This is a genomic window from Pinirhizobacter sp. (assembly GCF_036499745.1).
Classification (GTDB): Bacteria; Pseudomonadota; Gammaproteobacteria; order Xanthomonadales; family Rhodanobacteraceae; genus Pinirhizobacter.
The window spans coordinates 1-57671 of the sequence record NZ_DASYDG010000058.1; the positions used below are offsets into that span (position 1 = coordinate 1).

Genomic DNA, 57671 nt, shown 5'->3' on the forward strand with positions numbered 1-57671 from the left:
CCCGGCCGTCCCGCGACCTGCTAACGTTGCACCCAGCTTAAGTCAGGGAATCCTGGGGAACCATGACGAAATCCGAATTGATCGAGGCGCTTGCACGGCGCCAGACCCATCTTGCCTTCGGCGATGTGGAGATGGCCGTCAAGAGCGTGCTCGAACAGATGAGCCAGGCACTGTCATCGGGCGAGCGGATCGAAATCCGCGGCTTCGGCAGCTTCGCCCTTCATTTCCGCCCACCGCGCATGGGCCGCAACCCGAAGACGGGTGAAGCGGTCGCCTTGCCCGGCAAACACGTACCGCATTTCAAACCCGGCAAGGAACTACGTGAACGGGTAAACCTGGTCGGCGACGCCCAGGCCTGAAGCCTTCGAAGCCGCGCACTGCGCGGCTTTTTTTTGCCTGTGAGGCGACCTCGGGCGTGGCGGGGAGAGCCGGCGGGCCATGGCGCCAGCCGCTCCTGCTGCGTCGACCCTCGGGAGCCGGAGGCCGCTGCGCGGCTTTGTTTTATGGCTGCGCCCCCATCGGGGCGGGCTTCGGCCGGGGGTTTTCAATTCGCCCTCCTGGCTCAGTGAAAACGGCCGGCCATCCGTGGCCGGCCCCCTGCGGGCCTGATCCGGCCGAAGCCCTTCGCCTCCGCACGGAGCGGCAGGCGCCATGGCCCGCCGGCTCTGCCGCACGGTGAGGTTCGCGAGGGGAGGGCGCAGGCGCTCTCCCTGGTGTCGCCTCGGGCGTGTCAAGAGCCGGGGGCTGTCCGCCTCGTCGGCGACTTGTGGAACCGAGCGATGCGGGCGGAACAGGCCCGCAGGGGGCCGGCATACGCCGGCCGTTTTCGCCAAGGCCGCAGGCCGCCTCGAAAACCCCCGCCCGCAGCGCGGGCGCGCCGGGGCGCAGCCATAAGACAAAGCCGCGCAGCGGCCTCTCCCCCCAAGCGCCGGTGTAACCGGAGCGACGAGGCGGACAGCCCCCGGCTCCTGCGACACGCCCGAGCTTCCCTATGCGGCAATGCCGAAGGCGAGCGTCGTTTTGCGCTAAAGTTCGCCGATGCGAATACTCGCCCTGATCGTCCTCCTGCTTTTCCTCGCCGCCGGCATTGTGATCGGCGCCCTCAACGCCGATGCCGTTTCCTACGACCTTGGCTTCGCCCGCGTGAGCCTGCCCAAGGGTGCGGCGTTGCTGGTCGCCTTGCTGGCTGGCTGGGTGCTTGGCGGGCTTACCGCCTGGCTCGGCACGCGCGTGGGCGATCGCCGGCAGCGCCGCCGGCAAGCGAAGGTGGCTCGCGCGGCCGACGCATGAATGCCATCTGGCTCCTGGCGCTGGTTCCACCGGCAGCTTTCTATAGTGGCTGGTACCTGGCGCGGCGCACCAGTGCGAGGCGATCGGGTGCGCGCGTCAACGAACTTTCCAGTGACTACTTCAAGGGCCTGAACTACCTGTTGAATGAAGAGCAGGACAAGGCGCTTGAGGTGTTCCTGCGGCTGGCTGAGTACAACCGCGATACCGTGGAGACCCATCTGGCCTTGGGCAACCTGTTCCGCAAGCGCGGGGAGGTGGATCGCGCCATCCGGCTGCACCAGCACCTGGTGTCGCGTCCGGGCCTGAACGAGGAAACCAAGACGGTTGCCTTGCTCGAACTGGGCGAGGATTACATGCGTGCAGGCCTGCTTGATCGCGCCGAAACGCTGTTCTCTGATCTGGTGGCCATGGACGCGTTGGCGCCGTCGGCGCTCAGGCACCTGGTGGCGATCTACCAGCATGAGCGCGAATGGCATAAGGCAATCGATCACGGCCGGCGCCTGGAAACCATGACGGGCGAGGATGAGTCGCCGATGATCGCCCAGTTCTACTGTGAGCTGGCTGAGCAGTCTCGCTCGCACGGTGCACGGGTGGAGGCCAGCGAGTACCTTGCCGAGGCTTTCCGCTGCCAGACCGCTTGCGTGCGCGCGCACATGCTTACCGGACGCCTGCTGGCCGAGAGTGACGACTATGCCGGTGCGGTGGACGCTTATGAAAACGCCGTGGACGCGGATATTGCGTTCGTGCCGGAGATCTTGCCGCCGCTATTGAACTGCTACGCGCGTTCGCAGCAGATGGAGCGGGCCGAATCCTTTCTGCGCCAGATTATGGAGCGTTACCATGGCATCTCGCCGGTACTGGCACTAACCCGCCTTTACGAAGGGCGCGATGGCGAACGCACGGCGATCGATTTCCTTACCGGCCAGTTGCGCAAGCGGCCTTCGGTGCGCGGCCTGATGGCCTTGATCGACGCCACCATGGACAAGGTTTCCGGCGAGGCGCGCGAGAACTACCTGATCTTGCGCGACCTCACCCGCAAGCTGATCGAAGGCCAGGCGATGTACCGGTGCAGCCGTTGCGGGTTCGGCGCCAAGGCACACCACTGGCAATGCCCGGGTTGCAAGAGCTGGGGCACGGTGCGCCCGATCCATGGCGTGGCCAACGAGTGAGCGTGACATGCCGATGATCGCCTGGACGATGCTCGCGGCGCTCGTCGTCGCGTTCGTCGTGGTGCGTGGATGCATCGCCTATGCGCACCGGCGCGGCATGCTCGACCAGCCCGGACAGAGGCGTTCGCATACCGTGCCCACGGCGCGGGGCGGGGGATTGGGCATCATCGTGGCCTGGGTGCTGGCGATGTTGCTGGTGCTGCCCGGTTCGCTGCCGTGGCCGCTTCTGGTGGCGCTTTTGGGTGGGACGCTTGGCGTGGCCGCCATCGGTTGGCTCGACGACCATGGCGACTTGCCGGTGCGGCCGAGGTTGCTGGTACAGCTTGCCGCATGCGCCGTCTTCGCCGCCGCGGTGTGCAGCCATGGCCTGTCGTGGTGGTGGTGGCCGTTGCTGGTGCTCGCCGGTACCTGGTCGATCAACCTGCACAACTTTATCGACGGCATCGATGGTTTGCTGGCCCAGCAGTGCATTTTCGTGGGTGTGGGTATGGCTTGCATCGGTGCCGGCATCGGTTCGCCGGTGCTTCTCGTAGCCGGCGGCGCGTTTTCGACATCAGCGCTGGGTTTCTGGTGGTTCAACCGATCGCCGGCGCGGATTTTCATGGGCGATGTCGGCAGCGGGGCGGTGGGTTTCATTGTCTTTGCGCTGACGGCCCTGGTCTGGCTGGTCGATGCGTCCGCGCTGTGGGCAGCCTTGCTGTTGTCCAGCAGCGTCGCCACCGATGCCACGTTCACCCTGCTTTCGCGCATGCGCGGGGGACGGCGCTGGTACAGTGCGCACCGCGAACACCTCTATCAATGGCTGGTCAGACGGGGCCGCGGGCATGCCCGTGTCGGCGGCTACTACCTGGCCTGGAACCTGCTGGTGGTGGCGCCGCTGGCCGCCGCCGCCATGGTCTGGCCCGGCCTCGCCCCGCTATGCTGCGTGCTTGGTTATGGCCTTGCCATGGTCGCCTGGGTGGCGGGCAAGCGGGCCATATGGCGCTCCGTGGCTCATGGCTGAACCAAAAGGAAGCACTGTCGCACATATGTGACGTATGCCTTATATGATTTCCAGATCACAAAAACTCACGGTACGCATGTTCCTGCGCAAGCTCATCGGCATCATTCATCCGCGCTCGGCGGTCGTCACCCACGACCTTGGCATGGCCGCGCTCGCCTGGTGGATCGCCAAATCCCTGCGCTACGCGCTGATGCCCCAACAATCAGCGGTGGAATACCTTCCCCTGGAGTTTCCCGTGGTGCTGCTGGTGCAGGGCGCCATCTTCACCTGGACCGGCCTCTACAAGGGCGTCTGGCGATTCGCCAGCCTGCCGGACCTGTGGAACATCCTGCGTGCCGCGTGCCTTGGCGCCCTGGCGATCGGCCTTGCCATGTTCCTTTACGGGCGCCTTGAAGGCGTGCCCCGTTCGGTACTGCTGGTCTATCCGGTGGTGCTGTCGGTGCTGCTGGGCGTGCCGCGGCTGACCTATCGCTTCTGGAAGGACAGCCGGCTCGATCTTTTCCAGTCGATGCCCACACGGCGCGTCCTGGTGGTGGGCGCCGGGCGCGCAGGCGAAGCGCTGGCCCGTGACCTGCGCCGCGACAGCCGTTATTCAGTGATCGGCTTCGTCGACGATAACCCGGCGCTTCGCGGTGCCCGCATCAACGGCATGCCGGTGCTCGGCCGCATCGACCAGCTGCCCGAACTCGCCCGCGAGATCGCCGTGCAGATGCTGCTGATCGCTTTGCCTGGCGCCACCACTTCTGAAATGCGCAATGTGGTGGCGCTGTGCGAGGAAACCGGGTTGCCGTTCCGCACCGTGCCGCGGCTTGAAGATGTCGTCGCCGGTCGCGCGCAGTTCAACGAAATCAAGGAAGTGGCGATCGAGGACCTCCTCGGCCGCGACACGGTGGAACTGGACTGGACGGCCATTCGCGAAAGCCTCTCTGGCCGGCGCGTACTGGTGACCGGTGGCGGTGGCTCGATCGGCTCAGAACTCTGCCGGCAGGTCGCGCGCCTGGGTGCGCAGTCGCTCACCGTGGTGGACCAGTCCGAGTACAACCTTTACCGCATTGGCCAGGAGCTCACCGCCGCCTATCCGGAACTGCTCTTCGAAGGCATCCTTGCCGACGTGCGCGACGAGGTGGCGATCAACCGGGTGTTCGCACGGGTACGCCCGCACGTGGCTTTCCATGCTGCAGCCTACAAGCACGTACCGATGCTGCAGGGACAACTGCGCGAAGCCTTCCGCAACAACGTGCTGGGAACGCGCATTGTTTCGGAAGCATCGGTGGCGGCCGGCGTGGATTGCTTCGTGCTGATCTCCACCGACAAGGCGGTGAACCCGACCTCGGTGATGGGGGCCTGCAAGCGCCTGGCCGAAATCTGGTGCCAGAACCTTTCCGCCCAGGTGAATACGCGTTTCATCACCGTGCGTTTCGGCAACGTGCTCGATTCGGCCGGCTCCGTCGTGCCGCTTTTCCGCCAGCAGATCCAGCAGGGTGGCCCGGTCACCATCACGCATCCGGAAATCTCCCGTTACTTCATGACCATTCCCGAAGCTTGCCAGCTGATCCTGCAGGCGGCGAGCCTGGGCAAGGGCGGCGAAATCTTCGCCCTGGACATGGGCGACCCGGTGAAGATCCGCGACCTTGCCGAACAGATGATCCGCCTGGTCGGCAAGAAGCCGGGCACCGAGATTCCCATCGTGTACACCGGGTTGCGCCCGGGCGAGAAGCTCTTCGAGGAGCTTTTTCATCCCCTGGAGAATTACACCGGTACCGCGCACGCGAAGATTTTCCTGGCCCAGCATCGCCAGGTGTCGTGGGAACTCCTGCAGGCCCAGTTGTCGCGCGCACGCGATGCCGCCACCGATTATGACGACGAGGCCCTGCAGCGGTCGATTGCCGCGCTATTGCCTTCCTTCCGATGGAACGACGCCGTGCTAACGGACAACGTCGTAGCGTTGCGCGCGACCGATCACGGAGAGCAAGCATGACCAAACCGCTGCGCAAAGTTGTTTTCCCCGTTGCCGGGCTCGGCACGCGCTTCCTGCCCGCCACCAAGGTGGTGGCCAAGGAAATGCTTCCGGTGCTCGATCGTCCGCTGATCCAGTATGCGGTGGACGAGGCGGTGGATGCCGGCGCCGATACCCTGATTTTTGTTACCAACCGCTACAAGCATGCCATTGCCGACTACTTCGACAAGGCGTACGAGTTGGAAGCGAAGCTTGCGGAGAAGCGCAAGGACGAGCTCCTGCAGCTGGTACAGACGGTGCTTCCCAAACATGTGCGTTGCGTATTCGTCACCCAGCCTGAAGCCCTGGGCCTGGGTCACGCGGTGCTGATGGCCAAGCCCGTGGTGGGTAACGACGAGCCCTTCGGCGTGATCCTCCCCGACGACCTGATCTGGAACCAGGGCCCCGGCGCGCTGCGCCAGATGGCCAAGGTCGCCCACGACGAGGACGCCGGCGTGATCGCGGTGGAAGAAGTGCCCCACGAGGACACCGACAAATACGGCATCGTCGCCACGGACGAAGCGAAGGGCCGTAGCGCGCGCATCCACCACATGGTGGAAAAGCCCAAGCCAGCCGATGCGCCGTCGAATCTTGCCGTGGTTGGGCGCTACGTGCTGCCCGGGAAGATCTTCCAGTTGCTCGAGGAGACCAAGCCTGGTGCCGGCGGCGAGATCCAGCTTACCGACGCCATCGACCGGCTGCTCAAGGGCGAAGGCAAAGTGCTGGCGCATCGTTTCGAGGGCACGCGCTTTGATTGCGGCAGCAAGGTCGGGCTGGTGAAGGCCACCATCCACTTTGCGTTGAAGGATCCGAAGCTGGCCGCGGCCGTGCATGAGGCAGTAGCGGCCGGTCACGGCTGATTCGTCGAACTTGTCGTGAGAGTGTCGGCAAACCGTCGGCGAAGCATCACGTAGAATGCTGCCATTCAGCGCCACGGTTTGCCCATGCTCCGCTTCACCGATATCCAGCTGCCGCTAGATCATCCCGATGGCGCGCTCGAGCGCGCTATCCGGCAGCGCCTTGGGCGCGATGCGTCCCGGTTCCGGGCATTGACGGTATACCGCCGTGGTTACGACGCCCGCAAAAAGTCCGCCATTACGCTGGTCTATACGGTGGATGTCGAGGTTGACGACGAAGAAGACGTGCTTGCCCGCCACGCCGGCCAGCACGTCAACAAGGCGCCGGATACGTCGTACAAATTCGTCGCCCACGCCGCCGACGGGGAAGCGCGCCGCCCGATCGTGGTCGGTACGGGCCCATGTGGCGTGATGTGCGCGCTTGTCCTGGCCCAGATGGGCTTCAGGCCCATCGTGCTCGAGCGTGGCAAGGCCGTGCGCGAGCGTACGAAAGACACCTGGGGCCTGTGGCGCGGGCGCACCCTCACGCCGGAATCCAATGTGCAGTTCGGCGAGGGTGGCGCCGGTACATTCTCCGACGGCAAGCTGTGGACGCAGGTAAAGGATCCGAAACACCACGGCCGCAAGGTACTGGTGGAGTTCGTCAGGGCCGAGGCGCCGGAAGAAATCCTTTACGTGAGCAAGCCGCACATCGGCACCTTCCGCCTGGTAAAGATGATGGAAAGCATGCGTGCGACCATCATTTCCCTTGGCGGGGAGTTCCACTTCGGCGCCAGGGTGGACGATGTCCTGTTGCAGGACGGCCGCATGCAAGGCGTCCGGCTGGCATCAGGCGAAGAGCTCGCGTCGGACCATGTCGTGCTGGCGATCGGGCATAGCGCGCGCGACACTTTCGCCATGCTGCACGAGCGCGGCATCTTCGTCGAGGCCAAGGCGTTCTCGATCGGTTTCCGCATCGAGCACCCGCAGTCGTTGATCGACCGCGCGCGGTTCGGCCCCAGCGCCGGGCATGATGTACTGGGCGCGGCCGACTACAAGCTCGTCCACCACGCCGCTAACGGCCGTTCGGTTTACAGCTTCTGCATGTGTCCCGGTGGCACGGTGGTGGCGGCGACCTCGGAGCCGGGCAGGGTGGTCACCAATGGCATGAGCCAGTATTCGCGCGACGAGCGCAATGCCAATGCAGGTATCGTGGTGGGAATTTCGCCGGAGGATTATCCCGGCGGCCCGCTGGCTGGCGTGGATTTCCAGCGCGTCTGGGAGTCGCGCGCTTTCGAGCTGGGCGGTGGTAACTACGATGCACCGGGTCAGTTGGTTGGCGATTTCCTGGCCGGCAAGGCGTCCACCTCGCTTGGATCGGTTGAGCCCTCATACAAGCCAGGCGTCCAACTGTGTGACCTTGCCACGGCGCTGCCTGACTACGCCATCACCGCCATGCGGGAGGCAATCCCGGCCTTCGATCGCCAGATCAAGGGTTTTGCCATGCACGATGCAGTACTCACCGGCGTGGAAACGCGCACCTCGTCGCCGATCCGTATCCGTCGCCACGACGACTCCCTGCAAAGCATCAATACCCCGGGCCTGTACCCGGCGGGCGAAGGTGCTGGCTACGCCGGCGGCATCATGTCGGCGGCCATGGATGGCATTCGCGTCGCGGAAGCCGTGGCGTTGTCGATGGTGGGCGCCCGATAGTTAATGACGGGGGATATCTTGCAGCGCTGGGCAGGGATGAAAGGTGCAAGCGTGCGGCAAAGGCCGCTGTCACTATCCATGGAACCGTCGGCGGGGCCAGGCTAGCGGCCAAGTCGAATTCTGGCTCGCTTGCTCAGGCTGTTATACGTCCATGCCGCCACTTGTCTCGTCTTTGTTGAATTTACTCGGCACGTCCGTTGTGCGAGATACCTGGAAACCACCCGAGGACCTTCCGCTCAAGCGTCTCTTCGACGTCCGCAATGACGAACGTGCATCCTTCAAGACCGACACGCACAAGATCCGTTATCTGCATGAGCCAGGGATAGGAGCGTCAGCATTCGTCGCGCGACGGAATCATCCTGGGAGCGGCACAAATCGTCTGTGGCGTCGCATTCGCCACGTATGTTCGCCCAGTGCATCGAAGCTACGGCAGCGCAGCAGCAAAGAAATCCACCTGAGCGTGGCCCCCGGAGATATGAAAAAGGCCTATGAACGTATCAGCTTTTTGCTAACACGGGATCGGTGTCCATTTGACGATTTTAAGGTTCTCAATCCAGTCGGGATGGATACAGGCAATCGTGCGGATGCCGGGGCGAGAATCACTTTGTATGTGCACAGGCACACCGATCTTCGAATGGCCGGAGCCTACATGCTTGCCCTTGGCGAACGTCTGGTCGAAGCCGGCGTGGGTGTCGGAAGCACTCCGCCGGGCGACGTTCAATTCACCGATTGTCCCTCGCTGGCTTTCTTCAGTTGTCGGAATGAAGATCTGTCAACGCTGGATGGGGATAGTCCGCCCTTTCTGGCGATGAAAGACTATTACGGAAGCGTTTGCGACCTGGCGCACAACGACTGACCAGGCCATCCAACACCTGCGTCCTTTATGCCAGAATACCGCCCCGGTCCCGCCATGATTTTCGGCTAGGATCGTCGGGGAATCGGGTAGTGCATCAAACCGCCGTGGGCCAGAGCCCGCGGTGGACGGGTGCGTACCCGTGGGGACGCGGCGGCGCCGCGAATGACGTCATGGTATCGATCAGGACCGATCATGGATCTGCTGCGCTTTCTCGCCTCCCTTCCACTGCGCCTCGCGCGCGGCCTGGCCTGGTTGCTGGCGCTCATCCTGCGGCCGATCTTCGGCCAGATGAGCTGGTCCGCGCCGGCCTGGGTTCCGGCCACCGGCAATGCGGCGCGCAGCCATCCGCTTAAGTTCGCAGGCACCATCGCTGCCGTCCTGGTGGTGCTGGTGGGCGGCTGGTTTGGCTGGCACTGGTGGCAACACCGGCCCAAGGCCGTGGAGCCCAATCGCGTCACCTTCCAGGTGGCAGCGCCCGCCGTTACCGCCTACGACGAAACCCCGATCACCATCCATCCGCTGGTTGTGCGCTTTTCAGGTTCGGCGCCGAAGATAGAAGCCCTGCACAAGCCGGTGACCGACGGCATCGCCATGTCGCCGAAGCTTGCCGGTACCTGGACCTGGGATAACGACCGTGCCCTGCGCTTCGTACCCGCCGAGGACTGGCCGGTGGGTAAACACGTTGAGGTGTCCTTCGACAAGGTCAAGCTGTTCGCGCCGCAGATCGTACTGGCAGACGACCACTTCGCCTTCGATACAGCGCCCTTCACCGCGCGCATCGCCAGCGGCGAGTTCTACCAGGACCCGCAGACTCCGACCATGAAGAAGACCATCGTGCAGGTGGCCTTCAATTACCCGGTGGACCCGGCCCAGTTCGAAAAGCACGTGGCGTTGCAGCGCCTGGATGCCAAAGGTGGCAAGGACGGCGACCTGAAGTTCACCGTCACTTACGACGAGCGCAAGCTCAATGCCTATGTGCATTCTCAACCGCTGGATCTGCCGCGCGACGACAGCGCGGTGCGCCTGGTGCTGGACAAAGGCACGCGCAGCGTTCGTGGCGGCGATGGCACCGACAAGGCGCTGACCACCGATGTGAAGGTACCGGGCCTGTACAGCCTCAAGGTGCTGGACATCTCCGCCAGCCTGGTGGACAACGAGCGCTTCGAGCCTGAGCAGGTGATGGTGGTCACAGTCGGTGGCGCTGTCAGCGACACGGACCTGGCCCGCCGCGTCCGCGCCTGGGTTCTGCCGAAGTACCAGCCGGGTAGCCAGCACGACGAAGACGCACCGCCGGATGACTGGTCGATCGATCAGGTCGACCAGAAGCTGCTCAAGGGCAGCAACGCGGTGAAGCTCGATGTCATCCCCACCGAGAACGACTACGCGGAACTGCAAAGCTTCCGCTTCAAGGCAGAACCCGGCCAGCGCATCTACGTGCGTGTGGAGAACGGCCTGACCTCCTTCGGCGGCTATGTACTGGGCCAGCCCGTGGCCCAGGTGGTCACCGTGCCCGAGTACCCGCGCCTGCTGCGTTTCATGGCCGATGGCGCGCTGCTGTCGATGTCCGGCGCAAAGCGGGTGTCGGTGGTATCGCGCAACATGCCAGGCATGAAGCTGGAAATCGGCCGCGTACAGCCGGACCAGCTGCAGCACCTGGTGAGCCTCAATGGCGGCACCTACGCCAAGCCGCAGATGTACGGCCTGACCTCCGACCACATCGTCGACCGCTTCGAGCAGAAGACCTCCTTCCCCGCAGGCGACCCGGGCAAGGCCCACTACGAGGGCGTGGACCTGGGCAAGTACCTGGCCTCGGGTAAGAAGGGCGTGTTCCTGCTCAAGCTTACCGGCTACGACGAGAAGGCCGAGAAGAAGGCCGAGGCCGCCAAGGCCAAGGCGGAAGAGGAGGCGGCCAACGGCGCCGTGGGTGATCGCACCGCGGGCGATGACAGTGCGGACAGCGCGAATGGCGATGGCGCCGACAACGAAAGTGACGCCGAAGGAGAAGGCGAGGGCGACGCCAGTAGTGACAGCACAGCCGACGTGAATTCGATCGTCGATGAGCGCCTGGTGGTGATCACCGACCTCGGTGTGCTGGCCAAGCAGTCGCTCGACGGCAGCCAGGACGTATTCGTGCAGTCCATTCGTACCGGTTCGCCGGTGCCTGGCGCCAAAGTATCGGTGGTTGCCGAGAACGGCCAGGAACTCTTCACCGGTACCACCGCCGCTGATGGCATGGTGCACTTTGCCAGCCTCAAGGGTTTCGATCGCGAGAAGAAGCCGACCATGTATGTGGTGCGTTCGGGTGAGGACCTGTCCTTCCTGCCGATCGGCGCCTATGACCGCAAGCTCGATTATTCCCGCTTCGACATCGGCGGCGAACCCAATGCCCGCAGCCAGGGCCAGCTCACCGCCTATCTTTTCTCCGACCGGGGTATTTACCGCCCGGGCGACACCTTCCATATGGGCCTGATCGTCCGCGCCGCTACCTGGACACGCAGCGTTGCGGGTATCCCGCTGCTTGCCGAGGTGGTGGACCCGCGCGGCACCAGCGTGCGCCAGGAACCGGTGGCCATGAACGAGGCCGGTTTCGCCGAAATGAGCTACACCCCGGCCGAGACCGCGCCCACCGGCAACTGGACGGTGAACCTTTACATCGCCAAGGACGGCAAGCCCGGGGCGCAGATCGGCAGCGGCAGCGTACAGGTGAAGGAATTCCAGCCTGATCGCATGAAGGTGGCCGCGAAACTTTCGCAGGTGGTCGCCGAAGGCTGGGTCAAGCCCGCGCAGCTCAAGGCCGTGGTGGACGTTGAAAACCTGTTTGGTACGCCGGCGGCCGACCGCCGCGTGGAAGCCACGCTCACCCTGCGCCCGGCCTTCCCGCAGTTCCACTCGTACCCGGACTACCACTTCTATGACATCCGCCGGGCCAAGGAGGGCTACGAAGAATCCCTGCAGGACGGCAAGACCGACGACAAGGGCCATGCGGAGTTCGTGCTGGACCTCACCAAGTACGCCGACGCCACCTACCAGCTGTACTTCCTGGCCAAGGCCTACGAGGCCGAGGGCGGTCGCAGTGTGGCCGCTGCCGCCCAAAGCATGGTGTCGTCCAATGATTACCTCATCGGTTACAAGGCCGTGGACAACCTCGAATACGTCACCCGCGACGCCGTACGCAGTGTCAACCTGGTGGCGATCGACCCGTCGGCCAAAAAGACCCAGGTCCAGGGCCTGAAGAAAGCCATTGTCGAGACACGCTATGTGTCCGTGCTGACCAAGCAGGATTCTGGCGTCTTCAAGTACGAATCGAAGAAGCGCGAATCGACGGTAAGCGAAGAGGCACTGACCATTCCCGCCACCGGCATGGATGTCACGCTACCCACCGACAAGCCGGGCAATTTTGCCCTGGTGGTGCGCAATGCCCAGGGCAAGGAATTGAATCGCGTGGAGTACTCGGTGGCAGGTGACGCCAACGTGTCGCGCTCGCTCGAGCGCAATGCGGAGCTTCAGCTCACCCTTTCGAAGAAGGACTACGCCCCGGGCGAGGCGGTGGATATCGCCATCCGCGCGCCATACGCCGGCAGCGGCCTGATCACCATCGAGCGCGACAAGGTATACGCGCACGCCTGGTTCCACGCCGATACCACCAGCTCCGTGCAGCACATCACGGTGCCGGCGGACTTCGAAGGCAACGGCTACGTCAATGTGCAGTACATCCGGGATCCTTCCTCGGATGAAATCTTCATGAGCCCCCTGAGCTTCGGCGTGGTGCCGTTCTCGGTGAACCTCGATGCCCGCCGCAATGGTATCGCCGTTGAAGCGCCGGCGCTGGTGAAACCGGGCCAGACGGTGACCTTCCACCTGACCTCTGCCAAACCCACCAAGGCCGTGGTCTTCGCCGTGGATGAAGGCATCCTGCAGGTGGCCCGCTACAAGCTGGGCGACCCGCTCACCTTCTTCTTCTCCAAACGCATGCTGGAAGTGGGAACCTCGCAGATACTGGACCTGATCATCCCGGATTTCGAGAAAGTGATGTCGATGGCAGCGCCGGGCGGTGACGCCGACGGTGGCATCGGACGTCAATTGAATCCGTTCAAGCGCAAGCGCGATAAACCCGTGGCCTACTGGTCGGGCATTGTCGACGTCGACGGCAGCCGCGACTTCACCTACCAGGTACCCGATTACTTCAACGGCAAGTTGCGGGTCATGGCCGTGAGCGTTGCGCCTGACCGCATTGGCACGTTTGAAGGCTCCACCACCGTACGTGGTGACTTCGTGCTGTCGCCGAACGTGCCCACTACCATCGCCCCGGGCGACGAAGTGGAGGTAAGCGTGGGCGTGGCCAACAACCTTACGGGTCTGGCCGGCAAGGACGTGCCGGTGACCGTATCGCTGAAGACCGGCCCGCAGCTGCAGGTCGTGGGCGCGGCCAGCCAGGCGCTCTCCCTGGGTGAGATGCGCGAAGGTGTGGCGCTGTTCCGGGTGAAGGCCACGGATCTCCTCGGCTCGGGGAATTTCACCTTCACCGCCAGCTACGGTGACAAGAGCGCAAAGCAAAGCGTGGATGCCTCGGTGCGGCCGGCGTCGCCCATGCGCACACAGGTGGATATCGGCCGGGTCGATGCGCATGCTCGCCTGGATCTGCCGGGCCTGCGCCAGATGTACGACGCTTTCGCCCAACGCCAGGTATCGATGTCCACCGTACCGGTGGTGCTGGCCCAGGGCCTGGCAGCCTACCTGGTTGATTTCCAGCACTACTGCACCGAGCAGGTGATCTCCAGCGCGATGCCGGCGCTGATCCTTGGCAAACGGCCTGAGTTCGGCAAGGTCACGCGGGCGCGGGGCGCCGATGGCAAACCGTCCGCAACCGATCCGGTCGCGGCATTGTTCGATACGCTGCACGCGCGCCAGAACGGGCAGGGTGGATTCGGCCTGTGGGCGGCAACACCCGATACCAACGGGTTCATCACAGACTACGCCGTGCACTACTTGCTCGAGGCGCGCGACCGCGGGGTGGCTGTACCGCAGGACATGCTCGACGCCGGTAACGGGGCCTTGCGCCAGATTGCCGCTGCCGAGGGCGAGGATTCACTGGCGTCGCTCCGCCAGCGCGCCTATGCCATTTACCTGCTGACGCGCCAGGGTACGGTGACCACCAACTACCTGGCGTCCGTGCAGCGGCGCCTGGAAGAAGCGTACGCGCCGCAGTGGAAGTCCGATGTAACCGCAGCATGGCTGGCGGCAAGCTACCAGCAGCTACATCAGGACAAGCAGGCCGCGCAATTGATCGCTGGCCCGCTGAAGCTGCTTACACGCACACCGGCGGATGAACCCTACAGTTACGACTACTACTACGATCCTGTGATCCGCGACGCCACGGTGCTGTACATCCTGGCCAAGCACTTCCCGGACCGCGCGAAGGCGCTGCCGCCACAGGCGGTGGAAAACCTCGTGCGCCCGATCGGCAAGGGTCACTACAACACGCTGTCGTCCGCCATGACCATCCTGGCGCTCGACGCCTGGGCCACCAACGCGGCGGGCGACCTGTCGAAACTTACCATCGATGAAGTGGCCGCCAACGGTGCGGTGAAGTCGATCGGCAGTGCAAGCGGCAGCGTGCTGCAGGGCTCGTGGTCGGCGGCGTCGCCACGTCTTCGCCTGGTCAACGATAACGACAGTACCGCGTGGTACGCGGCCAGCCAGACGGGCTTCGACCGTGCGGCGCCCGGCGCTCCGATCAAGGACGGCATTGAGGTGGTGCGCGAATACACCGACACCAGTGGCAAGACGCTGGATAAAGTCATCATCGGCCAGGAAGTGGACGTGCACGTGCGCATCCGCGCCACCGGCAAGGATGGGGTGGGCAATCTTGCCATCGTCGACCTGCTGCCCGGTGGCTTTGAGCCGGTGATCGAACCGCCGCCGGCCGATGCCGCGCCGTCGGCGGATGCCTCGTCGGACGACAGCGGCGCCAATGCCGATGCCACTCCGGCACCGGCCGCCTGGCGCGCGCCCATCGGCCTTGCCAGTTCCACCTGGACGCCCGAGTACGCCGACGTCCGCGAGGATCGCGTGGTGATCTACGGCACGGCCACCCCGGACGTGCGCGAGTTCGTCTATCGCATCAAGGCCACCAATGCCGGCCACTACATCGTGCCGCCGGCTTATGGTGAATCGCTATACGACCGTACGGTGCAAGCACGCTCGGCCGGTGGAACCACCATTGATGTCGTGCGCAGCAAGTAGGAGTGACGCCGGGTGTCCGGTGACGGATGCCTGGCACTGAAGGACGATGAAACGCCTGCGTCTTCCCCGATGGCACAACGCCCTGGTGGCGTTGTTGCTGATGTGCGCCATCCCGGTGGGATTCCGGCTGTGGCCGCACGAGCCGCTTCGCCAATGGCTGCCCTCGTCCACGGCAGTCTATGACCATGATGGCCATCTGCTGCGCCTGACGCTTGCCAGTGACCAGCGTTATCGCCTGTGGGTGCCGCTGGAAGACATTGCTCCATCGGTGGTCGATGGCGTGCTGCTGCACGAGGACCGCTGGTTTCGCTGGCACCCCGGCGTCAACGCCTGGGGACTGGCGCGCGGCGCATGGATTACCTACGTTCGCCACGGCAACCCGCAGGGTGGTTCCACCATCACCATGCAGCTGGCCCGGCTGATGTACGGGCTCAACACGCGTACGCCCGGCGGCAAATTGCACCAGGCTTGGGCTGCCATGCTGCTGGAGCTGCGTTACTCCAAGCACGACATCCTCGAGGCCTACCTCAACTACGCACCGTATGGGCGTAACGTGGAAGGCGTGGGCGCGGCCAGCCTGGCTTATTTTGGCAAATCGCCATCGGCGCTGAATCTTCCCGAGGCGCTTGCGCTGGCCGTGATCCCACAGGACCCCACGCGGCGGCTCCAGGCGACGGGCGATGGCGGCGACGCGGTGATCAATCGCTGGCTCAGTGTCTCGCGCAACCGACTGTTCGAGCGCTGGGTGAAGGTGCATCCGGAAGCTGCCGCGCAACGTTCGTTGTTCGCCTTGCCACTGGCCTTGCGTCCGCTTTCGCAATTGCCGTTCGAAGCCCCGCACTTCGTCGAACAGGTGTTGGCCGCGCGACGCATGACGGGCGGCACCGACATGCGCGTGACGACCACGCTGGATTTGCGCCTGCAGCACAGCCTGGAGCGCCAGCTACACAGCTACGTGGCCCATCGCGGCGACCGCGGCATCCGCAATGCGGCGGCCTTGCTGGTGGACACCCGCGACATGGGCATCAAGGCCATGGTGGGCTCGGCCAACTACTTTGACTCGTCGATCCAGGGGCAGGTCAATGGCACGCAGGCCAAGCGTTCCCCCGGGTCGACGCTCAAGCCCTTCATTTATGGCCTTGGCTTCGACCAGGGTGTGCTTCACCCGCAGACGGTGTTGCGTGACGTGCCGTCTGCTTTCGGCCCCTACACGCCTGAAAACTTCGACGGACGGTTCCTGGGGCCGGTGACAGCTACACAGGCGTTGATCCGCAGCCGCAACATCCCGGCGGTTTACGTGGCCTCGCGGTTGAACAACCCGACGCTGTACCAGTTCATGAAGGATGCCGGCATCAGCCGCTTGGCCAGCGAACAGCACTACGGCCTGGCCCTGGTACTCGGTGGCGGTGAAGTGACGATGCAAGAGTTGGCGGGCCTCTACGCGATGCTCGCCAACCGCGGTGAGCTGAAGGCCCTGCGTACTGTGTCGACGGACCCGAAGTCCCCGGGCACGCGCATGCTCAGTGAAGAAGCCAGCTTCATGGTCATGGACATCCTTCGCCAGAACCCGCGTCCGGATGATGCACTGACCGCGCAGCCCTCGCGGTTGCCGGTGTACTGGAAGACAGGCACATCGTGGAGTTTTCGAGATGCCTGGACCGCCGGCAGTTTCGGCCCGTATGTGCTTATCGTCTGGATCGGCAACTTCGATGGCCAGGGCAACCCGGCCTTCGTCGGCGTGGATGCCGCCGCTCCGTTGTTCTTCCAGATCGCCGATGCGTTGCGCGCGGAAAACCCTTCGCTTGCCGAGCCCATCCGGCGCAATCCCGCCAACCTTGCGAAAGTGACGATCTGCCTGGCCAGCGGCGACCTGCCCAACGCATGGTGCCCGCAAACGGGAACCACCTGGTTCATCCCGGGCAAGTCGCCGATCCGCGTGAGCACTATCCATCGCGCTGTGGTGTTCGACACCACCACCAACCAGCCGGCGTGCCCGCCGTATGATCCGCGCCACATCCGCACCGAGGTATTCGAATACTGGCCGTCGGACCTGCAGCGTGTATTCGCCCAGGCCGGAATTGCGCGCAGGCAGCCGCCGGCCTTGCCGGCGTGCCAGGGTGCGGGGCAGGCCGATGGCTCACCACCGCGGATCACCTCGCCACTGCGTGGCAGCACGTACACCATGCGTGTCTCGCGCCTGGGCAGCGAGCAGATCAGTTTCTCGGCCACCAGCGATGCCGATGCCCGCGATTTGTACTGGTTCGTCGACGATGCCTACCTTGGCAGGTCAAAGGCAGGCGATGCGCTCCTATGGCAGCCCGACCGGGTAGGGCACTTCCTGGTACGCGTGGTGGATGACCATGGGCGCAGCGACAGCCGGCCACTCGATGTTGCGGTGACGCAATAGGGCTTGAGGCCCGGTTCCGTGCCGTTTGCGCGGTTAGGCCCAATTAGGCTAATATAACAGCCCAAAGGAGCCATTCATGTCCTCCAACGAAAATCGCCGCAAGCGCGGCAGCCTCGCTGCCTCGGACGCGCCCCTCCGCGCCACGCGCCGCGCCGGCTCGCGCACGGCCAGCGCCGAGCAGGCCATGTTTGCCCGCCTGATGAATGGCCAGCTCGGTCTGGACAGCGGCGCCTTCATGGTGATCGAGCGCGCCGGCAGCCTTGAGCGCGCCGAGAGTGTCAGGCACGGCCTTTCACCTCGGTTATTCGTCAACCTCGCAGCTTCCCTGCGCCTTTCACAAGCCATCCTGCTCGACAATCTCGGCCTTCCGCATTCCACCATGAAGCGCAAGACCCAGCACGATGAACTCCTTGGCCGCCTGGAGAGCGAGCGCGTGATGGGCGTGGCGCGCCTGGTGGGGCTGGTGCAGTCGATGGTGGAGGAGAGCGGCAACCCCGAGGGCTTCGACGCCGCCGAATGGCTTGGCCGCTGGATCCAGGCACCCGTGCCTGCGCTCGGCGGCAGGACACCGGCAGACCTCCTCGATACCGCGGCCGGCCAGGAAGAAGTGGCCCGGTTGCTGCGCCAGGCGCAAGCTGGCGTGTATGCGTGACGGACGCCTACCGCATCGCTTCGCATACGCGCGATTACGCCGCTACTGATCTTTCCGGCGCCGGTGCCGCCGCCGTGGGCGGCCGGTGGAACCGTGTGGGCACGCCGATGGTTTACGCCTCGCCGACGATCTCGCTGGCGGTGCTTGAGACCATGGCCCACCTGGGTTCAGGCAACCTGCCGCTCAATCGCTATATCGTCGCGCTGGACATTCCAGCCAGGGTGTTCGATGCCGCCGTGGTGGCCGATCCGCCCGCCGGCTGGGATGCGGAACCTGCCAGCCTCACCTCGCTGGACCTGGGCGAGGCCTGGGCAAAAAGCGGCGCCAGCGCCATCCTGCGCGTACCGTCGGTGATCGTCCCGGAAGAGTGGAACATCCTGGTCAATCCACTGCACCGTGATGCCAAACGCATCAATGCCGTCATCCTTCGCAAGCAGCAGTACGACCGCCGGATGCGACCGGGTGCCTAGTGACTGGCCTGGTTGATGAACGAGGCAATGCCATCCACCAGCCCCGGCGCCAGCGCCATGGACTGATCGCTGTAGCTGGCGATGTTTGCGGCGTGGCCTTCGGCGGGATGGCGCAGCACGTGGTTCATGCCGGGAATCACCTTCAGTTCCACGCCGGGTCGGGCACCGGCCAGGGCATGGGCGTCGGTCATGTTTATCTGCAGGTCGTTGTCACCCTGCACGACAAGCACCGGCCCCTTGTAGGCCTTGAGTAGCGCAACGGGATCCTTCTGGAACCAGTTGATGATGTAGGACTGAAGATCTTCCTTGAAGAGAGGAAGGAAGGGCGCGGGCACCTTCGCCGCTTCGACATGCCGGCCCTGCCTGAGCTCTTCGATGATAGGCAGCACCTGGGGCAGGAAGGGCGCGTTGTTCGGATTGGCCTTGAGTTGTTCGATGAGTATGTCGGCGGCCTTCCTGCCCGCGCCCGATACCAGGATGAGCCCGCACAGGCCCTGGGGCTTCTGGGCGGCGGCCTCGGCCACCAGTACGCCTTCGCTGTGGCCTAGAAGCCATACGCAGCGTTGTTTGGTGGTGGCGGCCAGGTACGACGCCCAGGCGTGCGCATCGTCGGCGTAGGCGTCGATGGTGGTGTTGTTCGGATTGAATCCCTCGTGGCGGCTGCCGAACATGCCGCGCTTGTCCACGCGCACGCTGGCGATGCCTTTGTCGGCAAGGGCATCGGCCAACTGGCGATACGGCCCGCCTTTGACGCCCATGGGGTTGTCGCCGTTTCGATCGGTCGGCCCTGAGCCTGGCAGGATAACCACAGCGGCCTTGGCCGGACCATGGGCCGGTTGCACCAGGGAACCTGCAAGTGGCCCGATCGGGCTGTCGACGTGGACATCGGTTTCGGCGGCGTTGGCGGTCATGGCGAGGCCTGCGAAGACAATGGCAAGGGCAACTTGGCGCATGGTGCATCCCTCCTGGATGGTCGACCTGGCCGGATCATATCGCGCCGTGCTGGCGTAAGTATTTGCTGTCGCCGGGAAAAGTCCGTGCTTCGTTCCGCGTCCTCTTTCATCGCCATCTGCCTGGCATGTTGAATCGGTCGAAGCGTTGCCACATGCTCAGCGGTAATGCCTGCGCCGTCACCATCCTATTACCGCGTTGCCGCCGGCGACGTGCCGCCACGGGCACCCTTGCGTGGGCGGGCCGACGTGCGCGTGGCCATCGTGGGTGGTGGCTTTGCCGGACTGAATACCGCACTCGGGCTGGCCGAGCGTGGCGTTGCGGACGTGGCCCTGCTCGAGAGCCAGCACATCGGTTTTGGTGCGTCGGGCCGCAATGGCGGCTTCGTCTTCGCCGGGTATTCCCTCGGCGAGGAGTCACTGATCGGGCGCGTCGGGGCAGAGCAGGCGGCAAGGCTCTATGCCCGCACCGTGGATGCGGTGAATCTGATCCGCCAGCGCATCAGTCATTACGATATCGATTGCGACGTGGTTGACAAGGGTGTGGTCTGGGCGAACTGGTTCCGTGACCCGGAAGTGCTTCGCCGCCGTCAACGCCTGCTTGAATCCACGTTCGATGCGCAGTGGCAATGGCTGCCCGCAGCCGACCTTTCCGAATGGTTGCGTACACGCCGTTACCACGACGGCCTGTACGAGGCCAATGCGCTTCACCTCAATCCACTGGCCTACGCGCGCGGCCTTGCCGATGCTGCCGCCGCCCGTGGCGTGCGAATGCACGAAGACAGCCGCGTGCGCTCGATCAAGCGCCATGGCGCCGGCTGGATCGTCCGTACGCCGGAAGGTGAACTGCACGCCGAGCACGTGGTGCTTGCCTGCGGCGGTTACCTGGCCGGGCTGCGCCGCAGCATTGACCGCGCGATTCTTCCCATCGCCACCTACGTGATGGTGACCGAGCCCCTGGGCGATCGTCTGGGTGACTGCATCCGCACCCGTGCGGCCATCTACGACACGCGCTTCGCCTTCGATTACTACCGGGCGCTCAACGACACCCGCCTGTTGTGGGGTGGCCGCATCTCAGTGCGCGACCGCTCGCCGTCGGCCGTAAAGAAGCTGCTGCGACGGGACATGCTGCATGTGTACCCACAACTGGCCGACGCACGCATCGACTACGCCTGGTCGGGCCTGATGAGCTACGCCCGCCACCAGATGCCGCAGGTAGGCAGGCAGGAAGACGGGCTGTGGTATGCGCAGGCCTTCGGCGGCCACGGCCTGGCGCCCACGTGTGCGGCGGGCGAACGATTGGCGCAGGCGATCGTCGATGGCGAACGGGTGGTGGACGATCACGCCGCCTTTGGACTGGAGCGCGCATGGCGCCCGATGGGCTATGCCGGCGCGCAGGCAACCTATTGGTATGAACAGTCGCGCGACTGGCTCAAGCGACGCATGGAGGGATGATGGAAGAAATAACCTGGGGCGACTTCGAGAAGGTCGCCATCGTCGCCGGCACCGTGGTGCGCGCGGAGCCTTTTCCCGAGGCGAGGAAACCGGCGTTGAAAGTGTGGGTCGATTTCGGCCCTTACGGCGAGCGCAAGACCAGCGCGCAGATCGCCTCGCTTTACACGCCTGAAGAACTCATCGGCCGCCAGGTGGTGGGTGTGGTGAACTTCCCCGAGAAACAGATCGGCCCGTTCCGCTCGCAGTTCCTGCTCACCGGATTTCCCACCGACGAAGGCGTGGTGCTGACAGCCATCGAGCGGCCCGTGCCCAACGGTACGCGGCTGGCGTAGTGCTGCCCCACAGAGGCGGATCCAGGCGGATGAACGAGGCAGCCTTTCTACTTCCGCGCGACCGATCCGTGGGGTGTCACGTGGTAGCGGTCGAGATGCTTCCACACATCCGCTGCGTTCATCCGCCCGGCATTGGCGCGCCAGGAGGGAGGTGCCACCCGTGGATCATGGGGAAGGTGGCGGGCGAGCCAGGTTAAGACCCGCGCTCGTACAAACGGTCGGACTTACGTCCGCCTGACCGCCCGCCAGAATTTCGCGGCAAATCTCGGGTACCGCAAGCGTACCTGCGGTACCCGATCTTTTTGTACAAGCGACGGGGTCTTAAACCCGGTTGCCGATGTATTGGCAACACACATATGTTCCACGAAGCAGGCGCGCGGTTCCATCGGAATGGTCGGAAAGTTCGACGCCAATTTCGATGGAAGCATGCTCAAACTTCCGTCGAAGCGTGTTGGGGGTCAGAGTGGAACGCAGATCCCGTACGCGGGTTGCGTGGAATCTACTTCGCGCTGCGATCGAGCCACACTTCCAGCCCCTGCGCATTGAGCTCGATGTCGTTGGCCAATAGCTTGCGCACCTGGGTAGCGTCCAGTGGTGCGCCGTGTTTGCGCGAGCGTGCCGTGTACAGCTCACCCAACGCATGCACGATGGCGGCGTGGCGGTCGGGGCGGCCGTTGCGGTCCAGGGCGATCTGCGTCATCTGGTCGATCTGCTCGTGGAGGTCTTCGGCAAGGCGCTCGACATCTTCCACGCGATCATAGTGAGTGAGGTACATCGCCTGCGGCTGGTAGGAAAGCAGGCGGTCGATCGAGGCATGCAATTCATCGGGCTCGAACTGCACTGGCGAGGTCGTGGGCAGGATGAACGGGCCCTTGGCCGAATCGAATTCGCGATAGGAAAGCCCGAACACGTCGCCGGTGAAGAACGAACGGGTCATCTCGTCCCAGATGGCGATGTGGTGTTTGGCATGCCCGGGTGTTTCCACCGCAACGAGCTTGCGGCCGCCGACATCCACTTCAAACTTGTCCGTGGCTTCCACCACGCGTTCTTCCGGCACGGGCACAAGTGTGCCGTAGCTGCTCTCCATCTCATCCGCGCCGTAGACGGCCGTCGCACCGGCGACAAGCACCGAAGGATCGATCATGTGCCGCGCGCCGCGCGGGTGCACCAGCAGCTTCGCGTTGGGCAACTGCGCCAGCAGCTTGCCGGCGCCGCCGGCGTGGTCCAGGTGCACGTGGGTGAGGATCAGCCAGTCGATATCGCCGACGGTGAGCCCCGCTCGGTCGAGGGCGTCGATGAAGCGGGGCAGGGAATGGTTGGTGCCGCTATCGATGAAGGCACCGCGGCCGCCGTGGGTGACGAGGTAGGCCGCATCGAAGATGTCCCGGCAGAAACCGGTGTCGATGGTGTGGATGCCCAGCTCGTTGTTCATGCGCGTGCCTCTCCCTTGGACACCCGAGGGTAGCAAAGCGGGGCCGGTCGCGCAGGTAACCGGCCCCGTCGGGCTTTACAGGGCCTCAAAGACACCCGCGGCACCCATGCCGGTGCCGATGCACATGGTGACCATGCCGTATTTCTGTTTGCGACGGCGCAGGCCGTGGATCAAGGTGGCGGCTCGGATGGCACCGGTGGCTCCCAGCGGATGGCCCAGGGCGATGGCGCCGCCGAGCGGGTTCACCTTCGAAGGATCCAGGCCCAGTTCGCGAATCACCGCCAGCGCCTGCGCGGCGAAAGCCTCGTTCAGCTCGATCCAGTCCATCTGGTCCTGGGTCATGCCGGTTTGCTTGAGCGCGAGCGGGATCGCTTCCTTCGGGCCGATGCCCATGATCTCTGGCGGCACGCCGGCCACGGCGAAGCCCACGAAGCGGGCAAGCGGGGTAAGGCCGTGATCCTTCACTGCCTTTTCACTGGCCAGCAGCAGGGCACCGGCGCCGTCGGACATCTGCGAGGAGTTGCCCGCTGTCACCGAGCCGCCGAATTGTCCGTTGCGGAATACCGGCTTCAATTTGGCCAGAACGTCCAGGCTGGTGTCCTTGCGCGGGCCTTCGTCCATGGTGATGATGCGGCGGTCTTCCTTGACGCTGCGGTTGGCAAGATCCGGATAGCGGTCGTCAAGCTGGAACGGGGTTATCTCGTCGTTGAACTCGCCCGCAGCCTGGGCGGCCAGCGCGCGCTGGTGGCTCTGCAGGGCGAACGCATCCTGGTCTTCGCGGCTGACCTTCCAGCGCTCGGCCACCTTTTCAGCCGTGATGCCCATGCCGAAGGCGATCGCGCGGTCTTCGTCGTTCTCGAAGATGGCCGGGTTCATCGCCACCTTGTGGCCCATCATCGGCACCATGCTCATGCTCTCGGTACCACCGGCGAGCATCAGGTCGGCCTCGCCCAGGCGGATGCGGTCGGCGGCCATGGCAATGGCCTGCACGCCGGAGGAACAGAAACGGTTGATGGTGACGCCGGGCACCACATCGGGAAGGCCCGCCAGCAACACGCCGATGCGTGCCACGTTCATGCCTTGCTCCGCCTCGGGCATGGCGCAGCCGATCACGGCGTCGGCGATCAGCGCAGGGTCGATGCCCGGCGCCTGTTCGATCACCGCGCGGATCACGTGGGCGAGGAGGTCATCGGGACGGGTATTGCGGAAAACGCCGCGCGGCGCCTTGCCCACCGGTGTGCGGGTGGCGGCGACGATGTAGGCGTCCTGGACTTGCTTGCTCATGGTCTTGTCCTAAATAAAGGGAAAGTCGTGGCGGTGTGCGCGTGGCGCATCAGTTCCGCAGCGGCTTGCCCGTCGTCATGGTGTGTGCGATGCGCGCCTGGGTCTTTTCCGTCTGTGCCAGGGCGACGAAGTGCTTGCGCTCCAGCGCCAGCAGCCATGCTTCATCCACCGTGGATCCGCGTTCGATGCGGCCACCGCACAGCGTGTCGGCAATCGCCGAGGCAATGTGGATGTCGTGCGGCGAGGCGAAGTAGCCTTCACCGAGGTTGGCAAGCGAAGCCTTGAAGGTTGCAGTGCCCACATCGCCGGCGACGGGGATGGCGCGACCCGGCATCGGTGGCCGGAAGCCCGACTCAGCCAGGGCAATCGCCTGCTGCTTGGCCACGTACAGCAGCTCATAGGCATTGAATACCACCACGTCGTCCGGACGCAGCAGGCCCATCTGTTTGGCCTCGATGGCGCTGCCTGACACCTTCGCCATGGCGACCGTCTCGAACACTTTCTTCAGCGCTTCGAACGGATCTTCCGGCGACAGGCGCGCGGCGCGCACGGCCAGTTCCTTCAAGCCGCCACCGGCCGGCAACAGGCCCACGCCTGCCTCGACCAGTCCGATGTAGCTTTCAAGCGCCGCCACGGTGCGGGCCGAATGCATCTGGAACTCGCAGCCACCGCCCAGGGCCAGGCCGCGCACGGCTGCCACCACGGGTACCAGCGCGTACTTGATGCTCATGCTGGTGGCCTGGAAGTTGGCCACCATGGCCTCGAACTGGGCGAGTTTGCCTTCCTTCAGCAGGCCCAGCGCGCCCTTGAGGTCCGCGCCGGCAGAGAACGGCTCGCCGGTCTGCCACAGCACGGCGGCGCGCAGTTTCGCCTCAGCCTGGCGCACTGCTTCCTGCACGCCATCGAGCACGAAATCGTTCACCGTATTCATCTTCGTTTTGAACGACACGATGCCGACATCGTCGCTGCCCAGTGTCCACAGGCGAACGCCATCGTTCTCCCACACGGTGCTGCCCTTGTCGGCCGACTCGCCCAGGATCGGGTCGGGGAACAGCTGGCGCTTATACACAGGGTGGGTGGAACGGGGTTTGTCGGCCTTGGCGCCGGCCGACCAGCTGCCGTCCTTGCCGTGCACGCCCTTGCGGCCGTCGGTGACCCATGCCGGCAGTGGCGCGTTGCTCATCGTTTTGCCGGCCTTGATGTCCTCGTCGATCCACTGCGCCACCTGCTGCCAGCCGGCGGCCTGCCAGGTTTCGAAGGGACCGAGTTTCCAGCCGTAGCCCCAGCGGATGGCAAGGTCGACATCGCGCGCGGTCTCGGCGATGTCGCCCAGGTGGAATGCGCTGTAGTGGAAGAGATCGCGGAAAGCCGACCACAGGAACTGTGCCTGCGGATCCGTCGATGCGCGCAGTTTGGCGAACTTCTCCGATGGATCCTTGATGGCCAGGATGGCGGCCACGTCGTCCGAGGCCTTCGGTTCGCTGACCACGTAATCCTGCTTTGCAGGATCGAGCACCACGATGTCCTTGCCAGCCTTGCGATAAAAGCCCGCGCCGGTCTTCTGGCCCAGTGCGCCCTTGGCGATCAGGGCCTCGAGCACGGCCGGGGCCTTGAAGTACTTGTGCCAGGGGTCGTCGGGCAGGGTATCGGCCATGGTCTTGATCACGTGGGCCATGGTGTCCAGGCCCACGACATCCGCGGTGCGGTAGGTGGCGCTCTTGGGGCGGCCCACGGCGGGGCCTGTAAGGGCATCGACCACGTCGAAACCGAGCTTGAATTTATCGGTGTGGTACATCGTGGACAGCATCGAGAACACGCCGATGCGGTTGCCGATGAAGTTCGGGGTGTCGCGCGCGTACACAACGCCCTTGCCGAGCGTGGTGGTGAGGAACGCTTCCAGGCCCTCGAGCACGCCGCGCTCGGTAAGCTCGGTGGGAATCAGTTCCACCAGGTGCATGTAGCGTGGCGGGTTGAAGAAATGCACGCCGGTGAAGCGGTGGCGCATTTCCCCAGGCAGGGCCGAGGCCAGTTCGTTGATGGACAGGCCCGAAGTATTGCTGGCAAGCACCGCAGTGGCCGAGATGTGCGGAGCGATCTTCCGGTAGAGATCAAGCTTCCAGTCCATCCGTTCGGCGATCGCCTCGATCACCAGGTCGACGTCGGCCAGCAGGCCCAGGTGCTCGTCGTAGTTGGCCGGGATGATCGCCGCGGCCAGGTCTTTTCCGGCCAGGGGGGCCGGGGAGAGCTTCTTGAGGTTGTCGATGGCCTTGAGCGCGATGCCGCTCTTGGCGCCTTCCTTGGCGGCGAGGTCGAACAGCACGGTTTCGACGCCTGCGTTGGTCAGGTGGGCGGCAATCTGAGCGCCCATCACACCCGCGCCCAGCACGGCGGCCTTGCGGATGCGTAATGGTGTTGCGGTCATGGTGTTCTCCGGTGATGCATTTTCAAGGCGAGGCGGACGGGCGGAAGACTCAGGCCCGGGGCGCCGGATGGGGGGAGGGGGCCCGCAGGCCCGCGGCGGCAAAGCGCACCAGGTGTTCGGCCGCCTGCTCGCGGTGGGCCTGTTCGGCCACTTCGTTCTTGCGCTGGATGATGCCGAAGTCGGCCATGGCGTAAGTAAGGGCGCCGGTGACGATGTCCAGCCGCCAGTAGAGTTCTTCCTTGCTCAGGGCAGGCAGCAGGCGCTGGAACTCGGCGGCGAACTGGCGCAGGACGTGGCCGTAGTTCTCCGAGAGGAACCGCCGCAGGGTTTCATTGTGCTCGGCATAGGCCCGGGCCAGCACGCGGACGAAGGCCGCGCCCCCGCCGCCGGTGCGCGAGAGGTCCAGGGCCGGGCCTATATACGCTTCGAGCACGGCTTCAAGGGTAGTGTCCGGCTTCTGGGCCAGGGTCCCCAGGGCGCCCAGGCGGCGGGTATTGAGCTCGTCCAGGCGCCGGCGGAACACTTCCTCGATCAGCTTGTCCTTCGAGCCGAAGTGGTAGTTCACCGCCGCCAGGTTCACGTTCGCCGCGGCCGTGACCTGCCGTAGCGAGGCCCCGGCGAAGCCGTGGGTGGCGAACAGGCTCTCCGCCGCGCCCAGGATGCGTTCCTTGGTGGAAAAGGGCGAGGAGTTCATGGATCGATCCCGAGCGTTCGAATCAAACGATCGTTTGAGAATACGCCCGTGGCGCCATCCGGGTCAAACGTCATGGAACGGCCATGGAAACCCCTTGCGAATCAGCTAGAATCTGTCAACATTTCGTGAGCTAAGTACGTAATTACTTATGTATTTCGTTGCAAGCTACTGACATCCTTCCCCTAGGGGGCTGGCTTAACTTTTTCCCGGAGTACCCGTATGGCGCTGGAGCGCACCCTTTCCATCATCAAGCCCGACGCCGTCGCCAAGAACGTCATCGGCGAAATCTATGCCCGTTTCGAGAAAGCCGGCCTGAAGATCGTGGCCGCCAAATTCAAGCAGCTCTCGCGCGCGGAAGCTGAAGGTTTCTACGCCGTGCACGCGGAGCGTCCGTTCTTCAAGGCACTGGTCGACTTCATGATCTCAGGCCCGGTGATGATCACCGCGCTGGAAGGTGAAGGCGCCATTCTTAAGCACCGTGATCTCATGGGCGCCACCGATCCGAAGAAGGCCGACGCCGGCACCATCCGCGCCGACTTCGCCGATTCGATCGACGCCAATGCCGTGCACGGATCGGACGCTGCCGATACCGCCAAGGTGGAGATTGCTTATTTCTTCGCTTCGACGGAAGTCCTTTCCCGCTGAGTATCGACGTGACCGACCAAGGCAAAGTCAACCTGCTCGACTTCGATCGCCAGGGCTTGCGTGATTTCTTCGCGCAACTGGGCGAGAAGCCGTATCGCGCCGAGCAGGTGATGAAGTGGATCTACCACCACCTTGAAAGCGACTTCGGCAACATGACCGACGTCGGCAAGGCGCTGCGCGCCAAGCTTGAGGAAGCCTGCTACATCGGTCCGCCGAACACCCTGCTGGACAAGGCCGCCATCGACGGCACGCACAAGTGGCTGCTGGGCATGGATGGCGGCAATGCGGTGGAAACGGTCTATATTCCTGAGCCCACGCGCGGCACGCTGTGCGTGTCCTCGCAGGTCGGTTGCGGCCTTAACTGCTCGTTCTGCTCCACCGCGACCCAGGGTTTCAACCGCAACCTCTCCACCGCCGAGATCATCGGACAGGTGTGGGTGGCGGCCAGGCACCTGGGCAACGTGCCGCACCAGCAGCGCCGCATCACCAACGTGGTGATGATGGGCATGGGCGAGCCGCTGCTCAACTTCGACAACGTGGTGGCGGCGATGAGCCTGATGCGCGACGACCTGGGTTTCGGCCTGGCGTCCAAGCGCGTTACGTTGTCCACCGCGGGCCTGGTGCCGATGATCGACAAGCTCTCCGCGGTGAGCGACGTGTCGCTGGCGGTGTCGCTGCATGCCGCCAACGATGAGCTCCGGACCGAACTGGTGCCGTTGAACAAACGCTACCCGATCGCCGAGCTCGCCGCCGCCTGCGAGCGTTACATCGCCCGCAAGCCGCGCACGCACATCACCTTCGAATACACCCTGATGAAGGGCGTGAACGACCAGCCCGAACACGCCCGCCAGCTGATCAAGTTCATGCGCCGGCTGCCCGGCCACAACAAGGTGAACCTGATCCCGTTCAATCCATTCCCTGGTACGCGTTTTGAGCGTTCCGGACCCGATGCGATCCACGATTTCCAGACGCAGCTGCTCAGCGCCAACGTGCTGACCATGCTGCGGCGTACCCGTGGCGACGACATCGATGCAGCCTGTGGCCAGCTCAAGGGCCAGGTGCTGGACCGCACCCGCCGGCAGGCGGAGTTCCGCAAACGCCTGGAAGACGGGGTCAACCATGCTGCGTAAGTGTTCATGGATGCTGTGCGCGACGATGCTGCTGGCCGCTTGCCACTCGCAGCCGAGGCCGCCACAGGTGGCAAAGGATTCCCTGAACTCCGACCACCTGGTCCAGCAGAGCAAGGAAGACCGGGCCACGGAGGGAGCACGCATCCATACCGAGCTCGGCCAGCAGTACATGCAGAACGGGCAACTGCAGGATGCGATGGAGAAGCTCACCAAGGCCCTTCAGTTCAGCGAGAAATACGCCCCGGCGCATACGGTGATCGCCGTGCTCTACGAGCGCATCGGCGATGATGCCAATGCGGCGATCCACTACAAGCGCGCCGTGGAGCTGGAGCCGAAGAAGGGCGCCCCGAACAACAATTACGGCGTCTTCCTGTGCAAGTCGGGCAAGGCTGCCGAGGCCCAGGTCTACTTCGACCGGGCCGTGCTCGATCCCTATTACGACACGCCCGACATTGCCCTGACCAACGCCGGTACGTGCCAGCTCAAGTCCAACCAGTACGAGACCGCGGAGATCGATTTCCGCAAGGCGCTGGCCCGCAACGCCCGCAACAGCGAGGCGCTGTATCAGCTGGCACATGTGCTGTACCTTAAGAACGATGCGTTCCGCGCCCGCGCCTTCCTGCAGCGTTACGAAGCTTCAGGACAGAGCAGCCCGGATGCATTGAAGCTCGGTCACGACATCGAGCTCCGTCTGGGCAATGGCGAGGGTGCCCAGGACTACATCAGGCGGCTACGCAAACAGTTCCCGGATTCGGAACAGGCGCATGCCACGGACGCAACAGCACGTCAATGAACACGAAAAAGCCCAATATGAACGGTAACCAGGATCACGAAGACCTGTTCCGTGCCGATGCCGCGGGGGCGGCAGACGGCGAGGCGGCACCGGAGGCCCCCATCGAGACGGCCCCGGACGTGCCGGACGTGGCGGAGCATCGCTTCGTCGAATCGGTAGTGTTCGCCCCCCGTTTCGGCGACCGCCTCCGCGCGGCGCGCGAGGCGCGGGGCCTGGACATCGAGGCCTGCACCCATCAACTGCGACTGCCGTCACGGCTGCTGCGCCAGCTCGAGGCCGGGGAATACAACGGCATCGACTATCAGGTGTACCTGGCAGGCTACCTCTCCAAGTACGGCCGTTTCCTGGGGGTGGATGAAGCCGCCATCGCCGAGGAAATCGAACACACGAAGTCGAAGCAGCCGACCCTGGTGGTCACCGGTGGTATTTCGCACTCGCGCTACCTGCTCGACCGTTACATGACGGCGGCGCAATACGTGGTGCTCACCGCGGTGATCGTAGTGCCGCTGATCTGGTTCGGCGTGCGCGGTACGTTCGACCGGGACTTGGCCCGCCTGGCGCCGCTCGACGCCTCGCCGGTGACGGCCCAGCAGGACACTGTCCCGGCCGCGTCCACCAGCGTCGGTGCGAACGCCGTCGCCGCCGCGGCGCCCGTTGCCCGGCCGCCGGCACCCACGCCGGTGGATGACCAGCAGCCGTTGCTGGCCTCGATGGCAATCTTCCCGAACATGGAAAACCGCGTCACGGCGCCGAAGGTGGATGTTCCTGCCGTTGATGCTGCCAGCGCGGTCGGCCAGGGCAGCCATACCCTATCGCTTACCGTGCCCTCGGCCAGCTGGGTCGAGGTGCTTGCCGCCGATGGATCGAGGCTTGAGTACGGCCTGTTGCCGGCGGGCACCACGCGAAGCTATCGCAGTGACGGCAACATGGACGTGCGCATCGGCAACGCCACGGGCGCCCAGGCCATGGTCGACGGCAAGCCCGTGGCCCTGGACGGCTTCCGCCGGGCCAACGTGGCCCGTTTCAAGGTGGATGTCCACAACGGCCAGGCCCAGGCGGTCGGTGGTGCTCCGCCGGCGCCGACCAATAACTGACCGCCCGCGCGCTGTCCCGGCCGCGTCACCGGCTTTTAAGGTATCCTTGTTCATTCACCCGGCCGGACGCGCCATTGGCGCATCCGGCGGGTATTCCTGCCCACCATGTCGGGCGCGCGGGGCTTCGAAGCCCCCTCCACGGTGCATGCATGTCTTTCGATTCATACGACGACTACGAACAGGGCGAACGCATCCAGCAGTGGCTGCGTCAGAACGGCGTCTCCATCATCGTTGGCATTGTCCTGGGCCTGTTGCTGATCTTCGGCTACCAGAAGTGGAAGAATCACCGCGCCGACCACGAGGCCGAGGCGGCCACGCTGTATGAACAGGTACAGGTAGCCCTGGCAACCAACAAGTCAGCCGAGGCCGACGCCAGTATCGATCGCCTGCAGACGCAGTTCACCGACACCACCTACGCGGTATTCGCCTCGGCCGATCGCGCCCGGGTAGCGGCTGAAGCCAACCAGCTGGACAAGGCCCAGGTGGCCCTCGACTGGGCCCAGGCGCACGCCACCGACGATGCCGTGAAGGGTCTGGTGCAGCTGCGCGCCGCCCAGGTTCGCCTGGCTTCCGGCCACGCCGACCAGGCGCTGTCCACCCTCGATACGATGCCCAAGGGTGCCTACATTTCCCTTGCACAGGAACTACGCGGCGATGCGCTGGTCAAGCTTGGACGCATCGACGAGGCCCGCAAGGCCTATACGGCCGCGATGGCCTCGATGGACGACAGCGCGCCGCAACGCGGCGTGGTGAAACTGAAGATTGACGATCTGGCCGTGGCCGGGAAGCAGGGTGCATGAAACGGTTCCTCCTAGTGGCTGCTCTGGCGTCCGTCGCCGTCCTGGCCGGTTGCCATAACGCCAAGAAAGAAAACATCGAACCGCCGACCAAGCTCACCGACCTCAAGCCAACGCTCAAGGTCGAGCGGCTGTGGAAGTCGAGCGTGGGCGACGGCGCGGTCAAGACAGGCATACGCCTGCGGCCTGAAGTGGTCGACGGCGTGCTTTATGCCGCCAGTGCCGACGGCGACCTCATCGCCATCGACGCCAATACCGGCAAAACCGTGTGGCGGCAGAAGTCGCGCACCCACGGCTGGTTCGGCTGGGGCGACAAGAAGCGCCCGGATGCCTTCATGGCGGGCGGTCCCACCGTCGCTGGCGACCTGCTGGTGGTCGGCACGCTCGACGGCCACGTCTATGGCCTGGGTGCGAAAGACGGGGCAAAGCGCTGGACGGCCGAGGTCACCGCCGAGGTCATCACCGCGCCTGCCATCGTCGGCAACCTGGTCGTGGTACGCACGTCCGACGGTCGCCTCTACGGCCTGGATTCGGCCACCGGCGAACGCCGCTGGGCCTACGACCAGACCGCCGTGCCCACCTTGAGCCTGCGCGGCAATGGTCCACTGCTGGTGGCCAATGGCGTGGTGTTCTTCGGCAGTGACAACGGCAAGCTGGTGGCGCTGCGCATGGACAACGGCGAGAAGCTCTGGGAACAGGGCCTTTCCAGCGGCGAAGGCCGCACCGAGATCGATCGCCTGAACGACGCCGACGGCTCCGTTGTGCTGGACGGCAATACGCTTTTCGCCGCGGCCTACCATGGTCAGCTCACGGCGGTGGACGGCCCCAGCGGACGTCCGCTGTGGAACCGTCCGTTCTCCAGCTACACATCGATCGACGTGCACGGTAATGCCGTGTACGGCGTGGACGAGCAGTCCAACCTATGGGCCTTCGACAAGAGCGGCGGCGCGGACATGTGGAAGCAGGACGCCCTGAAGTACCGCTGGCTCACCGGCCCCGCCGCGCAGGGCGATTACATCGTCGTCGGCGACCTGGAAGGCTACGTACACTGGCTGGCCAGTGGCGACGGCAAGCTCGTTGCACGTGAGCGCCTGTCGAAGAAGGCCATTCGCTCGCAGCCGGTGGTCGTGGGCAATACCGTTTACGTGGAAGATGTCGAAGGTCATATCGGCGCCTATCGCATCGCCGCACCTTAAGATCCCTTCGGAAACGCGCCGCCATGTTGCCTGTCGTTGCCCTGGTCGGCCGTCCGAACGTTGGTAAGTCGACCCTTTTCAATGCGCTCACGCGCAGCCGTGACGCCCTCGTGGCGGACATGCCCGGTGTCACGCGTGATCGCCATTACGGTGTCTGCCGGCTGGGTGAACGCCCGTTCGTGCTGGTGGATACCGGCGGCCTGTCCGGTAGCGACGAGGGCATCGAGGGCCTGACGGCGCAGCAGGTGCGCCTGGCCGTGGCCGAGGCCAACGTGCTGGTGTTCGTGGTCGACGCCCGCGACGGCCTGCTCCCGCAGGATGGCTCCATCCTCGACGAACTCCGCCGCACGGGTAAGCCCGTGATCGTCGGCGTGAACAAGACCGACGGCGTGGACGAATCCACTGCCCTGGGCGAATTCGCACGTTTTGGCGTGGCACACACGCTTCCGCTGTCGGCCGCGCACGGCCGTGGCGTGGACGCCCTCATCGCGGCCGCGTTGCCGATGCTGCCGCCCGACCAGGATGACGCCGATCCCGGCCTGTCCGACGAGGGCATTCGCGTCACCATCGCCGGCCGCCCTAATGCCGGCAAGTCCACCCTGATCAATCGCCTGCTGGGCGAGGACCGCCTGATCGTTTCTGAAGTTGCCGGCACCACGCGTGACCCCATCCGGGTGCCCCTCGAGCGCGACGGCAAGCTGTTCACCCTGATCGACACCGCTGGCGTCCGGCGCCGCGCCCGTGTCGAAGAAGCGGTAGAGAAATTCAGCGTTATCAAGACACTGCAGAGCATTGCTGCGTCCCAGGTAACGGTGATCCTGATCAATGCCCGCGAAAACCTGGCCGACCAGGACCTCACCCTGATCGGCCACGCCATCGAGGAAGGCCGCGCGCTGGTGATCTGCGTGAACAAGTGGGACGACATGGACACCTACGCCCGCGATCAGTGCAAGCGCGCGCTGGAGCGTCGTCTGGCGTTCGTGGAGTGGGCCAAGACAGTATTCATCTCCGCGCTACATGGCTCGGGCCTGCGCGAGCTGATGCGAGCCGTGGTGCGCGCGCACGCCGCCGCTACGCGCCAGCTCACTTCCAGCGACCTCACCCGTACGCTTGAGCAGGCCTATGAGGGCTATCAGCCGCCGTTGGTCCGCGGCCATGCGCCCAAGCTTCGCTATGCGCATCCGGGCGGCTCCAATCCGCCCACGATCGTGATCCACGGCAGCCGTACCAAGCACATCGCGCCGGCCTACCGCCGCTACCTTGAAGGTTACTTCCGCAAGCGCTACAAGCTGGAAGGAACACCGGTGCGCATCGATTTCAAGGATGGCGAGAATCCCTTCGCCGGCAAGAAGAACGTCCTTACCGACAGCCAGAAACAAAAGCGCCAGCGGATGATCCGCAACGCCAAGCGCCGCGAGAAATAGTCCTCCCGGAGACGCCATGAACCAGCCGCCATCGTCGCCAGCCAGCCCGCGCGCCGACGTGCGTGAGGTGACGCCGGCCGAGGCCCGGTTTCGGCAAGGGCAGGGGGCGGTGCTGCTGGATGTGCGCGAAGATGACGAACGCGCCGCGGTGGCTGAAGGCTCCGTCGGTATTCCACGGGGCCTCCTTCCCACGCGTGCGGCGGGGCTTGTACCCGATCTCACCACCCCCGTCCTGCTGATCTGCGGTACAGGCGTTCGCTCACGCCTGGCGGCCGCCACGATGCTCGACATGGGTTACCTCGATGTTGCATCGATCGCCGGTGGCTTCGCCCGCTGGAGCGCGGAGGGCTTGCCGCTTGCAGCCGGGCTGCTCGATGCCGATGCTGCCAACCGCTATGCCCGGCAGGTGATCCTGCCGCAGGTGGGCGTGTCCGGCCAGGCCCGCCTGGCGGCCTCGCGGGTGGCCATCGTCGGTGCCGGTGGCCTGGGCGCTCCGGCCATGCTCTATCTCGCCGGTGCAGGGGTGGGCCATCTCACCCTTATCGATGACGACCGCGTCGAACGCAGCAACCTGCACCGCCAGGTGGTCCATACGGATGATCGCGTGGGCATGGCGAAGGTCGAATCTGCGCGCCAGCTACTGCAGGCACTCAATCCCACGATCGACGTAGTGGCACGAGAAGAAAAATTGCAGGCGTCCAATGTGGAAACACTGCTGGCCGGCTACGACGTGGTGATAGACGGTGCGGATAACTTCGCCGCGCGCTACCTGATCGCCGCAGCCACGCTCCATCTGGAAATACCGATGGTGTACGGCGCGGTGGAAAGGTTTTCCGGGCAGGTCAGTGTTTTTGACCCCCGTCGGGACGACAGCCCGTGCTACCGGTGCATCTATCCACGCCCGCCGCGTCCAGGCGACGTACCCGATTGCAACCAGGCTGGCGTCCTCGGCGTGATTCCCGGCACGATTGGCCTGCTTCAGGCCACCGAGACCTTGAAGCTGTTGCTTGGCGTGGGCGACAACCTTGTCGGGCGCCTGCTGACGTACGATGCTCTTACCATGCGCTTTCGCGAGGTAGCCATCCCGCGCGATGCCGCGTGTCCAGGATGTGGTGCCCATGTCAGCTCCGTGGATTATCTGGCCATCGAAGGCTTTAGCTGCCAGGCGTAGATACTGCCGCCACCGGAAATTGTAAGGGCGCAAGCCTGCGGTGACCCGCCACAAGCAGCTCGTGGCCACCCCGTAACACGCTCGCATTTGCGATAATGAACAATTCCTCCGCATCAGCCAGGCCCATGACCGCACGCATCCTCGATGGCAAACGCATCGCCCAGGAGCTGCTCGACCATATCGGCCGGCGCGTCGCCCGCCGCGTGGCCGATGGTCGCCCCGCGCCTGGTCTTGCCGTGGTCATGGTGGGCGAAGATCCCGCTTCCGCGGTGTACGTGCGCAACAAGCGCAAGGCCTGCCAGCAGGTCGGCTTCCATTCCTTCGCCTATGACCTTCCCGCCGATACCACGCAGGAAGAGGTCATCGCCCTCATCGACAACCTCAACGCCGATCCACAGGTCGATGGCATCCTGGTGCAATCGCCATTGCCGCGGCATATCGACGAGGACGCCCTGGTCGACCGCATTGACCCGGGCAAGGATGTCGACGGCTTCCAGGCCGTGAACGTGGGTCGCCTTGCCCTGCGCCGCTTCGGCCTGAGGCCTTGCACACCGCGCGGCGTGATGACCCTGCTGGGCCATACCGACCGCCCCGTGCGTGGTCGCCATGCGGTGATCGTGGGCGTTTCCAATCACGTCGGCCGGCCATTGGGCCTGGAGCTGCTGATCGCCGGCTGCACCACCACCAGCTGCCATAAATTCACGCAGGATCTGGCCGGATTCGTCGGCCAGGCCGATATCCTGGTGGTGGCCGCGGGCAAGCCAGGGCTGGTGAAGGGTGAATGGGTGAAGGAAGGCGCGGTGGTGATCGACGTGGGCATCAACCGCCTGGAAGACGGCCGTCTGGTGGGCGACGTGGAGTTCGAGCCGGCCTCGCGCCGTGCCTCCTGGATCACGCCCGTGCCCGGCGGCGTGGGGCCGATGACCGTCGCCACGCTGATGGAAAACACCCTTGAAGCGGCTGAAGCCCGCGACGGCACGTCGTTCAAGCCACTCTCGTGATGCAGTGCGGCATGCGGGGCCGCGATATCGTATAATGGCGTGATTTACCCGCGGGAACACTCGCCATGCGCATCCTCGCCGAGGCTCTCACCTACGACGACGTCTATCTGGTACCCGGTCATTCCACGACCATGCCGCGCGACGTGGACACCTCCACGCGCTTCACCCGCGGCCTTCGCCTGAACATCCCCATCGTCTCGGCCGCCATGGATACGGTCACTGAGGCCCGCCTGGCCATCACCATGGCGCAGAACGGCGGCATCGGCATCATCCACAAGAATCTTTCGTGGGAGCAGCAGGCCGCCGAAGTGCGTCTGGTGAAGAAGTTCGAAGCCGGCGTCATTCGCAACCCGATCACGGTAGGCCCGAACACCTCCATCCGTGACGTGATCGCGCTCACCCGCAAGCACAATATCTCAGGCGTGCCCGTGGTCGACGGTGAAAAACTGGTCGGCATCGTGACCAGCCGCGACCTGCGCTTCGAGCGCAAGCACGACGACCCGGTGCGCAACATCATGACCCGCGAAGGGCGCCTGGTGACGGTGCGTGAAGACGAAGACCACCAGGCCGTGCTGGAACTCCTCCATCGCCACCGCATCGAGAAAGTGCTGGTGGTGAACGACGACTTCCAGCTGCGCGGCCTGATCACCGTCAAGGACATCCAGAAGGCGTCCGACAACCCCAACGCCGCCAAGGACGGGCAGGAACACCTGCTGGTCGGCGCGGCCGTCGGCGTGGCGGGCGACACCGAGCAACGCGTCGCCGCTCTGGTGGATGCCGGCGTCGATGTCATCGTGGTCGACACGGCCCATGGCCATTCGCAGGCGGTGATCGACCGCGCCGGCTGGGTGAAGAAACACTACCCGCAGGTGCAGGTGGTGGCCGGCAATATCGTTACCGGTGAAGCGGCGCGCGCGCTGCTGGACGCTGGCGTGGATGCGGTGAAGGTGGGCGTGGGCCCGGGTTCGATCTGCACCACGCGTGTCGTCGCCGGCGTCGGCGTGCCGCAGATCACCGCGATCGACCTGGTCGCCACGGCGCTCAAGGATGAAATTCCCCTGATCGCCGATGGCGGCATCCGCTATTCAGGCGACATCCCCAAGGCACTGGCCGCCGGAGCATCGTCGGTAATGCTCGGCTCGATGTTCGCCGGTACCGAGGAAGCCCCGGGCGACGTGGAACTGTTCCAGGGCCGTTCCTACAAGAGCTACCGCGGCATGGGCTCCATCGGCGCCATGCAGCTGGGTTCGAAGGATCGCTACTTCCAGGATGAAGCCGACGCCGACAAGCTCGTTCCCGAAGGTATCGAAGGCCGCGTGCCGTACCGCGGTCCGCTGCGCAACATCATCCACCAGCTGATCGGCGGCCTGCGCGCATCGATGGGCTACATGGGCACGCCTACCGTCGAGGACATCCGCCACAAGGCGCAGTTCGTGAAGGTGACATCGGCAGGCGTGAGGGAGGCCCATCCCCACGACGTGCAGATCACCAAGGAAGCACCGAACTACCGCCTCGACTAGGCACCCACGAAGACCGCCTCGCACGAGGCGGTTCTTCTTTCAGGCTTCCGCACCGTGAGTAACCGCGCCATGACCGACATCCACAGCGACAAGATCCTCATCCTCGACTTCGGCTCGCAGTACACGCAGCTGATCGCCCGCCGCATCCGCGAGATCGGCGTGTATTGCGAAGTCTGGGGCTGGGACCACGCGCCGGAAGAGATTCCGGGCTTCGCGCCACGTGGCGTGATCCTGTCCGGCGGCCCGGAGTCGGTGACGGAAGCCGACTCGCCGCGCGCGCCGCAACAGGTGTTCGACCTTGGCGTACCGGTGCTGGGCATCTGCTACGGCATGCAGACCATGGCCGAGCAATTGGGCGGCAAGGTCGAGGCCGGGCACCATCGCGAGTTCGGTTATGCAGACCTGAAGTTCGGCGCCTGCAGCCTGTTCGACGGCGTGGTGAACGAGGGCGACATGTCCGGCGTGTGGATGAGCCACGGCGACCGCGTGACCGAATTGCCGCCAGGCTTCACGTCCACGGCCAGTACGCCCAGCCTGCCCCTGGCCGGCATGGCCGATGAATCGCGCAAGCTCTTCGGCCTGCAGTTCCACCCTGAAGTCACCCACACCCAGCGCGGCCTGGAGCTGCTGCGCCATTTCATCGTGGATATCTGCGGCGCCGCCACCTTGTGGACGGCAGCGCACATCATCGACGACGCCGTGGAGCGCGTGCGAGCGCAGGTCGGCAGCGACAAGGTGCTGCTGGGCCTTTCCGGCGGCGTGGATTCCTCGGTGGTCGCGGCCCTGCTTGAAAAGGCCATCGGCGAGCAACTCACCTGCGTGTTCGTCGACACGGGCCTGTTGCGCTTTAACGAAGGCGACCAGGTCATGGCCACCATGGCCGAGCACATGGGCGTGCATGTGATCCGCGTGGATGCGCGGGATCGCTTCTTCGAGGGCCTGGCCGGCGTGTCCGATCCCGAGGCCAAGCGCAAGGTGATCGGCCGTCTGTTCGTGGAGATCTTCGACGCTGAAGCGCAGAAGCTCAAAGATGTGAAATGGCTGGCCCAGGGTACGATCTACCCTGATGTCATCGAGTCGGCCGGCAGCAAGACGGGCAAGGCCCATGTGATCAAGAGTCATCACAACGTCGGCGGCCTGCCGGAGAAGATGAACCTGAAGCTGGTCGAGCCGCTTCGCGAGCTGTTCAAGGATGAAGTGCGGCGTGTCGGCGTGGAACTAGGCCTGCCGCGCGAGATGGTCTATCGCCATCCGTTCCCCGGCCCAGGCCTGGGGGTGCGCGTGCTGGGCGAGGTGAAGGTCCAGTACGTTGACCTGCTGCAGCGCGCTGATGCGATCTACATCGAGGAACTGCGCAAGGCCGACCTCTACGACCGCGTAAGCCAGGCGTTCGCCGTATTCCTGCCGGTGCGCTCGGTGGGCGTGGTGGGCGATGGTCGGGCGTATGAGTGGGTGATTGCGCTGCGTGCGGTGGAGACCATCGACTTCATGACGGCCCATTGGGCGCATCTGCCGTATGCGTTCCTTGATGCGGTTAGTACGCGTATTATCAATGAGTTGCCTGGGATTTCTCGTGTAGTCTACGATATCAGTGGAAAGCCGCCCGCGACTATTGAATGGGAGTGATGTTCATGCCCCAATCGATCGCGACAAGATCGCCATGACTGATGATGTCTTGGTCAACAAGGCGGCAAGCATCGAGCGGTGTGTTGGGCGGGCTCGTGAGGAATACCTGAAGGATCCTTCCTCGTTTGCTACCGACATTACGCGTCAGGACGCTGCCATCATGAATATCCAGCGCGCCTGCAAGGCGGCACTTGATATGGGGCAGCATCTTATCCGGCGCGAGCGTCTTGGTTCGCCCCAGAGTGCACGGGGCGTATTCGACATGCTTGCCGAAAACGGGTGGATTGAACCTTCGTTGGCCGGTGGCCTCAAACGCATGGTGGGCTTTCGCAACATCGCGGTACATCAGTACCAGACGCTACAACTGCCGATCACCATCAGCATCATCACCGGCCACCTTGACGAGTTCCTTCGTTACAGCAAGGAAATTCTCCTCACCGAGGCCAGAATTTCGGCAAAGCCCCGCACCTAGACAGCTTTGATGATCGAGGGAGATCAAGGGGTGACCCAGCAGAACCTGTTTGGTGAGCTACCGGCACAGGCGACGAGTGACCGGCACGCGCGCAAGTCGGCTGGACGACCAATACACACCTGGTTTTTCGCGTTGCGGCCCTCCGTCGAGGACGCACGGCGCATCCATGCATTTGCCGGGGGGCTCCTCTCATCCCATGGTGTCCCGGGCAAAAGGATCGATCCGGAGCGTTTGCACATCACCCTTGACCTGGTCGGGCACGACGTGGACCCAGCGCTGGTGGATGCGGCCTGCCGCGCCGCCGACTCGGTTTCCTTTCCCGTCCTAAAGGCGAGCTTCGAGGCTGTCATGACGTTTTCGGCACCCAGCGGCCCACTCGTACTGTTGGGCGCGAAAGGCCTGGACGAAGTCCGCAGCCTGCGCACGGCGCTGGGATGTGCATTGGCCGATCATGGCTTTGCTCCGCCGCGTATCTACGAGCCGCACATGACCCTGTGCTACGACCCGCGGCACCGCCTGGCGAAAACCCCGATCGAGCCGATCGGCTTTCGTGCCATGGACTTCGCCCTCGTCAAGAGCCATATCGGGTTTTCACGCCATGAGGTTCTGCGTACGTGGCGGTTGGCCGGTTGAAGCGATTGCCCCGAAGTGCACTGGGAATCAGTGCCGCCCACGAAGAGGGTTAATGATCTTCAGACCCTCGAAGTCCTTCTCATTGTCCGTAACAACGACACAATCGTTCGTGGTGGCGACGGCAGCAATGATGGTGTCGAAGGCGTTTCGTGGCCGGCCTTTGGCTTTTCCGTCGGCCATCATATGCGCCCAGGCGATCGCCGCCTTTTCGTCGAAAGCAAGGATGCGATTTGAAAAGAGTGCCTGGGGACCTTCGGGTCCTGAAAACCAGGTTTCGAGGATTTTTCGCTTCTTGCCGTTGGGCTTTTCGAGTATGCCCCGATGGATTTCAGCCACGGTAAGCGCGGCGATGAAGAGGTCCGTGTCAATCCGATTGCCCAACCATGCGAGTAGTGCTTTGGAGGGTTCGGCCTTGGTGACATTGCTGATGATGTTTGTGTCGAGCAGATAACGCATCAAAGGTCGACCTTGCGTCCTTCGTTGCCGGAGCGAACGAGGTTAAGCTCGGCGCCTACCAGTGGCGATCGGCGAAGCGCTTTGAGGATGCCGCCTTTCCTGGGCGGCTCGCCCTTGATCGTTCGGTTGACCATGTCACGAATTTCTAGTGCTTCTGGACCATCTTCAGCCAGGCGGCGAGCCAGGGAGCGGATCAACTCGCGATCGGACTCTTTTCCCAGAACCTCGTAGCGGGACATGCCCCGTTGTTCCAGGCGAGATCGATAGTTCTGCACGGCGCGTTTTTGGGCTTGGCTCATGGCATACCTCCAGCTATACCCGGTAATATACCCGGTAATAAGGCCAGGATCAATCTGGAGGGCTGGCCCGTCGCAGCGCCTGCACGGGTAGTAGAGAATTTAAAGGCCGATGTCGATTCCCGGACACCTCATTCGTCGTACCTGTGTCAGGCCAATAAGGCCCGGCCCAACCTCAGGAGACAGACCATGCGTGTCATTGTGTTCGTAAAGGCCACCGTCGATAGTGAAAAGGGCACTCCCCCTTCGATCGACATGCTCGAGGCGATGGGCAAATTCAATGACGAGCTGGTCAAGGCCGGCATCATGCAGCCCGGAGTAGGGGACGGTCTGAAGCCTTCCTCCCACGGCAAGCGCATCGCGTTCGAAGGCCCCGGCCGCACGGTGATCGACGGGCCCTTCGCCGAGACCCGTGAGTTGGTTGCCGGCTTCTGGCTTTGGGACGTCAAGGACATGGACGAGGCGGTAGCCTGGGTGAAGCGTTGCCCCAACCCCATGCCGGGACCGAGCGAGATCGAAATCCGGCCGTTGTATGAGATGGCCGATTTCGAGGCATGGGGAATTCACGTCTGAGCCGGGCGGCGGGTTAGCTGAGGCGCCCGTTCCCATGCAGTGCCTGGCTTTGTGGTGGTATGAGATTAACATTGACAACATCCTGATAACGGGATAACACTCGCCCCGTGCCACCCACAGACCGTCTCGGGGGAGAACGTCTCATGCAGCCACGTCCATGCCGTCCCGTCCGCCGGGGAATTCCCGCCGCCATTGCGTTGGCCCTGCTCGTGCCACTGGGTGTTGTCGCGCAGCCGCTGCCACCTGCCGATCCCGCCAACGTCACGACGGACATCGCCGCCACGCAAGTTGACTCTTCGGGAACGGGGCAGGCGGACACCTCCCCACCGCCGACCGCCAGGCTCAACCGCACCACCACCAACCTCGGCGAGGTCGTGGTCACTGCCAACAAGCGCAGCGAGCGCTTGCAAGACGTACCTATGGCGGTCTCCGCGTTGCAGGGCGAAGACCTGGAGCGCCAGAGTGCGCAGAGCTTCGCCGACTACGCCACGCGGGTGCCTGGACTCAACATCATTTCAGTGGGGCCTGGCCAGACGCAGCTGGTGTTGCGCGGTGTCACCTCGGGTGCGAATACGCCCAATGCAACCGTGGGCACGTATATCGACGACACGCCATACGGCTCAAGCACCGTTTATGCGGCAGGTAGCGTATTGACCCCGGACACCGATCCGGACGACCTGCAGCGCATCGAAGTGTTGCGTGGTCCGCAGGGCACCCTGTACGGCTCGAACACGCTGGGAGGCCTGGTCAAATTCGTTACCACGCCGCCGGACAGCACGCGCGTGGCCGGGCGCATCGAAGCGGGCGCGAGCAGTGTCTCGCATGGCGGTAGCGGCTTCGACGCGCATGGCATGTTCAACCTGCCACTGGTGAAGGATAAGCTCGCACTGCGTGTCAATGCCTATACGCGCCATGATCCGGGCTATACCGACAACGTGTTCACTGGCCAGAAGGATGTCGACGACGCGCAAGTGCGCGGTGGTCGCGCCCAGCTGTTGTGGACACCCTCCGATACGATGTCGCTGCGCCTGTCGGCACTGGCGCAGAACCTCAGCGGCGACGCGCTGGCGAACACCGGCACCGACATCGATCCGCTCACGCGCCGGCCTCTCTACGGTGATCTGAAACAGAGTCGTGCCGCGGGTACGGGCCAGTTCGGCGTGCGCTACCGTCTTTACGATGCCGCGCTGAATGTGGACTTCGGCTGGGCCAAACTGGTGTCCTCGACGAGCTACGGCACGCTGGACAAATCGGCCAATGCCGACGTGACCGCGGCGTACGGCCCGATCATCAATCCGGCGCTGGGGCTGGACGCGGGCTACACGATCAACAACCCGATGAGCCTGGGTAAGTTCACGCAGGAACTTCGCCTGCAGTCGCGGGAAGACCAGACGCTTGAGTGGCGCGCTGGCGTGTTCTTCACGCGCGAACACACCACCAATACGCAGGACGTCCTGACCATCGATCCGGTGACGGGCCAGCGGATCGACTTACCAGTGACGCTCGGCCACATCTCGGTGGGTCCGGCGGTGTTCCGCGAGTGGGCCGGCTACGGCGACGTCACCTGGCATGCGACATCCCGCTTCAGCATCCTGCTCGGTGCGCGCTACAGCAATGACCGCACCACGTTCACCCAGACCGGTAACGGCATCCTGGTCGGCGATTCGAATTTCACCATCAAGGGCAAGGACAGCCCGACCACCTTCCTGTTCAATCCCAGCTTCAAGTTCAGCGACGATCTGATGGGCTATGTGCGCGTGGCCTCCGGCTTCCGCCCGGGCGGCCCCAATGTGGGCGTGCCGCCCGGACTGGGCGCACCGGTAACGTTCGGCCCGGACAAGCTGGTGAGCTACGAGCTGGGCCTGAAATCCGTGATGCTGGACCAGCACATGACGGTCGACGTGGCGGCCTTTTACATCGACTGGAACAAGATCCAGCTCACCTCGTTCGCCGGCGGTTTCAGTTTCCTCGGCAACGGTGGCAAGGCGAAAAGCCAGGGTATCGAGGCAAGCTGGGAATACGCCGCAGCGCGTGGCTTAAGACTGTCCGCGAACGCCAGCTGGACCGATGCGGAACTGGCCGAAGACACGCCGCCCGGCCTTTTCGGCGAGAAGGGCGACCAGCTGCCGTACGCACCGAAATGGAACGCCAATCTTGGCGTGGATTACGACTTTCCGATCGGTGGCGGCTGGTCGGGTTTCGTCGGCGCAAGTTACCGGTTCGTCGGCGCACGAAAGACCGATTTCGCGGTCGTGCCCGGACCGCGCTACGACGTGCCCAGCTATGACGGCGTGGATCTGCGCGCCGGCGCCAACTACGGCGACTGGACCTTCAAGGCCTACGTCAAGAATCTCACCGACGACCGCGGCATCACCTCGATGGGCTCGGAAACGACCGATCCACAGGGTTCGCCCTTTGCAGCCAACTACGTCACGCCGCGCACCGTCGGCGTGTCGGCCACCTTCAATTTCTAAAGTGTGGTTCGCCCACTCACAGCACGGAGCCATGCCATGAACCGTTGTACCCCGTCTTTCCTGGCCTTCGCCCTCACCCTTGTGACGGGCCTGGCCATGGCGCAGGTGCCCACGCCCAAGGCGCCGGTGCCGGCACCGGTCGCCACGCCGGCGGCGCCCCTTTCCCCGGACACGGTCCATGCGCTGACGGCTGAGGATCTGTCCAGCTTCTTCGACGGGCTGGTGCCGTTTGCGCTGCAGCGGGGCGACGTTGCCGGTGGCGTGATCAGCGTGGTCAAGGATGGCAAGCTGCTGTTCGCCCGCGGCTACGGCTATGCCGACCTCAAGACGCGCACGGCGCCAACGCCTGATGCCACGCTGTTCCGACCCGGCTCCACCTCCAAGCTGTTCACGTGGACCGCCGTGATGCAGCAGGTGGAACTGGGCAAGCTGGACCTGGACAAGGACATCAACGGCTACCTGGATTTCACCATTCCCGCCCGGGACGGCAAGCCGATCACCCTGCGCAACATCATGACCCACACGCCGGGCTTCGAGGACACCGCCCGCGGCCTGCTGCCGGCCTCCACCGACGACGTGGACCTCGAGAAGTACCTGAAGTCGCACGTGCCTGCGCGCATCTATGCGCCGGGCGGGATCGTGGCGTACTCCAACTATGCCTGCGGCCTGGCCGGCTACATCGTGCAGCGCGTATCCGGTCAACGCTTCGAGGATTACATCAAGCAGCATATTTTTGATCCGCTGCAGATGAACCATTCGAGCTTTGCCCAGCCGTTGCCGCCGGCGCTGGCGTCACTGATGTCCAAGGGTTACGAGAAAGCTTCCGAAGGCAAGCCGCGCGCGTTCGAGCCGGTGGATCCAGCGCCGGCCGGTGCGCTGAGCAGTTCGGCGACCGACATGGCCAACTTCATGATCGCCCAGCTGCAGGGAGGACAGTTCGGCGATGCGCGGATCCTGCAGCAAGCCACTGCCGACCTGATGCACAGCCCTCAGCACACCGCGGCACCCGGCCTCAACGGTTTCGACCTGGGCTTCTACCAGGAGGACAGCCACGGCCAGCGCATCATCGGCCACGCCGGTGACACCATCGTGTTCCACAGCGACCTGCACCTGATGCTCGACGCGCACGTGGGCTTATTCATGTCGTTCAACAGCGCCGGTAACGAGGGTGGAGCGCACGTAATCCGCAAGGCGGTATTCAAGTCGTTCCTCGACCGTTACTTCCCCTACAACGCGCCAGCCGAACCGACCGTCGCCACCGCCAGGGCCGATGCCGCCCGTGTCGCCGGATGGTATGAGTCGAGCCGGCGCAATGACAGCTCGCTGCGCCCGTTGTACCTGCTGGGCCAGACCAGCGTGGCGCCGCAGCCGGACAACACGCTGGTGATATCGGTCTGGAACAACTACGCGGGCAAGCCGCTGCACTGGCGCGAGGTGGGGCCGCTGGTCTATCGCGAAGTCAACGGCGACGCGCACCTGAAATTCGTCACCGATGCCGACGGCAACATCCAGTACTGGGCCACCGATGTCGAGGCGCCCGTGTTCGTGTTCCAGCGCGTATCCGCCGGCAGGTCCATGGGCAGGGTGAGTCTGCTCGCCGGGCTCTCCTTCGTCCTGCTGATCGTGACCTTGCTTAGCTGGGGCATCGGCGGCTGGGTACGGCGCCACTATGGCCGCGCGCTGGTGCTGACGCCGGCACAGCGTCGCTCGCGCCTGTGGTCGCGACTGGGTGTGCTGGCGTTGTTCGTGGACATGGCCGGGTGGATGACCCTGCTGGGGATATCGTCGGTGAACGAGGACCCGCTGCTGCAGGGCACGATGACACCGTGGTTGTACCTGCTGTTCGTGCTGGGCGTACTGGCCCTGATCGGCGCCCTGGCGGTGGTGGCGAACGTCGTTCGCGCATGGATGGCACCGCGTCGCGGCCGCTGGGTCCTGGCTGGTGAAACCCTGCTGGGACTCGCCGCCCTCTACCTGGCCTGGTTCATCGTCGCGTTCGGGATGGTCAGCTTCAACGTCCGGTTCTGATCTCATCTGCGCGGCGGCCGATCACCGCCGCCGCGCGCATTATCGAAGGAAGCAAGCATGAACATCCACGCAAGTGGCCGTCTGCGGCTGCAGGCGACCCTGAAGAGCTGGCAGACCAAGGCTCCATTCCATATCACCGGCTACACCTTCAATGCCTTCGAGGCGATGGTGGTGACGCTTGTCGACGAACATGGCTTTGTCGGTCGCGGAGAAGGCCTGGGCGTCTACTACCTCAAGGACACGCCCGCCACGATGCTGGCGCAGGTCGAGACGATGCGCGCGCGGATTGAAGCGGGCATCACGCGCGAGGAACTTCAGCAACTGCTTCCCGCCGGCGGCACCCGCAACGCGCTCGATTGCGCCCTGTGGGAGCTCGACGCCCGCCGCAGCGGCAAGCCCGTATGGGAACTGGCCGGCCTGTCGACCCCACGTCCACTATTGACCACCTATACCCTCGGTGCCGAGGCACCGGAGATGATGGCCGAGCGAGCGCGTGGATATGCCAGCGCCCGCGCGATCAAGATGAAGCTCACCGATGACGACTTCAATGCCGACCGCGTCCGTGCCGTACGCGCCGCACGGCCCGATGTCTGGCTGATGGTCGATGCCAACCAGGGTTTCACACCCGTATCGTTCGCACTGCTGCTGCCGGCGCTGGTGGAAGCGAACGTCTCGGTGGTCGAACAACCCTTTCCATTGGGCAAGGAAGCCTGGCTCGACAACCTGGAGCGGCCGATACCGATCGCAGCTGACGAGAGCGTGCAGGACCGTAGCGACCTGGCGAAGATGGTGGGCCGGGTCGATGTGATCAACATCAAGCTGGACAAATGCGGCGGACTGACCGAAGCGCTGGCCATTGCCAGGGAAGCACGCGAGCTTGGTTTCGGACTGATGGTGGGCAACATGTCCGGATCGTCGATGGCCATGGCGCCAGCGTTCGTGGTGGGCCAGTTGTGCGATGTAGTGGATCTGGATGGGCCGGTATTCCTTACCTCCGACTGCTCGCCGGCGGCTAGCTACGAAGATGGATTGATCTTCTGCGATGACACCGTGTGGGGTGGCGCGCAGGCGGTTTCGGCATAGTGGGGCAGGGCTACCAGGGGAGGGCAGGCGCATGTCCGTCACCGTGAAGTCCGTCCGCGGCAGCGACTGGTTCGGCCACCCGCGCGGATTGAGCGTGCTGTTTCTGACCGAGATGTGGGAGATGTTTTCCTTCTTCGGCATGCGCGCGATCCTGGTCTATTACATGACCAAGCACCTGCATATGGACCAGGCTTATGCGTCGCTGGTCTATGGCACGTACGCGGCGTTCGTCTACTTCACGCCAGTGCTCGGCGGTGTGATGGCCGACCGCTGGCTGGGCAAGCGCAACGCGGTGATGATCGGCGGCTCGACGATGGCGCTGGGCCATTTCATGATGGGGTCCGAGCCATTGTTCTACCCGGCGCTTGTGCTGATCGCGGCGGGCAACGGGCTGTTCCTGCCCAGCCTTGCCAGCCAGATCGAGGGGCTTTACCGGGACGGCGACGAGCGCAGCAAGACCGCCTACAACATCTACTACGTGGGAATAAATCTCGGTGGTTTCCTGGCGCCACTGGTGTGCGGCACGCTCGGCGAGGCGTTCGGCTGGCACTGGGGGTTCGCCGCGGCGGGTTTCGGCATGCTGCTGTCGCTGGTGATTTACCTGGCCGGCGCCGCTTACCTGCCGGTGGAGCCGCCGCGGGGCGCCGCGGCGAAGGCGGCCCGACCGCCACTGGATCGCGCGGCGCGAGAGCGCTTCGGGCTGCTGATCGGGATCGCCGCGATCGTAGTGGTGTTCCGGGGCGCCTACGAGCAGAATGGCAACACCATCGCCCTATGGGCCGACACCGGCATCGACCGCCAGCTGGCCTTCGGATGGGTGATACCGATGACCTGGTTCCAGTCGATCAATTCACTGGCGGTGTTTGCCTTTACGCCGTTCCTGGTGGCGCACTGGACGCGACTGGCCAGGCGCGGAGTGAAGACACCGCTACTGGCGCGGATGGCGACCGGTGCGATGATCGTGGGCGCCTCGTTCGTGGCGCTGGGGCTGGTGGCCGCGTGGAGCGACGCACACGGCACGCGGGCGAGTTGGCTGTGGCTGTTCGCGTGGTTCGTGGTCTTCACCATCGGTGAGTTGTATATCCTGCCGGTCGGCCTGGCGCTGTTCGGACGCATGGCGCCGGAAGGTTTCCGTGCCACCAGCATCGCCACATGGTTTTTCGCGGGGTTCTTCGGCAACCTGCTGGCTGGCGCGCTGGGCACGCTGTGGAGCCAGATGAGTCATGGCGGGTTCTTCACCCTGATCGGCGGGGTTGCCGGCCTGTCGGCCGTGCTTTTGTATATGCTCAGTCGCCGCCACGCTGACGTGGAACGACATGGACAGACGGGCCCGGCCATTGTGCTGGCTCCATGAGAGACCGGTAATGATCAAGGATCTACAGAAAAAACTGAAAGACGGCATGGAGTCATACACCACCTCCGAGCAGAAGATCGCCACGTACCTGCTGCACAATCTGAGCGGGATTCCGTTCGAGACCGCCGCATCACTGGGCCAGCGGGTCGGCGTGAGCTCGATGACCGTGGGACGCTTCCTGCGTACCCTGGGCTACGCCGGTCTCAACGAGTTGAAGGAAGAATTGCGTGGCGATTCGCCATGGCTGCAGCTGTACAAGAACCCTGAACATCGCGGTGGCGCGGCATCGGTGTCCGAAGATCTTCAGGCGGAAATCCGGGGCGTAACCACAGCGCATGCCTTGACACGTACGGCCGAATGGAGCGCCATCGTCAAATTGCTGGTAGGCGCCGATCGGGTGTCGGTCGCCAGCTTCCACCAGGGCCGATTCCTCGGCCTGGGCTTCGCCAGCCTGATGCAGCATGTCAAGCAGCGCACGGTATTCGACGAAGGCCTGGACGGCGCCTATACCGACCTGTTGCTTGATTCAACCGAGAAAAGCTGTGTTTTGCTGATTGATTTCCGGCGCTACTCGCGGCACTTCCGTATCCTGGCCGAAGAGTCGGCGGCGCGCGGCATTCCACTGGTCATCATCACCGACAGCCAGTGTTACTGGGCGCGTCAGTTTACGAAGAACGTGCTGATGCTGCCGGCCGACATGGAGCGGCCATGGCACAATTTCACGGCAGCCACGAGTCTGCTGAGCCTGCTGATCGGCGCGGTAAGCCACGAACAAGGCGACATGTTCGAGCGCATTGGTGACATCACCCAGTTGCGACAGAAACTGGTGGGTTATGTCGAGGCTCCGGTCAAGGAAAAGCGTGAATCGGCTACGGCCGGCAAGCCAAAAGCTCGCAAGGGCCGCAGCCCGCCGAAAACCTGAGTTATCCGCACGGCGGCGCCGAGGCCGATGTCGGCAGCGTCCAAAAGAGGGGGCATCACCATGATCCGTCGATTTGATGCAGGGGCCGCCATGCCAGCCACGGCGGCCGGCAGGTGTGCAGCGATATTCGTGGCGCTGGCCATGCTGGTTCCGTGGTGTGGCGTAGCCAACGCATCTGTGCCGCCGACCCCGGACCCTTCGCTTGAGGCCTTTGCGCACAAGGCCATGCAGACCTTCGATACACCGGGCATGGCGCTGGTAACCGTTGAAGGGGATGCCATCACCACGCATGCCTGGGGCGTTCGCAAGCTGGGCGAAACCGCGGCGGTGGATGCACATACGATCTTTCCGATCGGCTCCAACACCAAGGCATTCACCACCGCCGCGCTGGCGATCCTGGTGGACCAGGGCAAGCTGCGCTGGGATGACCGCGTGGTCGACAAGCTGCCGGGGTTTCGCATGTACGACGCGTATGCGTCGAATGAGATGACGGTCACCGACCTGCTGGTCCATCGCAGTGGCCTGGGCCTGGGCGAAGGCGACATGATGATGTTTCCAACATCCGATCGTTCGCGCGCCGAACTGGTTCATGACATCCGTTATCTCAAGCCCGCGCGTTCCTTCCGCGGCGGCTACGACTATGACAATGTGCTGTACATCGCGGCTGGGGAACTTGTCGAGGCCGTCTCCGGCCAGCGCTGGGAAGACTTCATACAACATCACATCCTTGGCCCGCTGCAGATGCGCGACACGCAAACCAGCATCGATGCGCGCGTCGCCGACCAGGTTTCGCTGCATGGCAAGAACACCACGGCGGTGCGCGGAACGGGCCGGCAGGCGGTGCTCTCGACAGTGATGACCGGCAACGTGTTTGCCCCGGCCGGCGCCCTGCAGACCAGTGCGTCGGACATGGGGCATTGGTTGCAATTGCAGTTGCACGGCGGACGAATTGACAAGGACCGGCGCATCTTCAGTGCCATCTCCGCCGAAGCCTTATGGACGCCGCAAACGCTGATCCCGATTCCCGCGGCGCCCCTTCCGTTGGCGCTGGCGCAGCCGCAATTCGAAGCCTATGCGTTGGGCTTCGAGGTGCAGGACTACCGCGGGCACAGGATCATCACCCACCTGGGAGGTGTGCTTGGCGGGATCTCGGCCGTCGTGATCATCCCGGAAAAGCAGGCTGCCTTTGCGATCATGATCAATTCGGAGGACGAAGGCACGTTGTTCGCCATGCGCGAGCACCTGCTTGATACCTACCTCAGCTTGCCTTCGCCGGACTGGATCGCCAGCTACAAGCAGGTCATCGACCAGCGCAATACAGCTGCCGTCGAGGCGCTCAAGGCGAACAGTGCCGTCACCCATGCCGAGCGGGGCCCCTCACTGCCGCTGTCGGGCTATGCCGGCGTCTATCGCGATCCGTGGTACGGCACCGCGACGATTGGCCAGGGCAAGAATTCCGCGGGTGCGCTGACGATAAGTTTCGATCGCACGCCTGGCCTGCACGGCAAACTTGAGCATGTGCAGTTCGACACCTTCCGTACCCACTGGACGATGCCCGATGTCGAGGATGCGTACGTCACCTTTGCGCTCAACCCGGACGGCAGCATCGACCAGATGTCGATGAAGGCCATTTCGCCGATCGCCGATTTCAGCTGGGACTACCAGGATCTTCATTTCATCCCGGACGCGGCGATGCACTCTCAGTAATTCGAAGGAAAGAGCGCCCGCCGTGACTCTTCATCCAAAGCCTTCTTGAACTCATGTCCTTCACCTACCATGCGTGCCCGTGCGACGGCCGGGCGCGCGTCGATGGCGGTGAACCAGCGCTTGAGATTCGGGTAGTCAGCCAGCGGGTCGTCCTGGCGGTGCATCACGCGTGAGGCGCGGTCAAGCCAGCCCCAGGCGGAGATGTCGGCGATGGTGTAGCCGGGTCCAGCGATGAAATCACGATCGGCCAGGTGGTCGTCAAGTACCTGGTAATGGCGTTCGGCCTCGCGGCGATAGCGGTTACGGGCATAGGTATTGCCGTCGGGCGCGGCGAACTGGAAGTGCACGGCCTGGCCGGAGAAGGGCCCCAAGCCGGTGGCCAGGAACATCAGCCAGGACAACAGTTCACCGCGATCGGAGGCCGAGCCCATGAACTTGCCGGTTTTTTCACCGAGGTAAAGCAAGATTGCCGTGGAATCGAACACCGTGATGGCCATGCCGCCAGGGCCGTCGAGATCCACGATCACCGGCACCTTGCCGTTGGGATTGACCGCGCGGAACGTCGGCGCGTGCTGCTCTCCCTTGCTGGTGTCCACCGGATGCACCTGGTAGGGAAGTCCTGATTCTTCCAGGAACAGGGCGACCTTGGCTGGATTCGGCGTCGGGTGGAAGTAGAAGCGGATCATGCGGGGTGCCTCTTGTTAGAGTGGCAGGCGAGCCTGTCCAGTGATGGTGAAGTCGATCGCGCGCTGGCCTGGGCCTGGCTGTGATCCGCCCACGTACAGCTTGTAGTGGCCGGGACGAACACGGCGCTTGCCGTTTGCGTCGACCAGGCTCAGCGCCCGGGGGGTGATCGACAGATGCACGATACGGCTTTTTCCCGCCGCCATGGCAACGCGCTGGAAGCCGACCAGCGCCCGGCGTGGTGCGTCATGGGCGTCGGGATAGGACAGATAGGCCTGGACCACTTCTTCTCCCTCGCGTTGTCCAGTGTTATGCACGGTCACGCTGACTTCCAGCTGTTGTCCGGCCCGCACGCTCGTTGTCGAAAGCGTGGGCGTGTCGTAAGAAAACCGGGTGTAACTCAGGCCATCGCCAAAAGCGAACAGGGGCTCGCCGGCAAAATATCGGTACGTCCTTCCCTTCATGGCGTAGTTGGTGAACGCGGGGAGATCGCCCACGTCATGATAGAAGGTGACCGGCAGGCGCCCAGCGGGATTGGCGCTGCCTGACAGCGTGCGTGCGATTGCGGTACCGCCTTCCTCGCCGGGGTACCAGGCGACCACGATGGCATCGGCGTGCGCCTTGGCCCAGTTCAGTGCCACTGCGCTGCCGCTCATCAACACCACCACCAGCGGTTTGCCACTGGCCGCAGCAGTTTCAAGCAGGCGTTGCTGCGGGGCGGGTAGTTCAAGATCGGTGCGATCGCCGCCGGCGAAGCCGGGGACGTCGACCTTCAGCTCCTCGCCCTCCAGGCCTGGAGACAAACCCACGAAGGCCACCACGGCGTCGACGCCGTCCATCACGCGCCTTGCCTCAGCCCGTTGCGCATCGGCCGGGGCAATCCATTGCAGGTGGATGCCCTGGTCCTGCCCGTGTTGCCACTCCACGCGCAGGCGCCGCGCGCGCGCGTCCGCGACATGCAGGGTGGTGGTCGCCGCGTCGTCATCGCCCTGGATCTGGGTAAGCAGACGGTCGTCGATATACAGGCGAACCTTGTCGTGCAACAGGCAGTCGTAGCAGCGGTCAACCATCACGCGCAGGGTGTAGTCGCCCGGCCCGGGAGGATGCAGTTCCCCGGACCAGCGCACAGCGTAGCCGTCGGCCGGCAGTCCCTTGGCGGGCGGGGCATGATCCACGTCCAGGTCGATCCTGGCATCGCTGCGCACCATCACCGGCTTTGCCGTGAAATCGCGCGTGGCGAAGTATTCCCCGCGCAGGCCTGGCGTGCCGTTACCGGCTGTGTCGCGCAGTGCCGTGGACGGCACGACCACCGCGACACCCGGCGCAAGCGTCGACCCCTGGGCGTAGCGGACGTTGTCCTTGCCAAACTGCGCCACCAGTCCCGCCAGTGGCGTCACCGGCGCGTATGCCGTGCCGTGGTAATTGGCTTCCAGTACGTCGAGCACATCGGCATGGGGCCCGATGACGGCGATGCGGCTGTTCGCTTTCAATGGAAGCACGCCGTGTTCGTTCTTCAGCAGAACGATGGACTGCAGCGCTGCACGTAACGCGAGTTGGCGGTCGGTTACCCTCTCGGTTGTGCCCGTTTGCCGTGGCAGCACGGGTGGATCGAACATTCCTAAACGAAAGCGTGCGGTGAAAAGTCGTATGACTGCGGTATCGATGGCGTTGACGTCCACCTTGCCCTCGGCCACGGCCTCGCCCAGCGCTGCATAGGCATCGCCGCAGTCAAGATCGGTACCCGCACGCAGGGCGCTGGCAGCGGAGCCGGCATTGTCCGGGCGGTAGTGATGGAAATGAGTCATATCGTCAATGGCATCGCAATCGGATACCACGTAGCCACGGAAGCCCCAGTCCCCGCGCAGACGTTCTCCGAGTAGCCAGGGCAGGGCGCAGACCGGCGTGCCGCCGATGGCGTTGTATGCGCACATGATCGATCCGGCGTGTGCATCCACGATCGCCGCTCGAAACGCGGGGAGATAGGTATCTTCCAGGTCATGCGGCGAGACATTGACATTGAAGCCATGGCGGCCGGTTTCCGGCCCGCTATGGACGGCGAAATGCTTCGGGGTGGCGATCACCGTGGGGTGTAGCCGATCGCTGCCCTGCAGGCCACCGATGAAGCCGCGGGCGAGCGCCGCGGTGAGGGTGGGATCCTCACCATAGGTTTCCTGGCCTCGACCCCAGCGCGGGTCGCGGAAGATGTTGATGTTCGGCGACCAGATCGTCAGCCCGTGGTATCGCGGATGGTCATTGCCCGGACCGATGGCTGCGTAGCGCTCCCGCGCCTGTCGTGCCACCACCCCTCCCACTTCCTGCATCAGCGAAGGGTTCCAGCTCGCGGCAAGGCCGATCGCCTGCGGGAACACCGTAGCTGGCCCGCTGCGGGCAAGTCCGTGCAGCCCTTCGTTCCACCAGTCGTAGGCAGGCACGCCAAGGCGCGCGATGGCCGGTGCCGCGCTCTGCAACTGGGAGATTTTTTCCGGCAACGTCATGCGCGACACCAGCGCGGATGCATGCACACCGGCATTCATCGCCGGTGATGCCACGCAGGCTACCCCCCACACGATGAGTACCATGGCAAAAGCGAGGGCCCTGCACCGCGTACAGGGGTGGAGCGGTAGCGTCACGGCGACTCCCTGGGACCAGCTGATCGACCTAGAATAGCCATTCTCCACCTCGCGCAAAGGGCCTTGCCCATGATCGACCTGTACTACTGGCCCACGCCCAACGGGCACAAAGTCACCATGTTCCTGGAAGAGGCGGCCGTGGATTACCGCATCACGCCGGTGGACATCAGCGCCGGTGACCAGTTCAAACCTGGTTTCCTGGCCTTCTCACCGAACAACCGCATGCCGGCGATCATCGACGATGCACCCGCTGATGGTGGCGAGCCGGTGACGGTGTTCGAGTCCGGCGCGATCCTGGTGTACCTGGCTGGGAAAACCGGGAAGTTTCTTCCGGCGGAACTGCGTGGCCGCAAGACGGTACTTGAGTGGCTGTTCTGGCAGGTGGGGGGACTGGGGCCGATGGCCGGGCAGAACCACCATTTTGGTGGCTACGCGCCCGAACCCATTCCTTACGCGATCGATCGCTACGTCAACGAGACCAATCGTCTTTACGGCGTACTCGACCGCAGGCTGCAGGGCCGTTCATTCATCGCCGGCGATGACTACAGCATTGCCGACATGGCGTGCTACCCATGGATCGTTCCCCACGAGCGCCAAAAGCAGGATCTGAACGACTTCCCGGACCTCAAGCGCTGGTTCGAAGCCGTGGCTGCGCGCCCCGGAACGGTGCGTGCGTTTGCCAGGGCCGAGCCGTATAGCCGTCCCACCGTTACCGACGAAGGCAAGAAGATCCTGTTTGGCCAGACATCCAGGAACCTGCCGTCGGCTTAAGCGTGTGCCGGGGTTGGCAGCCGGAACTGCGTAGGCGATCCCCTACAACTATCGTCACGGTGTCGCCCTTATCCGGGACAGCGTAGATTCCCCGGAGCCTCTTTACCTGGACGGACGGCCGCTGCCGGCCGCCGCCACTCTCGGAGGATTCATCATGGGGATGTCCAAGCGCTTGGGTGCCGAATTCCTCGGCACGTTCTGGTTGACCTTCGGCGGTTGCGGCAGCGCGGTACTGGCTGCGGCGTTCCCGGAACTGGGCATCGGCTTTGCAGGCGTGGCCCTGGCCTTCGGGTTGACAGTGATGACCATGGCGTACGGCGTGGGTGCCATCTCCGGTGGCCACTTCAATCCCGCGGTGACCCTGGGCCTGTGGGCCGGCCGCCGGATTCCCGCCAGCTACATTCTTCCCTACATCGTGGCCCAGGTAGTCGGGGCGGTCGTCGCCGCCGGGGTGCTGTACCTCATCGCCAGTGGCAAACCCGGCTTCGTCATCGGCGGCTTCGCGTCCAACGGCTACGGTGACCTCAGTCCCGGCCACTACAGCCTGCTCGCTTGCCTGTTGGTGGAAGTGGTAGCGACCTTCTTCTTCCTGCTGGTGATCATGGGATCGACCGCGCCGACGGCGCCCGGCGGTTTCGCGCCGATCGCCATTGGTTTCGCCCTGACACTGATCCACCTGATCGCCATCCCGGTCACCAACACGTCGGTGAATCCAGCCCGTAGCACCGGACCTGCCTTGTTCGCCGGTGGCGCCTATGTCGGCCAGCTCTGGCTGTTCTGGCTGGCGCCCATTGTTGGGGGCATGTTGGGTGGGATCGTTGCCCGGCTTCTGGGTGATGCACCGGCGTCAAAGGATAAGCCTAATCTGGCGGCGCCTTAGGGGGTGGTTGCTTCGTTGGAGACGCCCTGGCGCCTCCAACAAAGCAGCCGCCTTAACCCTTTATCATCCCCGCATGCCCAACGATGAAACCTGGATGCGCCGCGCCCTTGCGCTGGCCGAACATGCACGCGACGCCGAAGGCGAAGTCCCCGTGGGCGCCGTGCTGGTACTCAACGACGAAGCAGTAGGCGAGGGCTGGAACCGCAACATCGGCAGCCACGATCCCACCGCCCATGCCGAGATCGAGGCCCTGCGCAGCGCCGGCCGTAAACTCGCCAACTACCGGATTCCCGATTCCACGCTTTACGTCACCCTGGAGCCCTGCGCGATGTGCGCGATGGCCATCGTCCATGCCCGGGTGGCACGGGTGGTCTACGGCGCCACCGATCCGAAGACCGGTGCAGCCGGCAGCGTGTTCGATACCCTGGTGTCTGAGCGCCACAACCATCGCGTGACCGTGGAAGGGGGCCTCATGGCGGAGGAAGCTTCCTCGATGTTGCGCGAGTTCTTTCGCTCAAGGCGATGAATTAAAACCATTAATTCATCAGGAAGGAAAGGCCCTCACCGCAAGGCGCCTGCACTTTCAGACTGAGAAGTTCGTCAGCCCGGGTACGTCCAAGGTTCAGCGCCGCCACGGGAAGTCCCCGCCGTGCCGCCTGCAGCACGATGCGATAGCCGGAATAAACCATCAGCGATGAGCCCACCACCAGCACGGCGTCGGCGGCATCGAGCCCGGCCTGGGCATCGTTTACCCAGGCCTTGGGGATGTTCTCGCCGAAGAACACCACATCGGGTTTGAGCATGCCGCCGCATTGGGGACAGGGCGGGATGGCGAAAGCGTCGAAGTCCAGGCCTTCCAGGTCGGCGTCGCCATCGGGCGCCCGCAGCGCGTCAAGGGAAACCCAATCGGGGTTCAGCGCTTCAAGGTCAGCCTGGAAGCCGTCGCGGCCCATCGAATGCCGGCAAGCCAGGCACCGCACGATGTCCAGACGGCCGTGCAGGTCCACCACGTCGCAGCTGCCCGCCTTCTGGTGCAGGCGGTCGACGTTCTGCGTGACCAGGCGGCTGACCTTGCCGTGTTCTTCCAGCTTCGCCAACGCCCGGTGC

47 protein-coding genes (1 of these 47 running past the window's edge) are annotated in these 57671 nt (G+C 64.2%); 37 read left to right on the forward strand and 10 right to left on the reverse strand.

All coding sequences use genetic code 11. From position 1 onward, the window contains the following. Nucleotides 1-62 precede the first annotated feature (62 nt). The 12 genes from VGM61_RS18845 to VGM61_RS18900 all read left to right on the forward strand — a co-directional run bounded on the left by VGM61_RS18845 (nucleotide 63) and on the right by VGM61_RS18900 (nucleotide 18635). Nucleotides 63-359: an integration host factor subunit beta gene (locus VGM61_RS18845; RefSeq protein ID WP_331524467.1), complete on the forward strand. Its 297-nt coding sequence runs from the start codon at nucleotides 63-65 to the stop codon at nucleotides 357-359. Nucleotides 360-1038: 679 nt separating this feature from the next. Further along, nucleotides 1039-1290, forward strand: a complete 252-nt coding sequence (locus VGM61_RS18850) for a lipopolysaccharide assembly protein LapA domain-containing protein (RefSeq protein WP_331524468.1) — start codon at nucleotides 1039-1041, stop codon at nucleotides 1288-1290. Further along, a complete protein-coding gene (lapB, locus tag VGM61_RS18855; protein ID WP_331524470.1) occupies nucleotides 1287-2459 on the forward strand; it encodes a lipopolysaccharide assembly protein LapB in 1173 nt (390 codons plus the stop codon). The genes VGM61_RS18850 and lapB overlap by 4 nt, the downstream gene beginning before the upstream one ends. A 7-nt stretch (nucleotides 2460-2466) precedes the next feature. After that, nucleotides 2467-3462, forward strand: a complete 996-nt coding sequence (locus VGM61_RS18860; protein WP_331524471.1) for a glycosyltransferase family 4 protein — start codon at nucleotides 2467-2469, stop codon at nucleotides 3460-3462. 76 nt (nucleotides 3463-3538) lie between these two features. After that, nucleotides 3539-5440, forward strand: a complete 1902-nt coding sequence (locus tag VGM61_RS18865) for a nucleoside-diphosphate sugar epimerase/dehydratase (RefSeq protein ID WP_331524537.1) — start codon at nucleotides 3539-3541, stop codon at nucleotides 5438-5440. Next, nucleotides 5437-6318: a UTP--glucose-1-phosphate uridylyltransferase GalU gene (gene galU, locus VGM61_RS18870; RefSeq protein WP_331524472.1), complete on the forward strand. Its 882-nt coding sequence runs from the start codon at nucleotides 5437-5439 to the stop codon at nucleotides 6316-6318. The genes VGM61_RS18865 and galU overlap by 4 nt, the downstream gene beginning before the upstream one ends. Before the next feature lie 84 nt (nucleotides 6319-6402). Beyond that, nucleotides 6403-8007, forward strand: a complete 1605-nt coding sequence (locus VGM61_RS18875) for an NAD(P)/FAD-dependent oxidoreductase (RefSeq protein WP_331524473.1) — start codon at nucleotides 6403-6405, stop codon at nucleotides 8005-8007. A 151-nt stretch (nucleotides 8008-8158) separates the two neighbouring features. Further along, the gene (locus VGM61_RS18880) at nucleotides 8159-8863 is read left to right on the forward strand and encodes a hypothetical protein (RefSeq protein WP_331524474.1); all 705 of its coding nucleotides are present in this window, start codon (nucleotides 8159-8161) and stop codon (nucleotides 8861-8863) included. 192 nt (nucleotides 8864-9055) lie between these two features. After that, a complete protein-coding gene (locus VGM61_RS18885; RefSeq protein WP_331524475.1) occupies nucleotides 9056-15106 on the forward strand; it encodes an alpha-2-macroglobulin in 6051 nt (2016 codons plus the stop codon). Nucleotides 15107-15152: 46 nt separating this feature from the next. Next, a complete protein-coding gene (pbpC, locus tag VGM61_RS18890) occupies nucleotides 15153-17513 on the forward strand; it encodes a penicillin-binding protein 1C (RefSeq protein ID WP_331524476.1) in 2361 nt (786 codons plus the stop codon). Nucleotides 17514-17589: 76 nt separating this feature from the next. Beyond that, nucleotides 17590-18165 carry an antitoxin Xre/MbcA/ParS toxin-binding domain-containing protein gene (locus tag VGM61_RS18895; RefSeq protein WP_331524477.1) on the forward strand — a complete coding sequence of 192 codons (576 nt, stop codon included), beginning with the start codon at nucleotides 17590-17592 and terminating at the stop codon, nucleotides 18163-18165. Then, the gene (locus tag VGM61_RS18900; RefSeq protein ID WP_331524478.1) at nucleotides 18162-18635 is read left to right on the forward strand and encodes an RES family NAD+ phosphorylase; all 474 of its coding nucleotides are present in this window, start codon (nucleotides 18162-18164) and stop codon (nucleotides 18633-18635) included. The genes VGM61_RS18895 and VGM61_RS18900 overlap by 4 nt, the downstream gene beginning before the upstream one ends. Here VGM61_RS18900 and VGM61_RS18905 read toward each other — a convergent pair. After that, nucleotides 18632-19588 (reverse strand): alpha/beta hydrolase, encoded by a 957-nt coding sequence (locus VGM61_RS18905; protein WP_331524480.1) that lies wholly within the window; start codon nucleotides 19586-19588, stop codon nucleotides 18632-18634. The genes VGM61_RS18900 and VGM61_RS18905 overlap by 4 nt on opposite strands. Nucleotides 19589-19753: 165 nt before the next feature. Here VGM61_RS18905 and VGM61_RS18910 point away from each other — a divergent pair, with 165 nt between their 5' ends. Beyond that, nucleotides 19754-21040, forward strand: coding sequence for an FAD-binding oxidoreductase (locus tag VGM61_RS18910; RefSeq protein ID WP_331524481.1), 1287 nt, complete (start codon nucleotides 19754-19756; stop codon nucleotides 21038-21040). After that, nucleotides 21040-21372 (forward strand): tRNA-binding protein, encoded by a 333-nt coding sequence (locus tag VGM61_RS18915; RefSeq protein WP_331524482.1) that lies wholly within the window; start codon nucleotides 21040-21042, stop codon nucleotides 21370-21372. The genes VGM61_RS18910 and VGM61_RS18915 overlap by 1 nt, the downstream gene beginning before the upstream one ends. Before the next feature lie 499 nt (nucleotides 21373-21871). Here the strand turns inward: VGM61_RS18915 and VGM61_RS18920 are convergent, their stop codons facing one another. The 4 genes from VGM61_RS18920 to VGM61_RS18935 all read right to left on the reverse strand — a co-directional run bounded on the left by VGM61_RS18920 (nucleotide 21872) and on the right by VGM61_RS18935 (nucleotide 27204). Beyond that, nucleotides 21872-22804 (reverse strand): MBL fold metallo-hydrolase, encoded by a 933-nt coding sequence (locus VGM61_RS18920; RefSeq protein ID WP_331524483.1) that lies wholly within the window; start codon nucleotides 22802-22804, stop codon nucleotides 21872-21874. A 75-nt stretch (nucleotides 22805-22879) separates the two neighbouring features. Further along, nucleotides 22880-24088, reverse strand: a complete 1209-nt coding sequence (locus VGM61_RS18925; RefSeq protein ID WP_331524484.1) for an acetyl-CoA C-acyltransferase — start codon at nucleotides 24086-24088, stop codon at nucleotides 22880-22882. 49 nt (nucleotides 24089-24137) lie between these two features. Then, nucleotides 24138-26510, reverse strand: coding sequence for a 3-hydroxyacyl-CoA dehydrogenase/enoyl-CoA hydratase family protein (locus tag VGM61_RS18930; RefSeq protein ID WP_331524485.1), 2373 nt, complete (start codon nucleotides 26508-26510; stop codon nucleotides 24138-24140). Between the two features lie 49 nt (nucleotides 26511-26559). Further along, the gene (locus VGM61_RS18935) at nucleotides 26560-27204 is read right to left on the reverse strand and encodes a TetR/AcrR family transcriptional regulator (RefSeq protein WP_331524486.1); all 645 of its coding nucleotides are present in this window, start codon (nucleotides 27202-27204) and stop codon (nucleotides 26560-26562) included. A 219-nt stretch (nucleotides 27205-27423) separates the two neighbouring features. Between VGM61_RS18935 and ndk the strand changes: the two genes are divergently transcribed. The 13 genes from ndk to VGM61_RS19000 all read left to right on the forward strand — a co-directional run bounded on the left by ndk (nucleotide 27424) and on the right by VGM61_RS19000 (nucleotide 40706). Further along, nucleotides 27424-27849 (forward strand): nucleoside-diphosphate kinase, encoded by a 426-nt coding sequence (ndk, locus tag VGM61_RS18940; RefSeq protein ID WP_331524487.1) that lies wholly within the window; start codon nucleotides 27424-27426, stop codon nucleotides 27847-27849. After that, complete coding sequence (gene rlmN, locus VGM61_RS18945) at nucleotides 27846-28979, forward strand: 23S rRNA (adenine(2503)-C(2))-methyltransferase RlmN (protein ID WP_414694918.1); 1134 nt, start codon at nucleotides 27846-27848, stop codon at nucleotides 28977-28979. Before ndk ends, rlmN begins: the two co-directional genes overlap by 4 nt. A 10-nt stretch (nucleotides 28980-28989) precedes the next feature. Further along, nucleotides 28990-29772 (forward strand): type IV pilus biogenesis/stability protein PilW, encoded by a 783-nt coding sequence (gene pilW, locus VGM61_RS18950; RefSeq protein ID WP_331524538.1) that lies wholly within the window; start codon nucleotides 28990-28992, stop codon nucleotides 29770-29772. Between the two features lie 17 nt (nucleotides 29773-29789). Continuing rightward, nucleotides 29790-30866, forward strand: a complete 1077-nt coding sequence (locus tag VGM61_RS18955; protein WP_331524489.1) for a helix-turn-helix domain-containing protein — start codon at nucleotides 29790-29792, stop codon at nucleotides 30864-30866. 149 nt (nucleotides 30867-31015) lie between these two features. Continuing rightward, the gene (locus VGM61_RS18960) at nucleotides 31016-31666 is read left to right on the forward strand and encodes a tetratricopeptide repeat protein (RefSeq protein WP_331524490.1); all 651 of its coding nucleotides are present in this window, start codon (nucleotides 31016-31018) and stop codon (nucleotides 31664-31666) included. After that, nucleotides 31663-32859, forward strand: coding sequence for an outer membrane protein assembly factor BamB (gene bamB, locus VGM61_RS18965; protein WP_331524491.1), 1197 nt, complete (start codon nucleotides 31663-31665; stop codon nucleotides 32857-32859). Before VGM61_RS18960 ends, bamB begins: the two co-directional genes overlap by 4 nt. 23 nt (nucleotides 32860-32882) lie before the next feature. Further along, nucleotides 32883-34283 carry a ribosome biogenesis GTPase Der gene (der, locus tag VGM61_RS18970; RefSeq protein WP_331524492.1) on the forward strand — a complete coding sequence of 467 codons (1401 nt, stop codon included), beginning with the start codon at nucleotides 32883-32885 and terminating at the stop codon, nucleotides 34281-34283. A gap of 16 nt (nucleotides 34284-34299) precedes the next feature. After that, nucleotides 34300-35454 carry a molybdopterin-synthase adenylyltransferase MoeB gene (moeB, locus tag VGM61_RS18975; RefSeq protein ID WP_331524493.1) on the forward strand — a complete coding sequence of 385 codons (1155 nt, stop codon included), beginning with the start codon at nucleotides 34300-34302 and terminating at the stop codon, nucleotides 35452-35454. 125 nt (nucleotides 35455-35579) lie between these two features. Continuing rightward, nucleotides 35580-36455: a bifunctional methylenetetrahydrofolate dehydrogenase/methenyltetrahydrofolate cyclohydrolase FolD gene (folD, locus tag VGM61_RS18980; RefSeq protein ID WP_331524494.1), complete on the forward strand. Its 876-nt coding sequence runs from the start codon at nucleotides 35580-35582 to the stop codon at nucleotides 36453-36455. Between the two features lie 65 nt (nucleotides 36456-36520). After that, the gene (gene guaB / locus VGM61_RS18985) at nucleotides 36521-37975 is read left to right on the forward strand and encodes an IMP dehydrogenase (RefSeq protein WP_331524495.1); all 1455 of its coding nucleotides are present in this window, start codon (nucleotides 36521-36523) and stop codon (nucleotides 37973-37975) included. A gap of 69 nt (nucleotides 37976-38044) precedes the next feature. After that, nucleotides 38045-39601, forward strand: a complete 1557-nt coding sequence (gene guaA / locus VGM61_RS18990) for a glutamine-hydrolyzing GMP synthase (protein WP_331524496.1) — start codon at nucleotides 38045-38047, stop codon at nucleotides 39599-39601. Between the two features lie 34 nt (nucleotides 39602-39635). Beyond that, a complete protein-coding gene (gene hepT, locus VGM61_RS18995; RefSeq protein ID WP_331524497.1) occupies nucleotides 39636-40073 on the forward strand; it encodes a type VII toxin-antitoxin system HepT family RNase toxin in 438 nt (145 codons plus the stop codon). 30 nt (nucleotides 40074-40103) lie between these two features. Further along, the gene (locus VGM61_RS19000; RefSeq protein ID WP_331524498.1) at nucleotides 40104-40706 is read left to right on the forward strand and encodes a 2'-5' RNA ligase family protein; all 603 of its coding nucleotides are present in this window, start codon (nucleotides 40104-40106) and stop codon (nucleotides 40704-40706) included. A 27-nt stretch (nucleotides 40707-40733) separates the two neighbouring features. Here the strand turns inward: VGM61_RS19000 and VGM61_RS19005 are convergent, their stop codons facing one another. Next, entirely contained in the window at nucleotides 40734-41162 is a 429-nt protein-coding gene (locus VGM61_RS19005) for a type II toxin-antitoxin system VapC family toxin (protein WP_331524499.1), read from the reverse strand. Continuing rightward, the gene (locus VGM61_RS19010) at nucleotides 41162-41461 is read right to left on the reverse strand and encodes a hypothetical protein (RefSeq protein WP_331524500.1); all 300 of its coding nucleotides are present in this window, start codon (nucleotides 41459-41461) and stop codon (nucleotides 41162-41164) included. The genes VGM61_RS19005 and VGM61_RS19010 overlap by 1 nt, the downstream gene beginning before the upstream one ends. A gap of 186 nt (nucleotides 41462-41647) precedes the next feature. Here VGM61_RS19010 and VGM61_RS19015 point away from each other — a divergent pair, with 186 nt between their 5' ends. The 7 genes from VGM61_RS19015 to VGM61_RS19045 all read left to right on the forward strand — a co-directional run bounded on the left by VGM61_RS19015 (nucleotide 41648) and on the right by VGM61_RS19045 (nucleotide 51599). Continuing rightward, the gene (locus VGM61_RS19015; protein WP_331524501.1) at nucleotides 41648-42031 is read left to right on the forward strand and encodes a YciI family protein; all 384 of its coding nucleotides are present in this window, start codon (nucleotides 41648-41650) and stop codon (nucleotides 42029-42031) included. 143 nt (nucleotides 42032-42174) lie between these two features. After that, nucleotides 42175-44505, forward strand: a complete 2331-nt coding sequence (locus VGM61_RS19020) for a TonB-dependent receptor (protein WP_331524502.1) — start codon at nucleotides 42175-42177, stop codon at nucleotides 44503-44505. Nucleotides 44506-44541: 36 nt separating this feature from the next. Further along, nucleotides 44542-46533: a serine hydrolase domain-containing protein gene (locus tag VGM61_RS19025; protein WP_331524503.1), complete on the forward strand. Its 1992-nt coding sequence runs from the start codon at nucleotides 44542-44544 to the stop codon at nucleotides 46531-46533. A gap of 57 nt (nucleotides 46534-46590) precedes the next feature. Then, on the forward strand, nucleotides 46591-47616 hold the full coding sequence (locus VGM61_RS19030; RefSeq protein ID WP_331524505.1) for a dipeptide epimerase: 1026 nt from the start codon (nucleotides 46591-46593) through the stop codon (nucleotides 47614-47616). A gap of 31 nt (nucleotides 47617-47647) precedes the next feature. After that, complete coding sequence (locus tag VGM61_RS19035; protein WP_331524506.1) at nucleotides 47648-48970, forward strand: peptide MFS transporter; 1323 nt, start codon at nucleotides 47648-47650, stop codon at nucleotides 48968-48970. Between the two features lie 10 nt (nucleotides 48971-48980). Continuing rightward, nucleotides 48981-49892: a MurR/RpiR family transcriptional regulator gene (locus VGM61_RS19040; RefSeq protein WP_331524507.1), complete on the forward strand. Its 912-nt coding sequence runs from the start codon at nucleotides 48981-48983 to the stop codon at nucleotides 49890-49892. 60 nt (nucleotides 49893-49952) lie between these two features. Continuing rightward, nucleotides 49953-51599, forward strand: coding sequence for a serine hydrolase (locus VGM61_RS19045; protein WP_331524508.1), 1647 nt, complete (start codon nucleotides 49953-49955; stop codon nucleotides 51597-51599). Here the strand turns inward: VGM61_RS19045 and VGM61_RS19050 are convergent. Further along, nucleotides 51593-52285, reverse strand: coding sequence for a glutathione S-transferase family protein (locus VGM61_RS19050; RefSeq protein ID WP_331524509.1), 693 nt, complete (start codon nucleotides 52283-52285; stop codon nucleotides 51593-51595). The genes VGM61_RS19045 and VGM61_RS19050 overlap by 7 nt on opposite strands. A gap of 15 nt (nucleotides 52286-52300) precedes the next feature. After that, a complete protein-coding gene (locus tag VGM61_RS19055; protein ID WP_414694917.1) occupies nucleotides 52301-54862 on the reverse strand; it encodes a glycoside hydrolase family 3 C-terminal domain-containing protein in 2562 nt (853 codons plus the stop codon). A 120-nt stretch (nucleotides 54863-54982) separates the two neighbouring features. Here VGM61_RS19055 and VGM61_RS19060 point away from each other — a divergent pair, with 120 nt between their 5' ends. The 3 genes from VGM61_RS19060 (at nucleotide 54983) to tadA (ending at nucleotide 57090) form a co-directional block, all read left to right on the forward strand. Next, a complete protein-coding gene (locus tag VGM61_RS19060; protein ID WP_331524510.1) occupies nucleotides 54983-55684 on the forward strand; it encodes a glutathione binding-like protein in 702 nt (233 codons plus the stop codon). A gap of 154 nt (nucleotides 55685-55838) precedes the next feature. Continuing rightward, nucleotides 55839-56564 carry an aquaporin Z gene (aqpZ, locus tag VGM61_RS19065; RefSeq protein WP_331524511.1) on the forward strand — a complete coding sequence of 242 codons (726 nt, stop codon included), beginning with the start codon at nucleotides 55839-55841 and terminating at the stop codon, nucleotides 56562-56564. 73 nt (nucleotides 56565-56637) lie between these two features. Then, complete coding sequence (tadA, locus tag VGM61_RS19070; protein ID WP_331524512.1) at nucleotides 56638-57090, forward strand: tRNA adenosine(34) deaminase TadA; 453 nt, start codon at nucleotides 56638-56640, stop codon at nucleotides 57088-57090. A 10-nt stretch (nucleotides 57091-57100) separates the two neighbouring features. On the opposite strand, the gene VGM61_RS19075 is transcribed toward tadA, so the two are convergent. Next, on the reverse strand, nucleotides 57101-57671 hold the 3' portion of the coding sequence (locus VGM61_RS19075) for an NAD-dependent protein deacetylase (protein ID WP_331524513.1). Its footprint extends 245 nt past the window's final position; 571 of the gene's 816 nt are visible here — the last part of the coding sequence; the start codon falls outside the window, past its right edge; the stop codon is at nucleotides 57101-57103.

Coding starts and splice junctions, on each gene's coding strand:
- VGM61_RS18845 (WP_331524467.1), top strand. CDS start 63: ATGACGAAATCCGAATTGATCGAGGCGCTTGCACGGCGCCAGACCCAT.
- VGM61_RS18850 (WP_331524468.1), top strand. CDS start 1,039: ATGCGAATACTCGCCCTGATCGTCCTCCTGCTTTTCCTCGCCGCCGGC.
- lapB (WP_331524470.1), top strand. CDS start 1,287: ATGAATGCCATCTGGCTCCTGGCGCTGGTTCCACCGGCAGCTTTCTAT.
- VGM61_RS18860 (WP_331524471.1), top strand. CDS start 2,467: ATGCCGATGATCGCCTGGACGATGCTCGCGGCGCTCGTCGTCGCGTTC.
- VGM61_RS18865 (WP_331524537.1), top strand. CDS start 3,539: ATGTTCCTGCGCAAGCTCATCGGCATCATTCATCCGCGCTCGGCGGTC.
- galU (WP_331524472.1), top strand. CDS start 5,437: ATGACCAAACCGCTGCGCAAAGTTGTTTTCCCCGTTGCCGGGCTCGGC.
- VGM61_RS18875 (WP_331524473.1), top strand. CDS start 6,403: ATGCTCCGCTTCACCGATATCCAGCTGCCGCTAGATCATCCCGATGGC.
- VGM61_RS18880 (WP_331524474.1), top strand. CDS start 8,159: ATGCCGCCACTTGTCTCGTCTTTGTTGAATTTACTCGGCACGTCCGTT.
- VGM61_RS18885 (WP_331524475.1), top strand. CDS start 9,056: ATGGATCTGCTGCGCTTTCTCGCCTCCCTTCCACTGCGCCTCGCGCGC.
- pbpC (WP_331524476.1), top strand. CDS start 15,153: ATGAAACGCCTGCGTCTTCCCCGATGGCACAACGCCCTGGTGGCGTTG.
- VGM61_RS18895 (WP_331524477.1), top strand. CDS start 17,590: ATGTCCTCCAACGAAAATCGCCGCAAGCGCGGCAGCCTCGCTGCCTCG.
- VGM61_RS18905 (WP_331524480.1), bottom strand. CDS start 19,588: ATGCGCCAAGTTGCCCTTGCCATTGTCTTCGCAGGCCTCGCCATGACC.
- VGM61_RS18910 (WP_331524481.1), top strand. CDS start 19,754: ATGCCTGCGCCGTCACCATCCTATTACCGCGTTGCCGCCGGCGACGTG.
- VGM61_RS18915 (WP_331524482.1), top strand. CDS start 21,040: ATGGAAGAAATAACCTGGGGCGACTTCGAGAAGGTCGCCATCGTCGCC.
- VGM61_RS18920 (WP_331524483.1), bottom strand. CDS start 22,804: ATGAACAACGAGCTGGGCATCCACACCATCGACACCGGTTTCTGCCGG.
- VGM61_RS18925 (WP_331524484.1), bottom strand. CDS start 24,088: ATGAGCAAGCAAGTCCAGGACGCCTACATCGTCGCCGCCACCCGCACA.
- VGM61_RS18930 (WP_331524485.1), bottom strand. CDS start 26,510: ATGACCGCAACACCATTACGCATCCGCAAGGCCGCCGTGCTGGGCGCG.
- VGM61_RS18935 (WP_331524486.1), bottom strand. CDS start 27,204: ATGAACTCCTCGCCCTTTTCCACCAAGGAACGCATCCTGGGCGCGGCG.
- ndk (WP_331524487.1), top strand. CDS start 27,424: ATGGCGCTGGAGCGCACCCTTTCCATCATCAAGCCCGACGCCGTCGCC.
- pilW (WP_331524538.1), top strand. CDS start 28,990: ATGCTGTGCGCGACGATGCTGCTGGCCGCTTGCCACTCGCAGCCGAGG.
- VGM61_RS18955 (WP_331524489.1), top strand. CDS start 29,790: ATGAACGGTAACCAGGATCACGAAGACCTGTTCCGTGCCGATGCCGCG.
- VGM61_RS18960 (WP_331524490.1), top strand. CDS start 31,016: ATGTCTTTCGATTCATACGACGACTACGAACAGGGCGAACGCATCCAG.
- bamB (WP_331524491.1), top strand. CDS start 31,663: ATGAAACGGTTCCTCCTAGTGGCTGCTCTGGCGTCCGTCGCCGTCCTG.
- der (WP_331524492.1), top strand. CDS start 32,883: ATGTTGCCTGTCGTTGCCCTGGTCGGCCGTCCGAACGTTGGTAAGTCG.
- moeB (WP_331524493.1), top strand. CDS start 34,300: ATGAACCAGCCGCCATCGTCGCCAGCCAGCCCGCGCGCCGACGTGCGT.
- folD (WP_331524494.1), top strand. CDS start 35,580: ATGACCGCACGCATCCTCGATGGCAAACGCATCGCCCAGGAGCTGCTC.
- guaB (WP_331524495.1), top strand. CDS start 36,521: ATGCGCATCCTCGCCGAGGCTCTCACCTACGACGACGTCTATCTGGTA.
- guaA (WP_331524496.1), top strand. CDS start 38,045: ATGACCGACATCCACAGCGACAAGATCCTCATCCTCGACTTCGGCTCG.
- hepT (WP_331524497.1), top strand. CDS start 39,636: ATGACTGATGATGTCTTGGTCAACAAGGCGGCAAGCATCGAGCGGTGT.
- VGM61_RS19005 (WP_331524499.1), bottom strand. CDS start 41,162: ATGCGTTATCTGCTCGACACAAACATCATCAGCAATGTCACCAAGGCC.
- VGM61_RS19010 (WP_331524500.1), bottom strand. CDS start 41,461: ATGAGCCAAGCCCAAAAACGCGCCGTGCAGAACTATCGATCTCGCCTG.
- VGM61_RS19015 (WP_331524501.1), top strand. CDS start 41,648: ATGCGTGTCATTGTGTTCGTAAAGGCCACCGTCGATAGTGAAAAGGGC.
- VGM61_RS19020 (WP_331524502.1), top strand. CDS start 42,175: ATGCAGCCACGTCCATGCCGTCCCGTCCGCCGGGGAATTCCCGCCGCC.
- VGM61_RS19025 (WP_331524503.1), top strand. CDS start 44,542: ATGAACCGTTGTACCCCGTCTTTCCTGGCCTTCGCCCTCACCCTTGTG.
- VGM61_RS19030 (WP_331524505.1), top strand. CDS start 46,591: ATGAACATCCACGCAAGTGGCCGTCTGCGGCTGCAGGCGACCCTGAAG.
- VGM61_RS19035 (WP_331524506.1), top strand. CDS start 47,648: ATGTCCGTCACCGTGAAGTCCGTCCGCGGCAGCGACTGGTTCGGCCAC.
- VGM61_RS19040 (WP_331524507.1), top strand. CDS start 48,981: ATGATCAAGGATCTACAGAAAAAACTGAAAGACGGCATGGAGTCATAC.
- VGM61_RS19045 (WP_331524508.1), top strand. CDS start 49,953: ATGATCCGTCGATTTGATGCAGGGGCCGCCATGCCAGCCACGGCGGCC.
- VGM61_RS19050 (WP_331524509.1), bottom strand. CDS start 52,285: ATGATCCGCTTCTACTTCCACCCGACGCCGAATCCAGCCAAGGTCGCC.
- VGM61_RS19055 (WP_414694917.1), bottom strand. CDS start 54,862: ATGGTACTCATCGTGTGGGGGGTAGCCTGCGTGGCATCACCGGCGATG.
- VGM61_RS19060 (WP_331524510.1), top strand. CDS start 54,983: ATGATCGACCTGTACTACTGGCCCACGCCCAACGGGCACAAAGTCACC.
- aqpZ (WP_331524511.1), top strand. CDS start 55,839: ATGGGGATGTCCAAGCGCTTGGGTGCCGAATTCCTCGGCACGTTCTGG.
- tadA (WP_331524512.1), top strand. CDS start 56,638: ATGCCCAACGATGAAACCTGGATGCGCCGCGCCCTTGCGCTGGCCGAA.